Origin of the sequence: Marinobacterium arenosum (assembly GCF_019795155.1) — a bacterium.
GTDB lineage: Bacteria > Pseudomonadota > Gammaproteobacteria > Pseudomonadales > Balneatricaceae > Marinobacterium_C > Marinobacterium_C arenosum.
This window is the reverse complement of record NZ_JAILYN010000018.1, coordinates 1-57,671: the sequence shown is the minus strand read 5'-3', so window position 1 is coordinate 57,671 and position 57,671 is coordinate 1. Positions and strand designations below refer to the sequence as shown.

The following is a 57,671-nucleotide window of genomic DNA, read 5'->3' as shown; positions in this document are numbered from 1 at the left end:
GCCAACCCTACGAAGCCAAGTTTTGTAGATACCATCTCTCGATTCCAGCCACAACAACGGGTTGTCCCCGCAACCTCTTTCTGACGCTTCGTCAAAACCATTGCGGCCCGGCCGAAATCCTCTGCAGCCGATAGATAGACTTAATGGGAATTGAGAAAAATTTTTTTATCACGCCCGAATAGCAATGCCCGTCATCTTTCCGTAACATTCGCGACCGACCGATTACCCGGACTGAGAATTCGCTGACATAAGCGCTCAGACCGGAGCTATGGACAGCGATGGGAGGTCAGGCACCAACGGCGACCCCCGCCTAGCCTGGCAAGGCCAACGGATCCGGCAATATCGTCACAGCGACCAGCGACACGCAACCCGCGCAACGCCACTTATTGCCGGCCAGGCCAACATTTACCGGCCCCTGAAAGGACAGCAGGCTAGTTGGTATTCCCACCCGCCTATCCATATCGGCAACAGGCCTTAATAGCCACCAAACGCATATAGCAATCATTATCATTTGCGTATAGCATTACCGAACGACCGATCTCCCTGCACGAGATTCACTGACAGATACGCTCATAACAGAAACATACGATAGGAATCGATCATGAAAATTCGCGAATGGTCACTGTCACGACAGCTACGCGTTGGCGCCCTGCTGCTGATCGCGTTGGTGATGGCGCTGTTCATAACCATCGTCGGCCAGCAAGCCCGCCAGCTGATGCTGAACCATGTCGAAGAAAGCCAGGCGCAGGAGGTGGATGCCCTGGCCCAGCAGCTGGATACCGCCTACAGCTCCATCATCGACAATACCCAGCTGCTGGGTTCGGTATTCCGGGAACTCTACCCCGCCCCGCTGGAGTTCTCGGCAACCGAAACCGTGCAGGTCGGTCGCTATGACGCGCCACTGGTCCGTCATGACGGTGAGCAGGTCAATCTGAATTTCAGCGAGGTGGACCGCTTCGCCCGGATGACCGGCGGCAATGCCACGCTGTTCATCCGCTACGGCGACGACTTCCTGCGCATCACCACCTCCTTGAAAAACGAACGCGGCGAACGCGCCATCGGCACCCTGCTCGGCAAGCAGCATCCCGGCTATCAAAGGCTGATCAACGGCGAACGCTACCGCGGCGAAGCCGAGCTGTTCGGCACCCGCTATATGACCCAGTACAGCCCGGTAAAGGATCGCAACGGCCGGGTGGTGGCGATCTACTACGTCGGCCTGCCGATCTCCAAGGTGATGAAATCGCTGCGCGAAAACCTGCTGAGTATCCGGATGGGCAGCAGTGGCTATGTTGCGCTGGTCGATACCGGTGAAGGCCCGCAACATGGCAACCTGATCGCCCACCCGCACTCCCAGGATAAAGTGATCGACCAGGTGTACGGAAACCTGCCGGTCATTCGCCAGCTGCTTGAGCAATCCCAGGGCAGTGCCGATTTCATCGATCCGCTGAGCCGCCGCGACGCCCGCCTTACCTTCCAGCGCACCGGCCAGGGTAACTGGGCACTGTTCGCCATCAGTTTCGCCGACGAATTCACCGCCGCGGTAGATCAACTGCAATGGCTGCTGGTTGGCCTGTCCATCGCCGCAACATTGCTGCTGGTGACGCTGATCGGCTTGTTCCTGAGCCGCTCGCTGCGGCCAATTCGGCGGATCTGCCGAACCCTGGCACAGATCGGAGCCGGCGACCTGAGCCTACGCTTTGCAGACCGTTGCAACGAGCAGAGCCGTAACGAACTGGACCAACTGCAATTCAGTCTGAACCGGATGCTGGAGGCGTTCAGCGGCGTGATCAGCCAGGTACGCCGTTCCGGCGACGAGATCTCGGTCGCCAGCGGCCAGATCGCCCAATCCAGTACCGGCATGATGGATACCGCCCGGCTGAGCAGCGACGAGACCGTACAGGTATCGGCCTCGATCAACCAGGTTGCCGAGTCGGTGCACTATGTCGCCGAGCAGGCCCAGGCGGTGGCGGAAGAGGCGGCGGTCACCGCCCAGCTTTCCGGTCAGGGCAAGATCACCGCGCAGCAGGTGGTCGCCACCATCGGCCAGCTGCAGCAGGAGTTCAGCCGGGCCAGCCAATCGATTGAGCAGCTGCAGTCCGACAGCGGCGAGATCGGCAAGGTGGTGGAGGTGATCAACGCCATCGCCGAGCAGACCAACCTGCTGGCACTCAACGCGGCCATCGAAGCCGCCCGCGCCGGCGAACACGGCCGTGGTTTCGCGGTGGTAGCCGACGAGGTGCGCACCCTGGCACTGCGCACCCAGCAGTCCACCAGCGAGATTCAGCAGGTGGTGGCCAAACTGCAGAACAATGCACTGGCCGCGGTGGGCCAGATGGAACACGGTGTCGAGCAGGTACACAGCAGCGTCGAGCAGGCTGCCAGCGCCGATACCGTGCTGGAGCAGATCCTGGCGGCAGCCGATCAGGTGCGGGCGAGGATGGAGAGTATTGCCGGTGCCACCGAGGAGCAAAGTGCGGCGGTAACCCAGATCGGCCACAGCAGCCAGACACTGGCCCAGAGCGCTCAACACACCGCCGGTGAAGCGGAAAGCAACGCCGCCGCCAGCCGTCTGATGTCAGAGCAGGCCATCTCGCTGCACCAGCAGGTGGCCCGCTTCAGGGTTGCCTAAGCTCGGCAGGTAGCCACTAACTGCGTGGCGCGCCGGTGAAATGCTCAGCCGGCGGCCGCGCCTCCAGCACCATCAAAACCTTGCCGCTGCTGTCCTTCAGCTGCAGCCGGTCGCCCTCGATCCGATACCCGACAGTGGCCTCCAGCGCGCGCAGGAAGGCCGGCTCCAGGCTACCGGCGTCGGATGACATGCAGACCATCCGGGTGGTCGCCAGGGTACGGAATTTCAGCCGCCCGGCGTCCAGCTGATAATGGCCGGCCATCTGGTTACAGCCGGAGAAACCATAGACCCGGTTATCCTGCGGCGATAGCAGCAGGTGCGCCGGACGCTTACCGGCCGGCTGACGCACCGGCTGGCCGCCGATCTCCAACGGCTGCCAGTAGGTATCCACCAGCATCCACGCCAGGCTGGCCCGGCAGTCGGCGCCGGCCAGCAGCCGATCGAACCGCTCGACCACCAGATACTCCTGTACCGGCTTACCGGGTGTTACCGACCGGCTCTCAAAGCGTCCATGCAGCGCAACCAGCGCCGGCTGACCTGCCGCCAGGTGCTGGCTATAAGCTTCCGCCAACCGCTGCTGTTGCCCCTGCGGCAACACCGGGAACGGCCGGCCACTGTTACATTCGGTGAAAACCAGGGCATCGCCATTCTGGCGGTAGAGTCCCTGTAGCGGCATCGGCCCGACGATGACATCCAGATCCGGCTGGCGAGTCAGCACCTGCGGGAAGGCTTGCGGCTCGGCATCCGGATCGACCAGTTGCAGCTGACCGGCATTGATCGCCTGGAAGAACCAGCGCTGATCGGCACGGGCGAGCAACTGCAACTGGCTCTGGTCGCTGCCGGCCCAGGCCCAGCGACCGGTGTGGTAATCGCTCTCGCCCCCCTTATGCTGGCGCAGACGGAAGTAACCTTCCGGATAAAGGGTCAGGTCCAACCGCGTCTGCTCACAGCCGGGACAGGACAGATAACCCGAGAATGTGGTCGGCTCGGCCAGTTTGGGCCGCTCCTGTGAATACTGCGATTGCGTCTGCTGCTGACCGCAACCGGCCAGCAGCAGCATGGCCACCATAGCGAACAGCAGCGATGGCAAGCTTCGTGAAAAGACAGTGTCAGCGATCATCTCCGTCCCCTCCTGATCCCCAGTCTGCTGATTAAGTCTAATGCAAGAATGGAAGCTTATCGGGCAATTTTCCGGCAAAGATGCTAGGGTGCGCGCTACGCGGCGATTGGCTATCCGGTCGCGCGGCCCCCTGTCGAATACCCTCGAGCCTGACTATGCAATGTCGAACCGGCTGCGGCGCCTGCTGCATCGCGCCCAGTATCAGCAGCCTGAACAAACCGGCCGGTGAGCGCTGCCGCCACCTGAGCCCGGACAACCTGTGCGCGCTGTTCGGCCAGCCGGAACGGCCGCAAGCCTGCGCCGACTTTCAGGCGGAGATCGCCATCTGCGGCGACAGCCGCGACCAGGCACTGCAGATCCTGGCGCTGCTGGAGCAGGATACGCTGCCAGCATAGTCCTTTCAGACAAGCCTCACCGACTGGGCCAAAAGCGGGCCGCTAAAGGCCAGGCCACCTTCTGCATTGTTAATCCTTGCTAACAGATATCTCCCGCTCTGTTTTAGCGTCCATGAACTAACCCGCTGATTCCGTGAACTTTCCGGCTTGCTGGCACGCTCCTTGAATTGACAGGACAAAGCGCCAGCACATTGAGCTGCCGCCCTCCAGACCAGCCCGATCAATTACGACTGTCTGGCAACGCTTGGAGAGACTCACATGGACATACGTAAAACCGAAATGGAGCGAACCTCGATCGCCCTATTTTCCGCAACAACCCTGTTATCGTTTTGCTTGGCATCTTGGCCCACAAATCTCACCGCAGGCGACGCCGCTACAGGCCTGCGTGGCGTGCCACTTCGCTGGTGCGCGGTGCAAGGCAGCCCGGCCGTTACCGATCCCGGCGGCGTTGGAGAATCAAGCACCAATGACGTGCTATGGCGACGCCACGAACGTCCCAGTGACAATTTCTGGATACCGGGCGCCAACATAACATTTCGCAGTGGTTTCGCAGTCAAAGACCTGACGACCGATCAGATCGAGATCATCGGTGGCATCAATTTCCCCATTATCGACGATGTGAACATATCCGCTGGCTCACAGGAGGGGGACATCGAACTGAACACCACCGAACAGGAGGAAACCCTGGCCAAGTGCCGCGAAGCCTGGGATGCGATGGAGGTCGATATCAATGCGCAACGACAACTGGAAGGTAAAGATCCGGTTAACTTCTCCGGCCCCTTGGCCATCAATATCCGTCGTTTTGTCGACAGCGCCGGCAACGAGGGCTTCCTTGGCGGCAAAGGCGGCTTCTACTACTCGGCAAGCGCAGCTGCGGAGGACATCTGTAAAGATCCGTCCCTGATCATCAGCGTGGATGACGATGCCGGCTATGTATTTGTCAAAGACAATGCGCTACTGACGGCGGACGAGCGGGCATCCGGAATACTGATGGCTCACGAACTCGGTCATGCCCTGTTCCTCGAGCATGGCAACGGCCTGGACGATGACGAAGATGAGCTATTTGATGGCTACGGTGCGTCAGGGGGCTGTGATACGGACGAAGACGTTGACGCCGAGCCATTTTCACTGATGGCAACCAACACTAATAAGGGCACCAATGTGATCACCGACCTGCAACGGGACAGAGCCCGGATCGTGGCGGAAAAAATGCCGGGTAGCCATACCGACCCGCCGAATATTCTGATCCCGGGTCAAGCCTTCAGTGACCACCGTGTAGACCCCTTGCATGATGTCACCAACCGAGAAGTTGATATTAACTCGGTCGGCATGCTGGTGAACGATACGCTGCAATCGACCGCGCTGAACCATGTCCTCTTTGGCACCATTCCGATAGAAGTGGAAAATCAGTACCTGGTTTTTCTAGATCTGGACAATAACCCGGCGACCGGCGGTATGCCCTCCTCGCTGGGATTTAATACCAGCTTTCAGGGGGCCGAGCTGGTCACCCGAGTGGTGGTAACCTTCATTCCCCCACCCGCCATAACGGACGAATCTCTGAGCGAATCAACAGCTGACAGCCAGCTGGTGAATGGTTTTCGAATCGTGACGCCAACGGTCTGGAGATTCCAGTCAGGCAGCTTCGCGGAGATAAGCGATAGCGGCATCAGTGCCCAGGTCGGGACGATCCGGGACGCCGAAACCGGTGAAGACCGATATGATGTGGTGTCGATTCTGATGCCCAATTCGGTGAGAGGAGCAATAACGTCCGAAGCACGAATGCAGGCGATCGCCGAACAGTTGGGCGTAACCTCAGACATGGAGCTGGATCGTCTGCCAAACACTTCGCTGTTTGGCGCTGTCCCTCTGTTCCTGATCCATCCTGATTTTCCAGTGTGCGGTGTCGACTCGGCTGAAGTACCACAAGGCGGCGCCGCATCGGTAGAAGCCAGCGGCCTGATACCCGGCGAGACCGCCAAGGTCTTTATCGGCGACGACTTCGTGGCAATGGGGCAGATAGATGATCAGGGCAACGCCAACGTCGGCTTCTTCATACCTTACACAGCGCCGACCGGCCCAAGGCTGGTCACCGTGGGCGTGATGGGAACCGCGCTGACCGCCGACTGCTCCGTCGAGGTCACCGAAGGGGCACCTTTGGATATCGATGTGAAACCTGGCAGCGATCCGAATTGTATAAATAAAGACAATAAAGGCAGGGTCGCGATTGCCGTGCTGGGCCGGCCAGGGGTCGATCTTACGGAGATCGAGGCTGCGACCATCAGGCTGACAGATTCATCTTCTTCGGAGGTGGAACCGGTACGGATTTCCACCAACAAGGATGTCAGCGATCCACAAGATGGTATCAAGGATCTGGTCGCCCACTTCAAAACATCGGAATTACGGGACGTGGGAATGCTGTTCACCGGTAACGAACTGTTCATTACCGGCAGTTTCCAGGATGGAACTGTTTTTCTTAGCGACTCTGATGAAATTCAGATACCGGGGGATTCAAACTCATCATGCCAGTAGAACCTATAAAAATCTGAATAGGTTGTTCTCCGGTAACACCAGGCTTGGCGCATTAACCGCCAAGCAAATTATACGGACACCTACTGCCAAGGCACGCGCCCAGCGCCAAAATAAAAGAACCCAGCTGCCAAGCTGGGTTCTTATCACTGCGGACGAATCCCGTGCGGGAGCGTCCTTAAAACAACATTTGGCTTACAGCGGGGTACCCGTACCGTCTGCGTGCCACTTGAAGATACCGAACTCGAAGCCGATCAGGTCGCCCTTCTGGTCCCAGGTCAGCGGGCCCATCGCAGTATCGATGGTGTTGCCACGCAGTTCGTCGGCTACCTTGGCCGGGTCGTCCGCGCCAACCTTACCGATCACATCAACCATCGCCTGTACCGCTGCAACGCTGGTCCAGACGAACGGACCTGTCGGATCCTGTCCTTTGGACTTCATCAGCTCGACCACGTCTTTGTTCTTCGGCAGCAGGTCATAGCGCGCCGGCAGGGTCACCAGCAGGCCTTCAGCGGCTTCACCGGCGATGTTGGCAACCTCTTTGTTACCCACCGCTTCCGGACCCATGAACTGCGGATTGAAGCCAACCGCGTGGCTCTGACGCATGATCAGGCCCAGTTCCGGGTGGTAACCGCCGAAGTAAACGAAGTCGACGCCTTCTTTTTTCATTTTGGTGATCAGCGACGAGAAGTCCTTGTCGCCGGCAGTGACACCCTCGGTCATCACCACCTCGATACCGGAATCCATCAGCGTCTTACGGACAGACATCGCGATGCCTTCGCCATACTGCTGCTTGTCGTGGATCACAGCGACACGCTGCGGCTTGATGTTGGCCGCGACATAGCGCGCTGCGGTCGGGCCCTGGTCGGAGTCCAGGCCGATGGTGCGGAACACCATCTGGTAGCCACGTTCGGTGATGCTCGGGTTGGTGGAGCAGGTTACCGCCAGCACACCTTCCTCTTCATAGACATCGGTCGCCGGCTGGGTGGAGCTGGAGCACAGGTGGCCGACAACATACTGCACGCCGTCGGAAACGATCTTGTTGGCTACCGCCACCGCCTGTTTCGGATCGCAGGCGTCGTCGTATTCGACCGCTTCCAGCATCATGCCGTTAATACCGCCGGCCTTGTTGATCAGTTCGATTGCCGCGTGGGTACCGTTGAACTGCATGTCGCCGTACTGGGCCACGGGGCCAGTTTTCGGACCGGCGATACCGATCTTCAGCGTGTCAGCCGCGTGAGCGGACATTGCCACGGCAACGGAGAGAGCAAGGGTGGAGATTGATTTTTTCAGTAGTGACATCAGAGACTCCCTGATTATTTTTGTTATTCGCTCTAACAGAGTTGGTGGCGTTTGGGATCCGACCAATCGCCACCCCTCAAAGGTTCTCAGTAAACCTAGAGCAAACCTATCACGAGTTGCCCGGGCACGGTAGCGCCTGACAGGCAATTGATCGAATTTGTCCTGGCATGGATCAACAAATAACAGCAACCCGGCAAAGTGCCTGAAATATTTAAAAAAACCCGCTCCGGCAAAGCCGGGCGGGCTGAAGTGAGAGTAGCTGCCGCGGTCGACATGGGACGGTCCGCGGCAGTGGTTTAGAGCCTGTTTTTAGCGATTGAAACCTTACACGCTCGGCAGCAGCTGCTCCGGCATATAGCGGTTCAGCGTAGCACCCTGGATCAGCGCCTTGGCATTTTCGATATCCGGTGCGAAGTAGCGGTCCTTGTCGTAGAACGGCACCCGCTCACGCAGCTCGGTCTTGGCGGCTTCGACCAGCTCGCTGGCCTTCAACGGCGCGCGGAAATCCAGCCCCTGGCAGGCAGCCAGGTATTCCACGGCCAGGATGCCGGCGGTATTGTCAGCCATTTCGATCAGCCGGCGGCCGGCAAAGGTCGCCATCGACACATGGTCCTCCTGGTTGGCGGAGGTCGGCATGCTGTCCACCGAGGCCGGGTGAGCCAGGGTTTTATTCTCCGACGCCAACGCCGCAGAGGTCACCTGGGCGATCATGAAGCCGGAGTTGACACCACCATTGTTGACCAGGAACGGTGGCAGCTTGCTGAGGTTGGAGTCGATCAACAGCGCCATGCGACGCTCGGACAGCGCACCGATCTCGGCGATCGCCAGTGCCAGGTTGTCGGCCGCCATCGCCACCGGCTCGGCGTGGAAGTTACCGCCGGAGATGAAATCGTCCTCGTCGGCAAACACCAGCGGGTTATCGGACACCGCATTGGCCTCCACCAGCAGCACTTCGGCCGCCTGGCGGATCTGCCACAGGCAGGCACCCATCACCTGCGGCTGGCAGCGCAGCGAGTACGGGTCCTGCACCTTTTCGCACTGGGCGTGGGAGTTGCCGATCTCGGACTGCTCGCCCAGCAGGTGGCGGTAGGCGTTCGCCGCATCGATCTGGCCCTGCTGGCCGCGTGCGGCATGCAGGCGGGCGTCGAACGGCCGACGGCTGCCCAGCGCCGCTTCCACCGAGGTAGCGCCGGCCACGGTTGCGGCGGCATACAGGTCTTCGGCGGCGAACAGCCCCTGCAGAGCGAAGGCGGTCGATGCCTGGGTACCGTTCAGCAGCGCCAGCCCCTCTTTCGGCGCCAGGGTGATCGGCTCCAGACCGGCGATCTTCAGGCCTTCGGCACCGGACAGGCGGTCGCCCTTGTACAGCACCTCGCCCTCACCCAGCAGCACGGTGCTCATATGCGCCAGCGGCGCCAGGTCGCCGGACGCGCCGACCGAACCTTTCTGCGGCACGCAGGGGTAAACCTCGGCGTTGAGCAGCGTGATCAGTGCTTCGATCACCTCCAGCCGGATACCGGAGAAGCCGCGCGCCAGTGAGTTGATCTTCAACACCATCATCAGCCGCACGGTCGACTCATCCATCAGCTGACCGATACCGGCGGCATGGGACAGCACGATACTGCGCTGCAGCAGCTCCAGGTCTTCCGGCGCGATACGGGTGTTGGCCAGCAGGCCGAAGCCGGTGTTGATGCCGTAGACGACCCGCTGCTGCTCGATCACACGCGCGACCGCCGCGCTGCTGGCATGGATCGCCTGGTGGCTGGCCGGATCCAGCGCCAGCTCGACCGACTCATTGTTGAGCAGACGCAGTTCCGCCAGTGTCATCGAGCCCGGACGAATGGTGATTTTTTTCATCAATAGATTTCCTGAACTTATCGCAACTTAATCGGAAACAGTCGGCGGCGAGAGCCGGTCTGATACCGGGTCCCGCCGCATATCAGCCGGGCTCAGCCCTTCAGCATCGGCAGGTCCAGCCCCTGCTCCTTGGCACAGTTGATGGCGATATCGTAACCGGCATCGGCGTGACGCATAACGCCGGTGCCCGGATCGTTACGCAGCACCCGGCCCAGGCGCTGGGCGGCGGCATCGCTACCGTCGGCGACGATCACCACGCCGGCATGCTGACTGAAGCCCATGCCCACACCGCCACCGTGGTGCAGCGATACCCAGGTCGCGCCACCGGCAGTGTTCAGCAATGCGTTCAGCAGCGGCCAATCGGATACCGCGTCGGAGCCATCCTGCATCGCCTCGGTTTCGCGGTTCGGGCTGGCCACGGAGCCAGAGTCCAGGTGGTCGCGACCGATCACCACCGGCGCCTTCAGTTCACCATTTTTGACCATCTCGTTGAACGCCAGTGCCAGGCGGGCACGATCTTTCAGGCCGACCCAGCAGATACGGGCCGGCAGCCCCTGGAAGGCGATCCGCTCGCGGGCCATATCCAGCCAGTTGTGCAGGTGCGGATCGTCCGGGATCAGCTCCTTCACCTTCTGGTCGGTCTTGTAGATATCCTCCGGGTCGCCGGACAGCGCCACCCAGCGGAACGGGCCAACACCCTCGCAGAACAGCGGACGGATGTAGGCCGGCACGAAGCCCGGGAAATCGAAGGCGTTCTCGACGCCCTTCTCGAACGCCATCTGGCGGATGTTGTTGCCGTAGTCGGTGGTGGCGGCGCCACGGGCCTGCAACTCCAGCATCGCGCGCACCTGCAGCGCCATCGATTCCTTGGCGGCATCGACCACCGCCGCTTCGTCCTTCTGGCGCATCTCGGCGGCATATTCCATGGTCCAGCCCTTCGGCAGGTAGCCGTTCAGCGGATCGTGGGCGCTGGTCTGGTCGGTGCAGACATCCGGGGTGATACCGCGCTCGACCAGTTCCGGGAAGATGTCGGCACAGTTGCCCAGCAGGCCGACGGAGACCGCTTCGCCGTTGGCCTTGGCAGTTTCGATAATCTCCAGCGCCTCGTCCAGGCTGTAGGCTTTCTTGTCGACGTAGCGGGTGCGCAGACGGAAATCGATGCGGGTCTCGTCGCACTCGACCGCCAGGCAGGAGAAGCCCGCCATGGTCGCCGCCAGCGGCTGCGCACCGCCCATGCCGCCGAGACCGCCGGTCAGGATCCAGCGCCCGTTGGCGCCGCCGTTGAAGTGCTGCTTGGCCATCGCGGCGAAGGTTTCGTAAGTACCCTGCACGATACCCTGGGAACCGATGTAGACCCAGGAGCCGGCGGTCATCTGGCCGTACATCATCAGGCCTTTCTTATCCAGCTCGTTGAAGTGCTCCCAGTTGGCCCAGTGCGGTACCAGGTTGGAGTTGGCGATCAGCACCCGCGGCGCGTCGGCGTGGGTCTTGAACACGCCGACCGGCTTGCCGGACTGGATCAGCAGGGATTCGTCGTCCTCGAGACGCTGCAGCACTTCGATGATCTTGTCGTAGCACGCCCAGTTGCGGGCGGCGCGGCCGATGCCGCCGTAGACCACCAGCTCCTCCGGGCGTTCGGCGACATCCGGGTGCAGGTTGTTCATCAGCATCCGCATTGCAGCTTCGGTCAGCCAGCTCTTGCAGGTTTTCTCAGCACCGGTCGGGGCTTTGATGACACGGCTGGTATCGAGACGGGAATCAGTCATTATTTTTGGCCTCAGTTAACAATACAGTGGAACAGACGCGCAGCGACGCGGGCGGTCCAGTTATCGATATCGAAGTTCGGGTTGTACTCCGCGATATCGGCGAGTTTCAGTTTGCCGGTGCGGCGGATCACGGTAATCAGCGGCTCCAGCACTTCCAGCCCCACGCCTCTGGGCGCAGGTGCGCTGACCCCCGGCGCAACGCCGGCCGGCAGCACATCCAGATCGATGGTCAGGTACAGCAGGTCGCAGCCGTCCATGAACTGCTCCAGTTGCTGCAGGGTCTGCTCCAGCTGGAGCAGGCTCATATCGATATCCTTGCGGTAGCTGACCCCCAGCTCGTCGGCGCGCCGGAACAGCGCGGCGGTATTGGAGATCTCGCTGACGCCCAGGCAGCAGTAGTTGAACGGGTAACCGCGCTGCTCACATTGACGGGCAATCTGGTAGAACGGCGTACCGGAACTGCAGCCATTGCTGTCCAGCCGCAGGTCGAAGTGGGCATCGAAATTGATGATGCCGACCCGCGGCAGCTCGCCTTCGGCTGCCAGATGTTGCGCCAGCCCCAGCCAGCTGCCGTAGGCGACCTCGTGGCCACCGCCCAGCACCAGCGGAAAATGGCCGGCCGACAGGCAGCTTTCGACACGGTCGGCCAGCGCCTGATGTGCCTGTTCGAGCTGCTCGGCTTCGCAGACCACGTTGCCGGCGTCGTAGGCGGCGCGCTGCGGCGGCCAGGGCAGATTGGCCAGCGCACGGCGCAACTGGTCCGGCGCCTGGCGGGCACCGACCCGGCCCTTGTTGCGGCGCACCCCTTCGTCGGAGCAGAAACCGATCAGCGCGACGCCGGCCGGTTGCTCGGCCACTGTCGCCAGCGGCTCGATCCGCTGGTGCAGCCGGCCGGCCAGTTCGGCGACCTCTTCGCTGTCGACCCGGCCGCTCCAGATCTCATGGAACTTGCTGTCAGGCATGGCTCGGCTCCCCATCGACGATCCGCTGGCGGATCGGGTTGACGCCGAACTGGTAGGCCAGCTCGGCCGGATGTTCGATATCCCACAGCAGCATGTCGGCGCGCATGCCGACCTTAAGCTGGCCGATCTCGCCGGCCTGGCCCAGCGCCTGGGCGCCGAAGCGGGTCGCACCGGCCAGCGCCTCCTCCGGGGTCAGCCGGAACAGCGTGCAGGCCATGTTCATCGCCAGCCGCAACGAGGCCAGCGGCGACGAGCCCGGATTCAGATCGGTGGCCACCGCCATCGGCACCCGGTGCTTACGCAGCAGTTCGATCGGCGGCAGTTTGGTATCGCGCAGGAAGTAGAACGCGCCCGGCAGCAGCGTGGCGACGGTACCGGCCGCGGCCAGCGCCTCGACGCCGGCCTCGTCCAGCCACTCAAGGTGGTCGACCGACCAGGCGCCGTAGCGGGCCGCCAGCGCCGCGCCCTGCTGGTTGGACAGCTGCTCGACATGGGCGCGGATACCCAGCCCGTGCTGCTGCGCCGCCTGGAACACCCGCTCGCACTGGGCCGGGCTGAAGGCGATGGTTTCGCAGAACACATCGACCGCATCGGCCAGCCCTTCGGCGACCGCGGCCGGGATCAACTCGTTGCAGACCAGATCGATATAACCGTCGGCGTCGTCCTGGAACTCCGGCGGCAGCGCATGGGCGCCCAGCAGCGAGGTGGACACCCGTACCGGATGACGCTCGCCCAGCTGGCGGGCGGCGCGCAGCATATTCAGTTCGCTTTCGACGTTCAGGCCGTAGCCGGACTTGATCTCCACCGAGGTCACGCCTTCGGCCAGCAGCGCCTTCAGGCGCGGCTCGGACAGCTCCACCAGCTGTTTGACGCTGGCCTCGCGGGTCGCCCGTACGGTCGACAGAATGCCGCCGCCCTGACGGGCGATCTCTTCGTAGCTGGCACCGAGCAGACGCTGCTCGAACTCCTTGGCCCGGCTACCGGCGTACACCAAGTGGCTGTGCGCATCGACCAGCCCCGGCGTCAGCCAGCCGCCACGGGCATCGGTCACCTTGCCCGGCAAGCGTGCGGCATCCAGCGTCTCCATCGGTGCAATCACCTGGATGCGGCTGTCACTGACCCCCACCGCCTGGTTGAACAACGCGCCATAGGGACGCTCGACCGCCGGGTCGAAGGTCGCCAGGTTGGCGTTGATCCAGATTCGCTCACAAAACTCGAACACGATGTTAACTCTCGTTCGTTGAAACTTTGTATATACATATGTATATCACAACATTTAAAAAAGGCAAAACCCCGCGCTGAAATATTTTCCGCCGCCAACCTCTCTGCCACAGGGCGCAACCATGGCGAAAACGCCCACCCTTATGCATAAAGACCCTAACCATCTGTTATTTCGATAGTTTCTATCTTGAAACCAGGTAATTGACGAGCACTCGGCGGTTCACTCTCGATCACCGCCCGACATCAGGCGACAGATTCCCCAGCCCTCGGCGGCAGGGCTGTCAACGCGCGGCCATCCCCTCACGGCTGCCAAAGAACACCAGTCTTTGTATATACATTAATGCAAACCATAAAAAAGCCCGGCCCAACCTCATGCTGGACCGGGCTCCGGGCAGACCGGACGAAGGTTAACCCGCCACCAGGCCTTCGGCATAAAACGCCACCGGCGCCGCCAGCAAGATGGTCAGCGCCACCCGCTGGTACCAGATGATCAGCATCTGGCGGATGGTCAGCGGGATGTCGGTCGACAGGATGCAGGGGATCGATGCCGAGAAGAACAGGATCGACGAGATCGCCACCACCCCGGTGACGAACTTGGCGGCCAGCGCCCCCTTGGCCATCAGCAGCGCCGGCAGGAACATCTCGGCCAGGCCGGTGGCCGACGCCTTGGCCACCTCAAGCGGTTCCGGCAATTGGGCCAGCAAGGTGAACTGATAGAACAGGTAACCGAGCCAATCGAACAGCGGCGTGTACTTGGCGACCAGCAGGCCGATCAGCCCCACCGACATGATCGACGGCAGGATGCTCATCGCCATCAGCAGGCCTTCCTGCAGGTTACGGCGGATATTGAGCCACAGCGGTGCGGCCTGCTCGGCGGCCGCCAGCCCTTCGGCCAGCGCCTGCTTGATGCGCGGCTGACTCAGTTGCTCGCTCTCCGGATTGGCCGCCTGGTCATCCATCCGGTTCAGAGGATAGATCCGTACGGTGATCGCGGTAACCGCAAAGGTGATCAGCAGCGTCGACCAGAAGAACAGGTTCCAGATCTCCATCACCCCCAGGGTTTTGGCGACGATGATCATGAAGGTAGCCGACACCGTGGAGAAGCCGGTGGCGATGATCGCCGCCTCCTTGGCGGAGTACTGGCCGGACTTGTAGACCCGGTTGGTGATCAGCAGGCCGATCGAGTAGCTGCCGACAAATGAAGCCACCGCATCGATCGCCGACTTGCCCGGCGTCTTGAACAGCGGTCGCATGATCGGCTGGAACAGCACCCCGATCAGCTCCAGCAGGCCGTAGCTGATCAGGAACGCCAGGAAGATCGCACCGATCGGCACGATCAGGCCAACGGGAATCACCAACTTGCTGAACAGGAACGGCAGCATGTCCTTTTCGAACAGCAGCGCCGGGCCCAGTTCGAAAAACGCCATCAGCGAGGCCACCACCCCCAGCAGTTTCAGCAACGAAAACACCGTATGCGCGGTATTGTCGCGCCAGGTGCCGCGGACGAACGGATAGAGGCCGCCGGCGATGATCACCAACAGGGCGTAAAGTGCGGCGCCCTGTGCCTGGTTGCCACGCAGCCAGGAAACCAGGTGATCCAGCGGAATGGTGGCCTTGCCAGCCAGTTCGACGGGAACGAAAAAGAAGAAGATACCGACCAGGCTGAACAACGTCAGTTTGGCCAGCGCCAGCGGTTTGAAACCGATCAGATCGACTGTCTCATCTCGATTCATTGGAGTGCCTTTTTATTTTATTCGAGAGCCAGAGGCCCCAAGGGTTGAATCCAACGTCCTTCCGCATGAGCGCGCCATACCGCAGTCCGGCCACCGCCTCCTTCGCCGCCGGTCTGCCGCCTCACCACTCATGTATATCTATGTATATACATTTATGGGAGTGATGTAAACGCATGAAAAGCCCGAAAACAGGCGGGAGCCAGCTCTTCCATCCAGTTGACGATGCGGGAATATTGAGATAAAGAATTGAAGTATATACAATTATGCGTTTTGCATCAGGGCAGGTGACGGGTGAGCAACAGGCCACGCTATCAGCAGATCAAGAGCTTTATCCTGGACGGTATCAAACAGCAGACATACCAGCCCGGCAGCAAGATCCCGACCGAAACCGAGCTGGCGCGCCAGTTCGAAGTCAGCCGCATGACCGTCAACAAGGCGATCCGTGACCTGGTGCAGGAAAACCTGCTGGTGCGCTATCCGGGGCTGGGCACCTTCGTGTCGGATGCCAAGGCCGAATCCCCGCTGGCCGACATCAAGAATATCGCCGAAGAGGTGCGACTGCGTGGCCACGAGTACAGCTGCCGGGTGATCGAGTTGAAAGACTCGGTAGCCAACGAAACGGTGGCGCTGCAGATGGGGATGCCGATCGGCACCCCGGTCTACCACTCGGTGATCGTGCATATGGAAAACGGTCTGCCGATCCAGCTGGAGAACCGCTACGTCGCCGCCGCGCTGGTGCCGGGCTACCTGGAACAGGACTTCAGCAAGGCCACCCCCAACGAATACCTGTCCAAGATCTGCCCGATCTCCAGCATCGAGCATATCGTCGAAGCGGTACTGCCCAGCGAGCAGGTCCAGCTGCTGCTGGATATCGACGCCAACACCCCCTGCATCCAGGTCAACCGGCGCACCTGGTCCGACAGCCGGCTGATCAGCTTCGCCTGCCTGACCCATCCGGGCACCCGCTACAAGCTGCGCTCGATCACCTCGATCAGCGGCTGAGCCGCCCCCCTCGGTCGCGATAGAGCGTTAGTGCGATGGCGCCCCGGGTGGCGCCCTACCGATCCCAAAGACCACGGCAGGTGTTCAGCCAGCTGCGCATTACCGAAATACTTGCTGGCTGGCCGAACTCCGCTATCAAGATACCGAAAAATATCAGTGCGCGGTCCAGCCGCCATCGATCGGCAGCGCGGTACCGGTCATGGCCTTGGCGGCATCGCTGCATAGATAGAGCGCCAGCGCACCGATCGCCGCCGGCTGCACCATCTCCGGATAGGGCGCCTTGGCTTTGACCAACCCCAACCGTGCATCCTCCACGGCTTGTCCGTGCTGTTCGGCAAAGCGGGCGATCTGATCGTTCAGTAGCGGGGTGTCGGTCCAGCCCGGGCAGATACAGTTGGCGGTGATACCCTGCTCCGCGGTCTCCATTGCCACCACCTTGGTAAAACCGACCAGGCCGTGCTTGGCAGCACAGTAGGCCGACTTCTCCGCCGACGCCACCAGGCCATGCACTGAAGCGATATTGATGATCCGCCCCCAACCGTTCCGCGCCATCAGCGGTAGAGCCCGGCGGGTGGCGTGGAAGGCGGCACTGAGATTGATAGCGATGATCGCATCCCACTTGTCGGCAGGAAACTCGCTGACCGGCGCGGTGTACTGGATACCGGCGTTGTTGACCAGCACATCAAGCCGACCGAACTGCTCGATGGTGGTATCGACCAACCGCTCCACTTCGCTCGGCTGCATCAGGTTGGCGCTGCAGTAACGCACCTCGGCGCCGGTTTCCGTGGCCAGCTCTTCGGCCAAATCGTTGCCTTCCGCTTCCGCCTCCAGGCCGTGCATCATGATGCGCGCGCCCTGTTCCGCCAAGGTGCGGGCGATCGCCAGCCCGATGCCGCTGGACGAGCCGGTTACCAACACCACTTTCTGATTCAGCATACTGTTCTCCTGTTATTTTGCTGCGCTGTCTAGCAGAGTCCAAAGCCAAACCAAAATCCGTGCCATATATATTTATTCCTTACTAAACAAATAGTTACAAAAACAAAAAAGACAGGCTCCGGCAAAACCAGACACTATCGACTGAATATCGAGACAGATCTGTCCAGTGAGTGTTAGCCAGCCCCGATGCAGCGCCCGGCCGCACCCATTGACGGCAGCTGATACAGATCAGCAAAACATCAGGCGAGCCGCCCGCCCGACAGCCGAACTTTCTATACTGCTATGAATAGATCTGCGGGGAGCGGCAGATGTTCTACACCGCCGAATTTCTGATTGCTGTGGGCGGCATCCTGTTGCTGGGACTGGCAACAGACTTTCTTGGCCGGCACACCTTCCTGCCACGGGTGACCCTGCTGCTGTTGTTCGGCATACTGATCGGTGACCAGGGACTGGCGCTGATTCCAGCGTTCTTTCTCGATCGCTTTGAACTGATCACCGACATGGCGCTGTTGATGATCGGTTTCCTGCTCGGTGGCCGGCTGACCCGGGATAGCCTGTCCCGCAACCGTGCTCAGCTACTGTTCATCTCTATAACAGCCGCTCTGCTCACCTCGCTGACCGTGCTGGCAGGATTGATTTTGCTGGGCCTTCCGTTTCCGGTGGCGCTGCTGCTGGGCTGCATCGCCGCCGCCACCGCCCCGGCCGCCACCGTCGATACGGTACTCAGCTCCGGTAGCCCGAAACCGTTCGCCAACCTGCTGTTGCTGATCGTGGCAATTGACGATATCTGGGCCCTGTTGCTGTTCAGCCTGTCGATGGCCTGGATCACGTCGATCAACGGTGGCGCGGACGCGGCATCGCCGCTGCTGCAGGCCGGTTATGAGATCGGCGGCGCGCTGGCACTGGGGCTGGCACTGGGCTTACCGGCCAGCTACCTGACCGGTCGGCTCCGACCGGGCCAGCCACTACTGACCGAGGCGCTGGGGCTGGTGTTGCTGTGCGGCGGCCTGGCCATCTGGCTGGAGGTGTCCTTCCTGATCGCCTCGATGGCGATGGGTATGCTGATCGCCAACCTGGCTTCGCACCATGACTACGCCTTTCATGAGATCGAGAATATCGAATGGCCGCTCATGGTGATCTTTTTCGTGCTGGCCGGCGCCTCGCTGGATATCGAGCTACTGCAACAACTCGGCGCAATCGGGCTAACGTATGTCCTCTGTCGCACGTTGGGAAAAATCGTCGGCGGCTGGCTCGGCGGATCGCTCAGCGGAGCTCCCGCAGCCACCCGGCGCTGGATCGGTATCGCCATGCTGCCGCAAGCGGGCGTACCGGTGGGGATGGCGCTGGTCGCCGCCAACCAGTTTCCCGAGTATCGTCAGCTCTGCCTGTCGATCGTGATCGGCACCACGGTACTGTTCGAGCTGCTCGGCCCGGTACTGACCCGCCTGGCGCTGCGCAAAGCGGCTAGCTGACCGCCATATCGATGATTCCAGCGCCGCCTGCGAGGGTGCTAAACTTGTGCGTTAACCGCAAATTTGAAGAGCGTTCGCGATGGAAGACGTTTACCTGGCCCTGCGTGAAAACAATGCCGATGTGCTGATGCCGCTGGAACTGCCGGACGAAGACCAGTTGGTGGAGATTGAGGAGCAGATCCTGATCCAGCTGCCGCACGAGTACCGCGAGTTCCTGCTAAAAGTCAGCGATGTGATCTACGGTTCGATCGAACCGGTCACCGTGGCCGACCCGCAATCCCACACCTACCTGCCGGAGGTGGCCGCCACCGCCTGGTCGCTTGGCGTACCGCGCGAACTGATCCCGGTCTGCGAGGCTAACGGTGCCTACTACTGTATCTCGCAGGAGGGCGAGATCCTGTTCTGGCAGGACGGCGAACTCGACGAGTCACAGTGCTGGAGTTCTATCTGGCACTGGGCCAAGGATGTCTGGCTGGAAAGCTGAGCCCGATCCGCCGCAGACGCCGCTGTGCGTCTGCGGTACGGCGGTATCGGCAAATTAGCCGCTAGTCAGCCACCATATCCACCTGCCGCTGGCAATAATCTTCCACCCCATCAAGCAAAGCCCCGCAAGCCAGCAGCCCGGCCAGTTCATACGCCGGCTGCGGTCGACCGGTCAGATAGCCCTGTACCGCATGACAGCCGGCCCGTTGCAGGAAATGCAGCTGTTCAACGGTCTCCACCCCCTCTGCCACCACCCGCAGCTTCAGATTATTGCCCAGCGCAACGATGGCGGTGACCAGGGTCTCGTCGTCCGGATCGTCGCCCAGGTCACGAACAAATTCGCGGTCGATCTTCAGGATATTGAACGGATAATGCTTCAGATAGCCCAGCGATGAGTAGCCGGTACCGAAATCGTCGATGGCGATGGCGATATCCAGCGCCCGCAGCTCCTCCAGCATCTCCCGGGCCCGTACCGGGTCGCTGATCAGCACCCCTTCGGTCACCTCGATAATGAAGCGCTGCGGCGGCAGTTGATAGTGCGCCAGGTTGTGTTTCAGTTGCTCCAGAAAGGCTCCGCTGACCAGCTGGCGCGGCGACACGTTGATCGACACCTGGAACTCGCGATAACCCTGCGCTTCCCAGCTGGTCACCTGGCGGAACACCTCAGCCACCAGCCAGCGGTCGATCTCGTTGATGATCCCGGTCTGCTCCGCCACCGGGATGAAGTCGGTCGGCGATACCGGCCCCGCGTCGGTGAACCAGCGCAGCAACACCTCCACCGACAACAGCTTGCGCTGGCGGACATCGACGATCGGCTGGTAGTGCAGACTCAGCTCATTATTCGCCAGCGCCCGGCGCAACTTCTGCTCCAGGTCGAATCGCTCATCCATATGGCCCTTCATCTCGTCACGGAACAACCGCCAGGTATTCTTGCCGGCGTTCTTGGCGGCATACATCGCGGTGTCGGCGCTCTTGAGCAACAGCTCCTTGCTGTCGCCGTGCTGACTGTACAGGGCCACACCGATACAGGCCGAAACGGTGACTTCGTAGTCACCCAGCAGGAACGGCTTACGCATCTGCTCCAACAATTGTTCGGCCAACATGCCGGCGTTGGCCGCCTGCTGGGTATCGTTGATGATCAGCAGGAACTCGTCGCCGCCCAGCCGGGCCACGGTATCGCTTTCACGCACCCGCTGGCGGATCCGTTCGGCGGCCTGCACCACCAGCTGATCACCGGCATCGTGGCCCAGGGTATCGTTGACGTTCTTGAAATCGTCCAGGTCGATGAACATCACCGCAAAGCTCTGCCGGTAGCGCTTGGCGTGCTTGATGGCAGCCTCCAGCTGCTCCATCGCCAGGGTGCGATTAGGCAGGCCGGTCAGGTCGTCGTGGAACGCCAGGTAATGGATATGCTGCTCCTGCTCGATCCGCCAGGTGATATCCTCCTTCACCGCAATGTAGTGGCTGACCCGGCCCTGGTCGTCCATCACCGGGCCGATCACCGCATCCTCCCAGTAGAGCGAGCCGTCCTTATGGCGGTTGCGGAAGCGGCCGCGCCAGATCTCGCCACTCAGCAACGTCTGCCACAGCTTACGGTATTCCTCGTCCGGAGTATGACCGCTGCGCAGGATCGACGGTTTGCGCCCCTTCACCTCCGCCGCACTGTAGCCGGAAGTTTCACTGAATTTCTCGTTGGTGTACTGAATACGGCCGTCCGGACCGGTGATCATCACCACCATCGGGCTCTGGTGGGTGGCAAAGGCGAATTTACGCAATTCGGCCTCACGTTCGACCAGGGTATCGGCCATCTCGTTGAAAGCGCCGGCGATCTGACCCAATTCATCAGCCGAACCGACCGGAATCCGCCGGCCGGTCTCACCGCCGGCAAAGCGTCTCATACCGTCGATCAGCGGCTGCAACCGGTGATCCAGTTGCCAGGCCAACCAGAAGGCGGCGACCGTGGTCAGTCCGATAATTACCAGCAACGCACTGGCCAGCCAGACGCTCAGGTTACCGACCGACTGCTCGATCTGTTTCTGGCTTTGGTACAGGTTACCCTGGGTGGCAGAGCGCAGCACCGACAGCTCGGCCAGCAGCTGCTCGCCGGCCCGGTTGGCGGCACTGTGAAACTGCTCGCTGTTGGTCCCGATGGTGATATAACCAAAGCCGCGCTGGCTGTTGTACTGCCCGGTGTAATAGGGGATCACCGCGACGGTATTGAGCTTCCACAGGCCCGCCCAGAAGATCCGGAACGAGCCGGAACCGCCCTGCTCGGTGATCTGCTGCCAGCCGCTGCACTGGGGGGCGAAGTTCAGGTGGCGGCAATCGGCGGCCAGGGTGCCGGCGCGCAGCTGTGCCAGGGCCGGCTTGACGGCCAGCGACTGGTCGCGAAAGGCGGGTTGCTCCGCCAGGAACTGGTCGATCGGCTGGCCGCTGGCCTGCCAGGCCTGGTAAGTTTGCTGATCCAACCAGGGCGCCACCGGGGCCCCGCTGGCCGGATCGTAGCCGACGATATGGTAATGGCGCGGATGGTGGATGGTGCGCCCCTTGTGGTCGAGCAGAAACGCGTAGTTGCCGCTGGCCGGGTCGGGGACACTGCCGTAGCGCTGCTCGGTCGGCACCAGATAGTCGGTAAACTCGGCCAGGTGGCGCTGATCCAGCGCCAGCGACACGTAGCCCAGCTTGACACCGTTGCGGACCACCGGCGTTACCCAGCGGATCAGACCGCGGTAGCGCCGTCCGACCGGGTTCTCCAGCCCGGCGTAGGCCGCCTGTTCAGGCTGGAACACCTGCCCGGCCTGCGCCAGCCGCTCCGGCAGATACGGGCCGATGAACGTACTGCCGACATAGCCGCCGATCTGGTCCGACACGTAGATATCGCCGGCCTCAAGCGACGCCAGCTGCTCGAAATAGCGCTCCGCACGCACGAAGGTGTTGGCCGGCTGGCTGATATCGCGCGTCTGGTCGCTCATCAGCTCTGACTCGACCACTTTCAACTGCTCGCGTCCCTGCGGGTCGAAGAAGGTCATCTCCAGGTAGAGCGGTGCCGGGCGGCGCCTGCGCGCCACCTCCGGCGGCCGGACATTCAGGTCGGACAGCGACGCAACCCCTGGCGGGGCAGCCACTGCAGGCGGCTCCGCGGCGGGCGGCTCAACGGGCAGCCACTGCCGGCCATCCTCGCTAAGGCGGAACTCGGGAGGCTCAGTCAGCAGTTCTCGACGCTCGGCCAGGAAACGGCGGTAACTGTCTAAATCGGGGTCAAGCGCGGCGGCCGCCTGGATATCGCGGTCGCGCCGATAGAGAATCCCGGCAATCTGGCGGGCGGTGTCGGTGGTCAACCGTTCGATATTTTCACGGGACCTGTGATCCAGCGCCCGCTCGGTATCCCTGACCAGCCGCTCGCCGGTGGTCTGGGTAATGCCCCTGAAGCTATCCACCAGTTGGGCATGCAAACGGCTGACATATTCACCCAGCTCCGCAGCCTGATTAAGTGTCAGATAGGAGATCGCCGCCAGCGGGATCAACTCCAGCAGCAAAAAGATAACGATCAGGCGTTTTCTGATACTCACGACCAGACTCCAATACGTGAGCAGCGCATCCCGGCAGGCTACACCTTCCTGCAGAACCCGGCCCCTCGCCCGGCTCAGCTGCGCCCTTGCAGTTCTTGATGGCTCTCAAGCAACGCTATCAAATCCGATCGCAAACGAGAAACGAAAAGTGTCACTTTATTGACCCAGGCCCAACCCGCCGGACAGGGTAAAATTTCACCCCCTGTCGCCCTGCAGAAAGGTCCGCCAGGCGACCAGCAACTCGGCGAAATCCTGCAAGCCGCAGCCAGCCTGCAACTCATCGTCGTAGCAGGACAGCTCCTCCTCATCCTCCTCGGGCGGCAATTCAACCTCGTAGCCCAGCGCATTGGAGCGCACCACGACCTCATCCCGGCTCAACTGCAGGCTGAACTCCCGGCCCGCCAGCTCATACTCCCAACCCTGACCGGCCAGCAGGCGCGCAACCTGCTGCTGAACGCCGGCCAAGCGGGCCTGATCCTCTCCCAGCTCATCCACCAGCCAGTGACCGAACGCTTCATGCCCCATACTGAATCGGGCATAGGGCCGATCGATAATATCGCGGCCAAATTCGTACTCCATGCCAAGCCCCCCCGCAAAAAAGCCGGCTATTCTAGCCACCGGCGCCGGTTGCTCCAAATCTGTTACAGGTTTGCATCCGCCTTTCGCAAGATCATTACAACATACAGTCAAGATAGTACCGAACGCGCGTGCACCAGCGGCTAGGCTGTGCAATACGTGCCTGTTTATAGCCGCTGAAACCCGCCAACAAGCGAAGGTCTTCCGGCCCGAGGAGTGACACCATGTTCCTGATTGCCCGCTCAGCCGCATGGATCGCGCTAACCGGTTTACTGTCCCTGCTGCTATCTGCCCCCGCATTTGCCGGCCCGCCGGTGATGCCGCCGCCATTCGCGCCAGACCAGGTAGTGGTGGTCTTTCAGCCCGGCACCGCCGCCGCTGACAAACGTGCCGCCCATAGCCAGGCCGGCAGCCGCGTCATCCGGACGATTCCGACACTGAATGCCGCACTGGTCTCGGTGCCCGCCAACAGCGTGCAGGCCACCATAGACCGCTACGGGAAAAATCCGAATGTCCGTTATGCGGAACCGAATTTCTATCGCACCTTCGTAATCCCTGACGAGGGCCAGGAACCGCCACCGCCAGACGGCGTGGGCGATTACTTCAAGGAGCAGTGGGGACTACACAACAGCGGCCAGGGTTTCGGCGCAATGCTTGACCCGATCACGCTGCAACTGATTGCGCCGCTCTATAACGGCCTGGCGGACGCCGACATCGACGCTCCCGAAGGCTGGGACGGCTTTCTGGCAAGCTGTCCGGATGCCGCCAGCTGCCCACCCAGCCGTATTGCGATCCTCGACTCCGGCGTCGAATGCGCCCACGTCGACCTGAACTGCGATTACGACGTCAACCTGGTCGCCGGTATAGGCGCCCCGAACGGCGACCTGATCGGCCACGGCACCCATGTTGCCGGGATCGCGGCGGCGCGTTTCAACAATGATATCGGGGTCAGCGGCGTGGCGATCAATTCACCGGTGGGCTCCTTCAAGGTCTGTTACGGCTATCCGATCTCGTTCCCCACCGTCGGCGTCTGTGAAAGCGTGGCCATCGCCGAAGCTGTCAACCTGGCGACCCAACTGGGTTACGATGTGATCAACATGAGCTTCGGCGGCCCAACCATCTCGCAGGCGGAACAGGATGCGATCAGCCAGGCATCGTCGCAAGGCGTGGTGATGATCGGCGCGGGCGGCAACGACTATCGCAATGGCTGCGACTACCCGGGCATGCTGTCTGAGGTGATCGCGGTCGGTGCCAGCGATCACTTCGACAATCTCAGCAGCTTCTCCAACTTCGGCAACTGTATATCGCTGCTGGCACCCGGCAGCGAGAGTTTTGCCACCTACCCGTCCGCCGGTTGCGGCATTGCGCCGGATGATCCGCTGGGTTGCTACACCTGGCAGTCCGGCACCTCGATGGCGGTCCCCCTGGTCAGCGGCGCCGCTGCACTGCTGAAGACCCTGCTGGGCGGCAGTGCCGATAATCAGCAGATTCGCACCCTGCTGGAAAACAACGCCGACAGCGTCGGTACTCTGGGCCAGAATATGCTGGCCTGGAGCCAGTTTGGCCGCCTCAACCTGGCCAACGCTGTCAATGGCGCCGGCGGCCAGCCACCACCTTCAAACGATGCTCTGTACGTTTGGGATATCCAGTTCTCACTCAAGGGCAAGACCCTGAACACCTCGGTCTATATCAAGTGGGATTCGGATGGAGATGGTATCGCCGAAGCCAGCGATGCGCCCGCCAGCGGGGCCACACTATCCGTTTCCATGTGCTCGATTTTTGGTTGCAACTTCGAAGGCAGCCAGGGCACCACCGACGGCAATGGTAAGGCCGTTTACAAACTACGTAATCCGCAACCGACAAGCTATACATTCACCGTTCAGGATATCCAGCTGGCACCTTACAGCTACTCACCAGCCATGGACCAGAACAACCCAGCCAGTTACCAGCCCTAGTCCCATTATTACCCGGATGAAGGCCCTGGCCGGCCTCCATCCGGGCCTTATCGGCAACATTTCGCGGCGTCGACGACCAATTTGAGCAGTCGAGCATCGAATTCTGCGGCCGATTAGCGTATGCTAGCGTCACGTTTATCCCTCCTACCCGATCCGTTGGCCGCATGGACCAGCCGATCCACCAGAGTAAAGCAATATCCTGATGACTTTTTCCGCTCTCGGCCTGGCCGAGCCACTGCTTCGTGCAATCGATGAAAAGGGTTATAACACCCCCTCCCCGGTCCAGGCCCAGGCTATTCCCGCCGTACTGGATGGCCGCGATGTGATGGCCGCCGCCCAGACCGGCACCGGCAAGACCGCCGCCTTCACCCTGCCGATGCTACAGCGCCTGTCCGCCGGCAAGCGGGCGAAGCGCAACGCGGTACGCGCGCTGGTATTGACGCCGACCCGCGAACTGGCCGGCCAGGTGGGCGACAATGCGCACCACTACGGCAAACACCTGAAACTGAGTTCCGGGGTAATCTTCGGCGGCGTTTCGGCCAAGCCTCAACTTGAACTGCTGGCCCGCGGCGTCGACTTGCTGGTCGCCACGCCCGGCCGGCTGCTGGATCTGCAAAGACAGGGCGCGGTCCAGTTCGACCAGCTGGAGATGCTGGTATTGGACGAAGCGGACCGGATGCTGGATATGGGCTTTATCCACGATATCCGTCGAATCCTGGCGCTGTTGCCGCCGCAACGACAGAACCTGATGTTCTCGGCCACCTTCTCCGGCGAAATCCGCAAACTGACCGAAGGCCTGCTGAACGATCCGGTGAAAGTCGAGGTCAATCCGCCGAACGCCACCGCGCAGACCGTACAACAGCGGGTCTACCCGGTCGACAAAGGGCGTAAGGCTGCCCTGCTGAGCCACCTGATCGAGCGCCACGACTGGCAGCAGACGCTGGTATTCACCCGCACCAAGCGAGGCGCCAACCAACTGGCCAAGAAACTGGTGGATACCAATATCAGTGCCGAAGCGATTCATGGCAACAAGAGCCAGAACGCCCGCCAACGCGCGCTGAGCAGCTTCAAGAACGGCAAGGTGCGGGTATTGGTGGCCACCGATATCGCCGCACGCGGCCTGGATATCGCGCAGTTGCCGCAGGTGGTCAATTACGAGCTGCCGAACGTGCCGGCCGACTATGTTCACCGTATCGGCCGTACCGGCCGGGCCGGCACCCAGGGACACGCCTACTCGCTGGTTTGTGCCGACGAGCAGAAGCTGCTGCTGGACATCGAGAGACTGGTGCGGCTGAAACTGCCGGCCGACCCGGTCAGCGGTTTCGAACCCAGCCAGACGGCACCGACCGAGGCGGAGCCGGCCGCGAAACCGGCCAATCGACGTCGCCGCTCATCGGGCAAGCCCGCGAATGCAGGCAAAGCCACCAACCGCCCCGCCGGTCAGCAGGGCAAGCGAAATTCGCAAGGTGCCTCTCAGCAGGCTGCAAGCGCGGAAAACACCACGGCCAGCAAGCGGCGCCGCCCACGTCGTCGCCGACCGGCCAAGGCCGCAGCGGCCGCCAATCCATCCTAATGCACTAGAAAAGAACACTGCAGTAGGGCTATCCAGCGCTCTGCAGTGCTCCTGCGATAAAGCGACAGGCTACGCTTGTCGTTTGTCGCTCAGGCATAAAAAGGGTCTTCGCGCTTTAGCGGGAAACATCTACATCAGATGATCAAGCGCCGTGTGGGCACAAAAACGTGCCACCCTACAAGGCATGTCGCTTGTCGCTCAGACACAAAAGGTTCATCGCAGATTAGCAAGCAAAATCTGCGTCAGCGGAACTGGCACCGCGTGGGCACAAAAAACGTGCCCACCCTACAAGCAAGGCCGGATTCTGCCCGCTGTGCCGCTCATAGCTTGTATCTTGCAGCTCCCCGAACAGGCAATAAAAAAGCCCGCTAAAAAGCGGGCTAAAAACAAGCAAAGGATGCCAGAAACTTGCGATATCAGCGACCGTAAACCGCTTCCAGACTCGGCATAGGTTCGATCTTGATCAAACCCTTCAGCCAGGTTACTGCAGCCTTGGCCAGACGGGCCATCTCTTCACTGCGCAGCTCCTGCGCCTGGTCGATGTAGTACTCCATATCGACGCGGCCACTGACGGTGGTACGAATCTCGATCAGGTAATCTTCACGGTTCATTTACGGCCTCAAAAAATTCAGCATAAAATTTGAACAACAACAAAATGCGTTTGCGTCCGGCAGACCAGCGACCAGGGCCCGAATTCCCCAACCATTGATGTGGTCTGCTTTTCAGCAGTGCCTCGAATCAATCGATGGGGTTATACTAAGGTCGAAACGGTTGCGCCACAAACGATACTTTTTCACCTGATTGGTGAAAATATCTAATCATTGTAGGAGTATTGTCATAAGACAGCTGCCCCCTCTGAACGCCCTGCGCTGCTTCGAAGCCGCCGCACGCAAAGGTAGCTTCAACCAAGCCGCCGAAGAGCTCTATGTCACGCCATCCGCGGTCAGCCACCAGATCAAAACGTTGGAAGAATTCCTCGGTTTGAAGCTGTTCCGCCGGGAAAGGCGCAAGGCGATGCTGACCGCTGCGGGTGAGAAATATCTCAGTTCTATTCAACACGCGCTCGACGAGATCGACAGCGCCACCCGCCGGCTGATCACCGCGCCCAATATCAGCGTGGTCAACCTGGCGGTAGCGGCGGCGTTCCTGACCCGCTGGCTGGTACCGCGACTGGGTCAGTTCCAGGCTCAGCACCCGGACGTGGAACTACGCCTGAGCGCCTCGGTCGGCCAGATCGACTTCCAGCAGAGCGATACCGATATGGCGATCTATCTTGGCCATGGCGAATGGGACGACGTGGAAACCCACTTTCTGCGCAGTACCACCATCGTACCGGTTTGCAGCCCGCGCCTGCTGGAGGGGGACAAGCCGCTGGAAACCCTGCAGGACTTGAAGCGCCACACGCTGATCCATGTCGCCAGCCGCGCCAGCGAATGGCCTCAGATCATGGCGCAGACCGGTATCACAGATATCGGCAGCGCCAAGAGCCTGACCTTCTCCAACACCTCACTGGCCCTGGGCGCCGCCATGGAGGGGCTTGGCATTGCGCTGTCCGATATCGGCCTGGTGGAACGGGAGCTGCAATACGGACAGCTGGTCATCCCGTTTGACCTGCAGCTGAATACCCGCAAGGCGTTTTACCTGGTATACCAGAAGAACCGGCCGCTGACTTACAGCATGGAGGCATTTCGTGACTGGATACTGGCGGAGATGGAAACGCAACAGGCGCAGCTGGCCGAGCAGCTGGAGGAGAAACGGGCGGAGGGCAACTGAGCCCGGCGGGAAAACCCGTTTTCGTCGGGCTTTCCATCCGGCCGGTTCAGCACCGCACGTTTCGTTCTGCTTTTATTCCTTTTGCCGAGCTTTGCGCTCCGGGTGAGTGGCGATAAAGTGCGCCAGCACCTGCCGCAACACCTGCTCATGCTGATGATTGCCGCAACGCTTGGCCTTGGCGATGTCGTCCAGAATGATCTTGCGGATCTTCTGTTCGCCGTCATGGTGCAGCAGATAGTTGCCCAGCGCCATGGCCACCATCGGATCCAGGTGCTCATGTTCGGCAATGGCCGCCACCTCTTCATCCGAGAGGCCGCACAGATCCAGACATTCCTGGTACGTCAACATGGCTACACCCCCTCATATCCATCGCTGAAGATAAACAAACCTGTTTCTGGATTAAGTGTAGCTGCGGTGCAGCAAGACGCGGCGCAGCAAGTGCTGTTTCGGCCCGGAAATAGATCCAGATCAATCCTCTTGCTCGGCAGTCCCGGCAACCAGGGTCGCCACCTGATGCGGCCCCTGTTGTCTACTGGCGATCAGGCATTGTTCCATGCGGCGGATAAGTTCAGCATGGTTCTGTTTGTTGTCGCACTGCGCCACGCAGAAGGAAGCACTGATATGCACGTCCTCGCTGAAATGGTGCAACTGCAGCAGGGTGTTCAGCTTCTTGGCCAGGCCAAGCGCGTCTTCCAGCGGCGTATCAGGACAGAGAACGAGGAACAGGTCTCCCTCCCAACGACCGAGCTGGTGCCACTCCCCCAGGCTTTCCTCCACCAGCCGGCAGGTCTCCACGATCACCAGGTCGCCGACCTGGTGATCGTGCGACAGGTTCACCTCGCTGAGGCCATCGAGGTCGAACAGAATCAGCGACAACGGCTTGCCATGTTTGCGGTGGCGGGCAAAATCGTCCTGTAGCTCCCGGTCGATCTTGACCCGATTATAAGTACCGGTCAAAAAGTCGCGCTTGCTGACCTGCTCCAGCCGCTGATTGCGGTCGGTCAGCCGGTCATTCATCTTCGCCAGCTGGGCGTTGAATTTCTGGCTGCTGTGGTTGCGGTATATCAGGAACGCCAGCGCCACCAGCAAGCCAGCCAGCAGGATCAGCAACAGCGTATAGTCGCGCGCTTGCTCCACCTTGACGTTGTACCAGCGCTCAAGGATTCGGTCGCGCAGAGCCGGCGACAACTCGTTGACCGCCTTCTGGAAGATACCATGCAGCAACGGCTGATCATTGCGTACCGCTACCGAAAGTTCATAGTTGAACTCGGTATTGCCGGCAATCTTAAGCTGGCTCAAGCCCTGCTGCTGAATCTGGTAGAGCGCGGTCGGCAAACCGGCAATCGCTGCCTGCACATCCCCCCGTGCCACTTCGCGCAACGCCTCCAGCAACGACTGGGTAAAATGCAACTGTACTCCCGGGTACGTCTGCTGCATGAACTCCACCAGCACATAGCCCTCCGGTACGCTGATGGTCTTGCCCTCCAGTTTTTTCAGGCCATCCAGATAGGGGGAATCCTTAGTGGCGATCAGCACCACCGGCAGTACCAGGTAGGGATCGGTGAAATCGAAATGCTTGCGGCGCTCGGCGCTCTCGTTGGCCAGGCTCAGTAGATCGCATTCGCGGTTGCGGGCCCGTTCCATCGACTCCGCCCAGCTGCCCGTAGCCACCAGATGCAAAGGCACACCGAGCATACGGGAAAACTCCGCCATGAAATCGGCACTGATACCAATATGGCGTCCACGCCGATCGATCTTCTCGAATGGCATCCAGTCCGGGTCGATACAGTAAGTGATCGGGCCACGCGAGCGAAGGTACTGCCGCTCCGCGTCGGTTAAGGAAAACTCAGCCACAACCGGGACGCAAACACCCAGCCAGAGCAAAATAACTGCAACCCAACGTTGGACTGCCGCGTGATACATTGCGAAATATCCCTTGGAGGTTCACTCTCAGCCTAGCAAAGGATCATCCGAACGCTGCTCCCGGTACCGGAAACCTTCAGCCCACCGGCCGGTTCAGCAACCAGGCCCTGAACACCAGGTACAGCACCAGGCCGTTCAGCAGATGCCAACCGAAGTGACTGCCCAACGGCCAATAGGCACAAAGCGCCATATCCAGCGTGCGCAGCGTCAGCGACAACAGGAACCAGCCGCAGGCCTGCAGCAACAGCGTCGACTCCCGCTGTCCGAGCCGGAGGTGGTAGATCGCCAATCCCAGCAGTACCAGCAGCGCCGGCACATACCCCAGCGAGCCGTTCAGGCCGGTCAATTGCGCCGCTGCCAGCGACACACCCAAATATCCCAGCAACAGCAAGGCACTGACCGCCCTTTGCAAACCTATCAGCTCGCGGCAGTAGAGCCAGAGATAGACCAGTTGGAACAACAGAATCGGCAATTCGTCGGCCAGCTTGGCCCAGCCGCTCGCCAGGATATGGAACAGGGTACTGCCGATGCCGATCAGCAGCATCAGCCCGATCAGCATGATCGCTGCCGCGTCCAGTTGCCGGTGCCACCGCGCCAGGCGGACTGACAGCCCGGCGGCCAGCAGGAACGCCAGATTGGTAACCGCATTGAGCGGCTCCGCCCAGAGCCCGTCTGCCATCCGCTCGCAGTACAGATCGATCATGCCGCCCCTCCACGAAAGCCCGTCCAGCAAGCATAGTCGTCCCCGGCCGGCTCGACCTTATAGAGACGGAAACAGATGCGGGCAACCCAAACATGATACAGATCAAACAAACAATATGTTTGATTAAGTATCACTTTTTACCCTGTATCTATTATGGATAATTGGAACGGCTCTTGACCCAAGCTAATAAATACAATCACTTCAGGAGAAGAGACGATGAGCGATCTGTATCAGTACAATGATACCCAGATGAACCTCACCCGCGTGCGTAACGGTGCCCTGATTTTCAGCGGTGTTACCGACGACGGCACCCTGCTGCAGCTGGAAGTTCAGGACCGCAAGCGCGTCGAAATGCTGGACGTCGAAACCAAGGATGCCTGGCAGTTCGTTGACCTGATCCCGGACGCCGATGCCATCCAGGTCAGCGAGACCGCCTGGCGCCAGCTGAAGTAATCCCTGGCCCGTCCGGCGTCTCTCCCCGCCGGGCGGGCACCCCTTCCCCTTTCCTCCCCGCGCCAATCCCGATAAAGTGTCGAGAATCATTATCATGAACGTCGGCTACACCGAAGAGGGAACCGGATGCAACGCGCCCTTGTCCTGATCATCGTTCTACTGGTCGCCGCTGCGGCCTTCATGTTTTATCAACGCTCCGAACAAACCGGCTCGGTTGAGGACACCCGGACAGCACCGCCATCCGCCGAGACCGCCCGCCAGGCGCGCGAGCATATCGACCGCCTCACCAGCCCGGCCGAGCAGGCGATCGATATCGAACAGGCGGAGCACTTCGTGACCGCCCAGCAACTACTGGCGCTGCCCGCTCACCAAGTCGAAGCGTCGGCCGAACTGCTTGAACTGAACGAAGCCGGAAACCAAACCGAGCCCCTGGCCGGTGACGCCGCATCCGGCGACACTACCAGCTACGGCGTCAGCCTGGCGCCGCTGCCGGGAAAAACCGCCCAGCCGCCGTCGCGCGATACTCTGGACCAGATACAGGGCCAGATTCAGAACGGCACCCTGCCGCAACGCGCCCACCAGGTTAAATTGAAAGAGCTTCTGGACAACCCGGACGCGGCCGAGAAACAGATCTTCTACCTGCATGCGGTGCGTGAAGGCGACAGCCAAGGGTTGTGGGGGATCATTCAGCACGCCCTGATGCGCACCTTTTCCGCCGGCCTGAAGCTGCCCGGTCAGCAGCAGGCGGTCAGCACCGACATACCGGCCGATGCGGACGAGCGGCTGGCCGACCTGCGCAGCTCTTTCCTCGGCAACATCCTGCAGAACAAAGTCGACGAAACCTATATCTACAACTACGCCCAAGGCATCCTGGGCCAGAATCCGGACCTGATTCGACCCGGCCAACAGCTGATCATCGTAACCTTCTCCGAACAGGAACTGATCGATATCTACCGCCACTTCATGGACGGTACCGCTGCCGCAGGGACAGACTGATGATCGACCTTTACACCTGGGGAACACCCAACGGCTACAAAGTCTCGATCATGCTGGAAGCCTGTCAGCTACCTTACCAGGTCCATCCGATCAATATTCTGGAAGAGGAACAGTTCGCGCCGGAGTTCCTGACGATCAGCCCGAACAACAAGATCCCGGCAATCGTCGACCCGGACGGCCCGGCTGGCGAACCGGTGGCGCTGTTCGAGTCCGGCGCGATCCTGCTTTACCTGGCGGAAAAAACCGGCCTATTCCTGCCTGAAGAGCCGCGCGAACGGCTCGACTGCATTCAGTGGCTGATGTGGCAGATGGGCGGTTTCGGCCCGTTTCTCGGCCAGGCGCACCACTTCAACCGTTTCGCCCCGGAGCCGGTGCCCTACGCCATCGAACGTTACAACAAGGAAGCCAGGCGGTTGTGGCAGGTACTGGACAGACAACTGGCTGGTAAAAGATTCGTAGTCGGCGACGACCTGACCATCGCGGACTTCGCCATCTACCCCTGGGCGATGCGCTACCCGTGGCAGAGCATCGATCCGGCCGACTTCCCGGCCGTGGCCGACTGGATGGAACTGATGGGCGGGCTGGAGTTCGTTAAATACGGCATGCAGGTCCCCTGAGCGACTCATTCAAACGGGATATTGCGCTTGCGGAGCTGGCGCACCAGCCAGGCCTCCAGCTCCGGCAGCGCCGCCTCATCCACCACCAGCAACGCCAGGCCAGCCCCTTCCGCCAGGGTTTGCAGCCGCATCCGGCGGGCCAATTCGGCGCTGCCGGCCGACCCGCTCCAATCATCGATATAGAGCTGGGATTGCGGCAGGAACAGGTCACAGTCGGGCGAGTCCGGCAGTGGTAGCGGCCGCTTAAAGGCGTGCTGAATCCCTGCCAGATAAAACCAGTTATCGAGCCGCCGCACCACCCCGCTGCTGCAACAATGACCATCCAGGGCGATATACGGCCCATCATCCGACGGCTGCAACCGCGCCAGTAACCGGGCAACAGCGGGCTGCTCCAGCAGGTTGTCAGGCCAGAGCGCGTAGCGCTTGCCGCTGCGCGGATCCTCCCGGGCGACGCCGCCCGCCCGGCGGCCCGCATCGGTCAACTGCCAACCGCCCGGCTCGGCATGCAACCAGCCCAACTCCTGCATTAAGCGGTTCAGCTGCTGAGCCGACAGCCCCGCCCGGCGTCCCAGCGCGGTTGAACTGGCCAGCGCCAGATCGCCGCTACTCAACGCGCGGTGGTTCAATACCGATTCGGGCCAGACGATATAGCGGCCAAACTTTTCGCTGTCCCGATAGGCACCGCCCTCGAACTCGCCTTTCGCCGTCAGCTGCCAGTTTTCACCCTCACGGCGGATCCAGCCGAGCACTACCAGCTCGGCAAACAACTGCTTGGCAGTTTTATGCAGCCGCTTGGCCAGGGCCGAAGTTGATAAGCGTTCGCTGTCCGACACGATAAAGCTCCTGTTTAGTTAACAGTTTACAGCTGCAAGTTAACCGTAATTTCGTACTGGCTGCAGCTACATAGCCTACCCACTGTGAACTTAAAACTGTTAACTAATCAACCGTTAACTGACGGCTGAAAATTAAGACAAATTCTTAGCTGCAGACGCCGCCCGCTATGCTAATTTGAAAACAGCCTCAGCCAGCCTTCCGGAGAGAACGTTATGGATGACGCCTGTATCCTTTGTACCGATCTTCTGCTGCAGCTTCGCCCCCATCCGGCGCTTGCACCGTTAAGCCGGATCGGCGACCACCAGATCTTTCAGTGCGACTGCTGCCAAACCCAGCTGCATCGCCACCAGGACCACTGGGTGATCCACCGTACCTGCCCGTTATCGACCGCCGGCCACTCAGCTACTGCAGACCGGCGAGGCGGTGTCGAAATCGATGAGGAGCAGTCCGCCTTCAACCATTTCAACCGCCGTCCCCAGCAACGCTCACTGCTGGGTTGAACAACGCAGGCGGCGCTATTTAGCCGCCAATAGCGACGTTGTTGCACCGGCCGGCGTAACAGTGACTAAGCTAAAACGTAGCGGTAAAGATCAAACAAACCGACCGGAGATGACTTTCAGGGGGACAGAGCCATCCGGCAGGAGTCATGCATGGGGCGCGCTAAGTTTTACGCTCTTCCGATCCGTTCGCTGCACCGAAGCACACCGGAAGCGATCAGCATCACCTTCGACCTGCCACAACAGTTGCAGCCGGCGTTCCGATTCAAAGCCGGCCAACACCTGTGCGTCGAAGCGGTGGTGGATGGAGATGTGCTACAGCGCTACTACTCGCTGACCAATTCGCCGGCGTTAGCGGAGCCGTTCGCCATCACCGTCAAGCAGATGCCAAACGGCCGGGTTTCGCGCCACCTGAACCAGGCGCTGAAGGTCGGTGACACGTTGCGGGTCGCCCCGCCCAGCGGCAACTTCACCCCGTTGATCCAGCCGGACAACCGCTGCAGCTACTACCTGTTCGCCGCCGGCAGCGGCATCACCCCACTGTTGTCGATCCTGAAAACGGTACTCAGCGTAGAACCGGAAAGCCGGGTCTACCTGCTTTACGGCAACCGCGATGAAAATCACATCATCCTGCATCAGGAATTGAACGACTGGCAACGCCGCCACCCGGACCGCCTGCTGCTGCTGCACTGCCTCAGCCAGCCCCGATTCCGCCGTAGCTGGCCGGCACACCGCCGCAAGACTCGCAAGGTTCGCGGTCGTGTCGGTCGAATCGACGACGGCACGCTGAACTGGTTCCTGGACCGCTACCCGCCCACCACGCCGCATTGCTGCTACCTGATCTGCGGCCCAACCGGAATGATGGATAGCTGCTACGCTCATTTGCGCCGCCACGGTATCGCCGAGCGTGATATCCAGCGGGAATACTTCAGCCTGGAACATGCCATCGAACCTGCACCGGACAGCTCGCTCGGCCAGAGCGCGATCGTCGACCTGGAACTGGATGGCCGTGATTACAAGGTACGGCTGGACGCGGGGGAAACCATCCTGCAAGCGCTGCAGCGGCTCAATGTGGATGCGCCGTTCAGCTGCCAAGCCGGCATCTGCGGTACCTGCCGGGCAGAATTGCTGGCCGGCCAGGTACAGATGGTCCAACATCCGGCACTGAACGACCAACAGGTCGAGGATGGCGAGATCCTGATGTGCCAGAGCCGACCGCTAAGCGACCAGATCCGGATCAGGGTGCGCAAACACTAAGATTCAAGTACGGAAGGGCGCGGCATGCTTGCCGCGTAACCGGCCCAGCCCGGCCGCCGGCCAGTCCGCTTCGACCATCGCCAGCATCGCGGTATCCATCGGCTCTGGTTGGCGGCTATCGCCCTGGCAGAGCAATCCGATCAACTTACCGACGAAGGGGTTGTGGGTCACGTACAGGGTAGTCGTATCGCTGTCCCGCTCCAGCAGTTCCAGCGCCAGCCGCGGGTCAGCCTCCGGGACCAACCGGTCGTCAGCCAGCAGCCGCTCGACGCCAAGCAACTCGGCACCGATCTGGGCGGTCTGCCGCGCCCGCAGGTAGGGACTGTGAACGATCTGCTCAATCTGCAGCAACCGGTCGCGACTGGCGATGAACTGCGCCCGCACCTGATTGCGCCCGGCCTCAGTCAGCTCACGCAGTTCGTCGTTGCGGCTACCGAACGGCTCGGCCAGGCCATGACGCATCAGGTAGATCATCATCGGTTTACACCTGCTCTCGCGGCAGCACGAATTCAACGTCGGTGCTCTGCTCGTTCAGCATCAACGTCTTGACCACTTCGGCCACCGGCGCCTTGTTGAACACCACCTCGTAGAGCCCCCAGACCAGCGGCATGTAGATGTTCAACTCCTCGGCCTTGGCCTTGACCCGCTTCAGGGTGTTAACCCCTTCGGCCACCTCGCCCAACGCGGCGACCGCCTCCTCCAACGACTTGCCCTGACCGAGCGCGTAGCCGACCCGGTAGTTGCGGCTCAACGGAGACATGCAGGTAACGATCAGGTCGCCGACCCCGGCCAGGCCGATAAAGGTCATCGGGTTGGCGCCCATGCAGACCGCAAAGCGGCTCATCTCGGCCAGCGAGCGGGTCATCAGCATCGCCTTGGTGTTCTCGCCCATGCCCAGCGCCGAGCTGAGACCGGCGGCAATGGCATAGATATTTTTCAGGGTACCGCCCAGCTCGACCCCGTAGTGGTCATCACTGGCGTAGATACGGAAATAGGCGCAATGCAGCACCGCCTGCACCGTGGCACGTAATTCGGCATCGGCGCTGGCCACCACGGTGGCGGTCAGTTGGCGCTTGGCGATCTCCTTGGCCAGGTTCGGCCCGCTCAACACCCCGATCCGGGCGTCCTCGCCCAACTCGTCGTGCAGGATCTCGCTCATCAGGCTGAAGGTTTCCGCCTCGATCCCCTTGGTAGTACTGATCACCATCTGCCCCGGCTGCAGCCAGCGCCGCGCTTGGCGGGTCACTTCGCGAAAGGCGTGTGACGGGATCGACACGAAGACGATCTCGGCATCGGCCAATGCCTGCTGCAGGTCGCAAACCGGCTCCAGCGTATCGGCCAGGGTGTAGCCCGGCAGGTAACGACTGTTGACCCGGCTGGTACGGATCTCGTCGGCCCGCGCCTGGTCACGCATCCACAGGCGCACCTGGTGACCGTTCTCCGCCGCCACATTGGCGATAATGGTACCGAAACTACCGCCCCCCAGGACCGCGATCCGTTTGCTGTCAGCCATGTAATGATGTTTCCTTAATCCACAATATCCGGCGCATGCTAGCCGCTCGTCAGTTATAACTCAAGCTGGCCTAGTGCTCACGGTCGTCCACCGAATCCAGTAGCTTGTCGATGCCTTTGAAAATGAAGATCACCAGCAGGTAGCTGAATGCAGACAAGCCGAGGAACAGCAGCAGCTGACCAAGATCCTCGGTCCGGCTGTAACCGGCAACGGCGACGGCGGCGAAGAAGGCGCTGACGACAGCCGCCAGAATGCGGGAGATCTTCTTGGTGTTGTGTCTATCCATAACGGTGGCAAGGTACCTCAGGAGGAGCAACTCAGGTTCAGATTGCAGCCCTCGTGCGGGGGCCGTTCAATGTAATGGCGATCGCCATCGGCCGGTTCGGCAAAGGGCGTTCGCAACGCCCGCAGCAGATCGTCGACCGGCTCGAAACAGCCCCGCTCGGCAGCCTCGATCGCCTGCTGGGCCAGGTAGCTACGAAGTATAAGGCGTGGATTGGCGGCGTCCATCCGCGCCAATGACGGTGTTGACTGATGTGCCCGGTAACGTCGGAACCAGTCGGCAAGCTCGCTCTCCCGGTCGGCGATCGCCGCCTGCAAGGGGCCTGGAGAGTCCACTTCCCGCGCGTCGACCAACGCCCGCAGGCTGAGGTTGTAATCGGCAGCGGCGCTTTCCAGCAGTTGCAGCAAATCACGAATCAAACCGACCGTTTGACGGGCCTGCGGGCCCTCACCGGCATAGGGCAGGCCGAAGCGCTCCGCCATCAAGGCCGCATAGTGGCGCTGGTAGGTCGGCTCATATTGCGCCAGCGCCGCTTCCAGCGCCTCGCGACCGGTCAGCGCGGTAAACGCCTGTGCCAGGGCGACACAGTTCCACAGCACGATGCGCGGCTGGTTGGCAAAGGCGTATCGACCGGCGGTATCGCTGCTGTTGGGAGTAAAGCCCGGATCGTAGCGGTCCAGAAAACCAAACGGTCCGTAATCCAGGGTCAGGCCGAGTAGCGACATGTTGTCGGTATTCAGTACTCCATGGCAAAAGCCAACCGCCTGCCATTGCGCCGCCAGCCGGGCGGTTCGGAGCAGGATCTGCTCGAACAGCGCCGCATAGCGGTCTTTCGCGCCGGCCACTTCCGGATAGAAGCGACTGATCAGCCAGTCGGCCAGCGGCGGCAGCTGCTCGCGCTGTTTGCTGTAGTAGAGATACTCGAAGTGGCCGAAGCGCAGGTGGCTGGGACTGAGCCGCACCATCAGTGCGGCGGACTCGATACCGTCGCGCATCACCGGCGTATCGCTGCCGAGCACGCAAAGGGCGCGGGTGGTGGGAACATTGAGCGCCGCCATCGCCTCGCTGGCGAGAAACTCCCGGATACAGGAGCGCAGCACTGCGCGACCATCGCCGTGGCGGGAGTACGGGGTCTTGCCGGAGCCCTTCAGCTGAACCTCCCAGCACTCACCGACCCGATTGCGATATTCGCCCAGCAGCAGTGCCCGGCCATCGCCCAGTTGTGGCGTATAGCCGCCGAACTGATGGCCGGCATAGACCGAGGCCAGTGGCTGCCAGCCGGCAGGCAGGTCGCCGCCGGCAAAGGTCGCCGTCAACTCGTCGGGAGAGAGCCGGTTAGGCTCCAGATCGAGCAGTCGTGCCGCCTCGCTGCTCAGCGACACCAGGTGGGGGTTGCTGAGCGGCTGCGGTTCAACCCGGCTGTACAGCGCCTCCGGCAAACCGCCGAGCGGTTTGCCGAGTCGGAGATGCGCCAGGCTGCTCATCGTCGGCTGCGGCCCTGGCGGCCTACTTCAGGTCTTCGAGCAGTTCCGGATCGGGGTGGACACACTCCAGCTTGACGCCGGTTTCAGCCTCCACTTCCGGAATCATGAACGAGTCCTGCTCGCAGGCAAAGCAGATCGAGGTGCCGGTAGCGCCCGCCCGACCGGTACGGCCGATGCGGTGCACGTAGTCGTCCGGATCTTCCGGCAGCTGGTAGTTGATCACGTGGGTGACGCCGTCGATATGGATACCGCGACCGGCCACATCGGTGGCCACCAGCACCTGGATATCCCCTTCGCGGAACGCCTCCAGCGTCTTCAACCGCTTGTTCTGCGGGATCTCGCCGGACATCAGCGCCGCCTTCAGGCCATCCTTCTCCAGCCGGGCGGCCAGGTCACGGGTCTCGTGACGGCGGTTGCAGAACACGATCACCTTGTCGATCTTGTTGACGCGGATGTAGTTGCGCAGCAGCTTGTACTTTTCGCTGCCGGAGACCAGAAACACCTTCTGGCTGATGTTCTCGGTGGTCTTCTTCTCCGGCTCGATCTCGATCACCACCGGCTCCAGCGTCCACTGGCTGGCCAGATTCATGATGTCCTCGGAGAAGGTCGCGCTGTACAGCAGAGTCTGGCGATCGGCACCCTTGCGCGGGGTATGGCGGATGATGGTACGCACATCCGGAATGAAGCCCATGCTCAGCATGCGGTCGGCTTCATCCAGCACCAACACCTCGACGTTATAGAGGTCGACCTCATTGCTGTTGACGAAGTCGATCAGCCGGCCCGGCGTAGCGACCAGGATATCAACTTCGCGCTCACGCAACTGGCGGCGCTGCTTGTCGTAATCCATACCGCCGACCAGCGATACCACATGCAGGTCGGCATACTTGGCCAGCGCTTCGGCATCGGCACCGATCTGCAGTGCCAGCTCGCGGGTCGGTGCGACGATCAACGCACGCGGTTCACCTTTGCGACGCTTATCTTCCAGCGGGTAGTCGATCAGGTCGGTGATGATCCCCAGCAGGAAAGCCACGGTCTTGCCGGTGCCGGTCTGCGCCTTGCCGATGATATCCTTGCCGGCCAGGGCCGCCGGAATGGTTTCCGCCTGAATCGGCGTGCAGTACTGGAACTCCAGATCGGCAATGGCGTGCAGTACCGCGTCCGGCAGGTTGAAGTCGTGGAAGCGTTGCTTACCCTCGACCGGTTCCACCTGGAACTGATCCGGAGTCCAGTCCTTGCTGGTCTTGCCACGACGACGGCTGCTGCCGGAACGGCGGCGGCGACGCGGATTGCGCTTTTCCCCCCCTTCACCGGAGGCGGTTTCTGTGTTTGCGTTCGGTACGTTCTTTTCGTTGTTGGCAGCAGCCTGCTTCGGCTGCTGATCCTGATGTTCTGTGCTCAACGTTCTTGTCTCGTTGGTTTATGCAAAATTACGTCGATAGGGCGGCAACGCATCAAGCAGTTGCCGGCCGTAGCGGCGGCTGATCAAGCGGCGATCCAGCAAAACGATCCGGCCGCGATCCTGCTCCGTACGCAACAGTCGCCCTGTCGCCTGCGTCAGGCGCATCGATGCCATTGGAACCGCCCATTCGGCGAAGGCGTTACCGCCCCGCGCTTCGATCCATTCGGCCATCGTCGCGTCGACCGGATCATCCGGTACGCTGAACGGCAGTTTGGTAATGATCACTTCAGTGAGGTAGTCACCGGGCAGATCCACCCCTTCGGCGAAAGAGGCCAAGCCAAATATGATACTGCTTTTGCCTTCATCAATCTTCTCCCGATGACGACTCAGTATCTCCTGTTTGCCCAGCTGGCCCTGCGCCAGGACGTTATTGTTAATAGATTCCGGCATCCGTTCAAGCACCGTCAGCATCTGCCGCCAGGAGCTGAACAGCACCAGGGTGGCACGGTTCTGCGGCAAAGTCTGCAGCAGGTAATCGGCCACCGCCTCGGTATGCGCGTCCGGGTCGCCGGGGTCGGCGTTCATCGCCGGAATATGCAGTTCGGCAGCGTTGTGGTGATCGAACGGGCTGGCCAGCTGACGACAGGAGGTCTGCGGCGGCAGACCGAGGTCGGCCAGCGCCCTGTCGAAGCGCCCTAATGCGGTCAACGTCGCCGAGGTGACCACCGCGCCGTGGCAGTGCTGCCAAAGGTGTTCGGCCAGGGTTTCCGCCGCCGACACCGGACTGCTGCGACACTCGTAATCCAGACCATCACCGCTCTCCAGACGGCTGATCCAGCGGGCGGTCGGTGAGCCGCCCTCCGGGTCGGGCGTACCATAGGCTTTGGCCAGCCAATACATCCCCTGCATCCGCGCCCAAAGCACACCGATCTGCGGAAACCAGCGCTCAGCGACATCCCGAGGGATGTCGGCCAGTTCGCCGTCCATCGCCTCCTTCAACAGATCGACGATCTGCTCGAACTTCAACACCGCCTTCTCACCGGCGACGGCAAAACCCTTGGCCACCAGCACCAGTTCATCCGGCAGCTGCCCCTTGGCAAAACGCATCCGTGCCTCGCCGTGGGCCGGCCGGTCCTGAAACAGCTGCTCCATAAACAGCAGCCACTGCTCCAACTGCTGCTCCATATCCTGGAACGGCTGCATCAGCTTCTCGGCATAGTCCGCCAACACCAGTTGATGCGCGCAGTCCTGCACCAGCTGATGCAGCTTTTTGCGGCTGCTGGTCAGCCAGCGCTGGGCACCTTTCACCCTCAGGCTGTACGCAAAATGGCCGGTGGTCTTGTTCGACAGGTGGTGCCCCTCGTCGAAGATATAGATGGTTTCGGCCGGCTCCGGCAGGATCGCCCCACCACCGAGCGACAGGTCGGCCAACACCAGATCATGGTTGGCAACCACCAGGTCGACCTGATCCAGCTGCTGACGGGCCTTGAAGAACGGGCAGATGCTGAAGTTGCTGCAGCGCCGGTTGGTGCACTGCAGATGATCGCTGGTCAGCGGCTGCCAGCTCTCCTCGTCAACCGCCTCCGGCAGGCTATCCCGATCGCCATCCCATTTTCCGGACGCAAAGCGGGTCAGCAGATCCTTGTACCAGAGCACGGTTTCATCATCGATACGGCGGGCCAACTCATCCTCGTAAAGCGCCATCTGGCCCAACTGGCCCTGCTCCTCCAGGTGGCTCTCCGCCTTACTGACACAGAAGTAGCGGCCGCGCCCCTTGGCCAGCATATAGCGGGTATTGATACCGGCACTGGCGATCAGCTGCGGCAGATCCTTCGACACCAGCTGTTCCTGCAGCGCCACGGTGGCGGTCGACACCACCACCTTCTTACCCTGCTTCTGGGCAATCGGCACCGCCGCCAGCAGGTAGGCGATGGTCTTACCGGTACCGGTACCCGCTTCCACCAGACAGAGGTTTTCACCCTCGCCCTGCTGCCGCCCGGCGCTTGCCAGCGTATTGGCGACCACCGCAATCATCTGCTTCTGGCCACCTCGCGGCTTGAGCTCACGGTTCTCGAGGAAGGTGCTGTAGGCCGTCTGTATCGTTTTCTTGAGTTCGTTGGAGAGCACGGTAAAAGCGCCAAGGTACTGTTAACCCGCGGCATTCTAGCAAACCACTGGATATATAGACATAGAATCCGGTGCCACCACCCCACGACAGCGACATAGCGGTTGCTTTACAGAACCGAGTTACTGTATATAATCACAGTAACTGTACAAACAAACAGACTGCGAGACAGGCTCCATGAAATTGACTCAACGCCAGACGGAAGTGCTCGAGTGCATTAAGCGCCATATCATCGGTACCGGCTTTCCGCCGACCCGCGCCGATATCGCCCGTGAGCTGGGCTTCCGCTCGGCCAACGCGGCGGAGGAGCACCTCAAGGCCCTGGCTCGCAAAGGCGCCATCGAGATCATCCCCGGCACCTCTCGCGGCATCCGGGTACCGGACCTCGAGCCACCGGAGGAGGGATTGCCGATCGTCGGCCAGGTGGCCGCCGGTTCACCGATCCTGGCCCAGGAGCATATCGAGGATCACTGCACCATCTCGTCGGAGTTCTTCCACCCGCGTGCCGATTACCTGCTGCGGGTAAAGGGCACCAGCATGAAAAACGTCGGCATCATGGATGGCGACCTGCTGGCGGTACACCAGTGCAGCCAGGCCCGGGATGGCCAGATCGTGGTCGCCCGACTGGACGACGAGGTGACGGTCAAGCGCTTCAAACAGGATGGCCATCAGGTTCAACTGATTGCCGAAAACGAGGAGTTCGAGCCGATCATCGTCGACCTGCGCGAGCAGGAGCTGTCGATCGAGGGGCTTGGCGTGGGTGTTATTCGAAGGAGTAGCGAACCATGATCGGCAACAATTCGCACAAACTGACTACCGGCGCTGCTGCGCTATCGGCAAACCGCCAATCGACGCTGGGCACGGCCTCCGGACTGGCCGGCAAAGTCACCGAAATCGTTTTGCACGACCACGACATCAGCCAGATGCCGATCCTGCTGCCGCTGCTGGCCCAGTTGAGCCGCGACCAGCGCTGGTTCGTCTGGGTGGCACCACCGAAGCTGTTACCGAAAGCCCTGCTGGCCGAAGCCGGCATCGACCTCAGCAAGGTACTGCTGCTGCACCCCAGCAAACAGCGTTCCGAATACCAACTGGCCTGCCAGGCCCTGGCAGCCGGCACCTGCCATGCGGTCGTCACCTGGCCGGGCTACCTGTGCGATGAGCAACTGAAGGGACTGGAGGCTGCGGCCAGCCAGGGCGCCAGTCATGGCATCGTGATCCGCCGCCGCCAGGACGCCTGATACCAAGGAACAGAATCCACTATCCCTAAATGATCGCGCCACCGGCAGGCCGCAGTATGACCTGCCGATACCGGGTAGATTGCCCAAAAAGCATCAGTGGATGGTGGGTTGAGGCAACTCGGCCTCGGTCTCCGCAATAAACCCTGCCTCCGCCATCAGCTGAACACCAGCGGTCAGCATGACACGGGCGATATTGAGATACTCACCCTGCATCGACTCGCGTAACGCCTGGGACGCGCCGACCCTCAACAACAGCTCGCCACTGTCATCGTCGGCCCGACGCAACGCCAGATCACCGTTCTCCAGCTGAACAATCTCAAGCACGGTCTCATCATCGAGCATATCTGTCACGATATCTCACCATTCCTGCATGCCGGCCCGCAGCCGGTCGACCAGCTCGCGCAGCTCGTTCAGCCAGGACTGATACTCCTGCACGATAGCCTGTTCGTCGTTATAGGACGGATTGACCTGAACCACGTGGATCTCCGATGCACTGGTGGCGGCAGGCTCGGCCGAAACCGCGCGGTCACTTGCCCGCCAGCACGCCTCATAGGCCTGCAACATCAGGTGCAGCCAGCTGGCCTGATTTTCCTCCAACACCCTCAGTTCGCGCAGCTCAGGACACTCCTGACCACTGGCCTCGACATCCGCCTCCAGCGCCCGGTAGCCGCTGATATGGTCGGTGGCGAAGCCGTAGCGTTCGGCGATCTCACGCAGAAAGGCGGCATAGCCGGACGCCAGATGGAACAACACGGACTCGTTGTAGGACTCCATCAGCGCGTGCTTGCTCCAACCGGTTGAATCACAGGCCTCCCGCAACGCATCAAGATGGATGCGGGCAAAGTTCAATTTCTGATTGGTTCGCGCCAGGTAAATGCTGCTCATCGTTTGCTCCCGTCTACCTATATCCTTGCACCTCGACCGCCCGGATGCCAGCCGGATCAGCTACTGCTCTTGGCGGTCTTCTTCTTGGCCTGCTCTTCGACCCAGGCGCCATCCCGGTAGAATGCCCGCCAGCCGGTTGCCTTACCATTGACCTCGGTCATCACGTACTGCTCCTTGGTCTTGCGGCTGTAGCGAATTACCGACGGATTACCCTCGGAATCTTCGACCGGCGCACTGAACAGGAAGTCATATTTGCTGTCGATCTCGTCCTTGTGCGGCAGGATCTCGGCGATCTTGGGAGCACGCGTCTCCCGATTCTTCGGGAACTGACTGGCCGCCAAGAACAGACCGGTGGCGCCGTCACGCAGCACATAGGTATCTTCCACCTTCTCGCACTGCAGCTCCGGCATCGGCACCGGATCCATCTTGGGCGGCGCCGGCTCGCCGCTCTTCAGCAGCTTACGGGTGTTCTTGCACTCGGTATTGGTACAACCGAAGAACTTGCCGAAACGGCCGGTCTTCAACTGCATCTCGGCGCCGCACTTGTCGCACTCGATCGACGGCCCCTCGTAACCCTTGATGCGGTACTCGCCCTGCTCCACCTCGTAGCCCGGACAGTCCGGGTTGTTGCCACAGACGTGCAGCTTGCGATTGGCGTCGATCAGGTAGGAATCCATCGCCGCATCGCAACGCTTGCAGCGATGCTTGTTGCGCAGGATACGGGACTCCTCTTCGTCATCGCCATCGGCGCTGACCACCTCGTCGCCGGGGATCAGGTTGATGGTCGCCTTGCACCGCTCTTTCGGCGGCAGTTGGTAGCCGGAGCAACCAAGGAACACCCCGGTACTGCCGGTACGGATCATCATCTTGCGGCCACACTCCGGACAATCGATATCGGTCTCGGTCGGGGTGTTGGGTCGCATGCCGTTCTCGCTGCCCTGGGCGGTTTCCAGGGTCTTGACGAAATGCTCGTAGAAGCGACTCAACACCCGCTTCCACTCGGCCTCACCGGCCGCGATATCATCCAACGTCTCCTCCATCCGGGCGGTAAAGCTGTAATCCATCAGATCGTTGAAGTTCTCGATCAGCCGCTCGGTGACGATATCACCCATCTTCTTGGCGTAGAAGCGACGGTTCTGTACCTCGACATAGCCGCGATCCTGAATGGTCGAGATGATGGAAGCGTAGGTCGACGGCCGACCGATGCCGCGCTTTTCCAACTCCTTGACCAGGCTGGCTTCGGTATAACGCGGTGCCGGCTTGGTAAAGTGCTGTTTCGGATCGAGCTGTTGCAGATTCAGGATTTCGCCGGTCTGAACGTCCGGCAGGATATTGTCCTCATCGCCCTTGCCCTTCGGCGGCAGCACCCGGGTATAACCGTCGAAACGCAGGATACGGCCCTTGGTGCTGAGCTCGAACTCACCGGCCTTGACCAGGATCCGACTGGAAGTGTACTGCGCCGGCGTCATCTGACAGGCGATGAACTGGCGACGGATCAGGTCGTACAGTCGTTCGGCATCGCGATCCATGCCGGACAGCGACGTAGCCGGCACCGTAACATCGGACGGACGGATCGCCTCGTGCGCCTCCTGGGCCCCCTCTTTGCTGCTGTAGGAGTTCGGCGCCTCCGGCAGATAGCTGTCGCCGTAATGCTGCTGCACATAGTCACGGCAGGCGGCTACCGCCTCGCTGCTGAGGTTGGTGGAGTCGGTACGCATGTAGGTGATGTAACCCGCCTCATAAAGCCGCTGGGCCAGCATCATGGTTTTCTTGACGCCGAAACCGAGCCGGGTGCTGGCGGCCTGCTGCAGCGTGGAGGTGATAAAGGGCGCCGACGGCTTGCTGCTGGTCGGCCGGTCCTCCCGCTTGAGCACCTCGAATCGCTCGCCCTGCAGACTGTCCAGGTAGCCCTGGGTTTCCGCCTGCGAAGTCGGCCGAAACGCCTTGCCAGCCAGCTTGGCCACCTGCAGACGCAGCGCATCCTCGGCCGCGGTCTGGGTATCGGCGTGCACCTCCCAGTACTCTTCCGGCACGAAGGCACGAATCTCCTGCTCGCGCTCCACCACCAGGCGGACCGCCACGGACTGCACCCGACCGGCCGACAGGCCGCGGGCAATCTTCTCCCACAGCAGCGGCGACAGCATATAGCCAACCACGCGATCCAGGAAGCGGCGTGCCTGTTGGGCGTTAACCCGCGCCATGTCGAGCTGGCCCGGTTCTTCAAAGGCCTCCTGGATCGCCTTCTTGGTAATCTCGTTGAACACCACCCGGCGATAGCGGTCATCGTCACCGCCAATCGACTCACGCAGATGCCAGGCGATCGCCTCCCCTTCGCGGTCCAAATCGGTTGCGAGATAGATGGTATCGGCGTTCTTGGCCAATCGCTTCAGCTCATCAACCACCTTTTCCTTGCCGGGCAACACCTCGTAGTGCGCCTCCCAGTCCTGCTCCGGATTCACCCCCATCCTGGCGATCAGCTGCGCCTTCGCCTTACGCTTGCGATGGACCTCCTTCTCTTCCGGAGACATCTTGCGGGTCAACGCCGCCTGGCGTGCACGCTCTTTCGGATCGGTTTTGCTCGCAGCACCACTGGTCGGCAGATCGCGAATATGACCGACACTGGACTTTACGACAAACTGGTTGCCAAGGTACTTATTGATGGTCTTGGCTTTGGCTGGTGACTCGACGATAACGAGCGACTTTCCCATAGGTCACAGATCCTTCGGGGGTTGATAGCTAGGCGAAATCAGCGTGCATATATAAGTGCTGACATTGCAACGGTCAAGCGACCGGTCCGAATTAACCGGCAAAAAATGCAACGCCGGACGGCTCCCGAGGCTTTACCCCCCCGGGAATTCGGTAGAAAATGAGCCACCTTCCGTGGCTGTATTCATACAACTAATTAAACAACTTCTGGTGGAGATCACCTGCTTATGCTGCAGGACAATATGCTGTATGTCATCCTGCTGGCGGTTGTCGGCCTGATCGCCCTGACAGCGAATTACGTCCTCGCCACCCGCGAGCAGCAGGATAAGGCCAAGTCCGAACGGCTGAACTACCTGTCCGGCCAGGCGGAACATATCGTACAGGCTCTGACGGTGCTACGCGAAGCCGGCTGCAAGCCGGAGATCATTGCCAAGATCGACGAACATGCGATGTCGTTGATCGAGGAGATCAGCATCCTGGCGCCGGACTCCGAGCTTTACGCCGATATCACCCAGTTAAAGAACACCGCCGACAGTGCTACTGCGGCAATCAACGCTTTCGCCAGCGATCGAGCGCTGAAACGGGCGCAAATCTATATCAACTTCGCCGAAAAGCTGGTTCTACAGATGGCCCGCGGCGGCAAGCTGACGGTAACCCTGGCCCGCAACTATCAACAGGAATTGTACAACCTGAAAGTCTCGGTGGTGGTCGAGGCCCATATCTATCAGGGCAAACGCTATCAGGAACAGGGCGAGATGATGACCGGCCTGTCGCATTTCAAGCATGCCAAGGCACTACTGGTCGGCGCCACCCTGCCAGCTTATAAAAAGAAGGAGCGGCTGGCAGAGCTGCAGCAACTGATTGAAAACGTCGAGCCTAAGCGTACCCGCTACGAGGGCTCGCTGGCCGACAGCCTGGACAAGTACCTGTAACCCTGAAGGAACCGACGCCAGACACAGAACAGCCCGACCATTGGCCGGGCTGTTCAACTCAAGAGCCTATATCAAACACTCAACCAACAATCAGACCGGCTCGAAGCGAGCCACCTCGGTGCCATCCGGCAACACCACCTGCTCGGTAAACATCTCCAGCGGCCGCAGCCATACCGATTGGTCGCCATAACACTGGCGGTAGACCACGAACCACTGCTCGGTTTCCGAATGACGGGCGACATGCAGCACCTCATACTCGGCGCCCTTGTAGTGGCGATAACGCCCGGCAGCGGGCAGTTGCTTAGCCATCGATACTCCTCTGCTCAAAAAGGCAAATCAGGTTACAAAGTGCCCGGCAGATCAGAACCGGGCCGCCAGAATTCTATCCAGCGCGCTCTTGATCCGCTCCAGATCGGACAACGGCCCCTCTTCGCGCCAATAGGCGGTAACATGGATCGGGGTCGACTCCAGCGCCAATACGTCATCCGGCATTTCGCCGATCACCTGGTTCACAAGCGCCAACTGGTCACTCGTGAGTGCAGACGCCCCCCAGCCCCAGCTCCAACCGGACGGCAGCCCCTCATTGGCAACCGAGTCGACCCGGAACACCTGCCAACCCGCCAGCTGTTCTCTCTCCCGGCTATCAATATTGGTGCGCAGCAGCCGGTAGGCCGGCACACTGTAAGTTTCCGCCTCCATCTCGCCAAGGGCCCGCGGCGCGGTAACCTTCGCCAACTGTACATGGTAGCCGAGCGCCTTGGCCTGGCTGCGCAGCTGCGCCTGAAAGCGTTCACGCCGAGTCGGTAAAACCCACATCATCGAACCGATCAACGACAACATGATCAGTATGATAATCGCCCATTTCATCTGCTGAATCTCCCTGGCCGACCAAGTCGCGCCGAACCCTCGTAGCGGCGCATCACCCGGCCATAGCGGCCATACATTTGACAACCGTCAGCCTAGCAGCTGACGGACCTATGCTAATCTCAAATCACGGTTGAAAGAAGGAGCGTCCGATCATGAGTGTCTACAAGGTTATTCTGCTGGCTGTCGACCTGTCTTCCGAGTCCAAACAACTGGCCGACAAGACCAGGGACTTGGCAGCCGCCAACAACGCCGAGCTGCATCTGATCCACGTGATCGAACCGCTCAGCTTCGCCTATGGCGGCGATGTTCCGATGGACCTGACCACCATCCAGGAACAACTCGACGAACACGCCCACAGCAAGCTGCAGCGTTTCGCCGAACAGCTCGACTATCCGGTCAAGGCCCAGCATGTGGTGACCGGCCATACCGAGACCGAAATCCACCGCATGGCCAAGGCCGTCGACGCCGGGCTGATCATCGTCGGCAGCCATGGCCGACACGGCCTGGCACTGCTGCTGGGATCGACCGCCAACGGGGTGTTGCACGGCGCCACCTGCGATGTACTGGCAGTACGGGTCCGCGAAAGCGAAGCCGACGAGGCGGACGCAACGGAAGACGCGGACGCCGGGCCGAGCTGATCAGCCCTCCTGCATCGCTTCCAGCTCCAGCCAGCGCTCCATCAGCTGCTCCAGCGCCTGTTCCTGCTGCTGGAGTTCGGCCAGCACATCGGCCACCTGCTGGTGATCCTGCTGGTAGAAATCCGCCGCGGCTGTGGTCTCGTGCAGCTGCGCCACCGCCTGCTCCGTCTGTTCGATCAGGCCGGGCAGCTCATCCAGCTCGCGCTGCAACTTGTAGCTCAGCTTCTTCGATCTGTTAGCCGGTTTGGCCGCTGTCTTCGGCTCGCCCTTGGCCTTCTCCGCCTTTGCGCTCTCCGCCGCTTCCTTGGCCAATGGAGCCGGCCGCTGGCGCAACCAGTCGTTGTAGCCGCCGACATACTCGTTCACCTGACCATCGCCCTCGAACGCCAGGGTGCTGGTCACCACATTGTCAAGGAAGGTTCGGTCATGGCTGACCAGCAGGATGGTGCCGTCGAAGCTGAGCAGGATCTCCTCCAACAGCTCCAGTGTTTCTATATCCAGGTCGTTGGTCGGCTCGTCGAGTACCAGTACGTTGGCCGGCAGGCTGAACAAGCGGGCCAGCATGACCCTGTTGCACTCACCACCTGACAGCGCCTTGACCGGGGTACGCGCCCGTTCCGGGGTAAATAGAAAATCACTCAGGTAGCTGATCAGGTGACGGGAGCGGCCGTTGATAGTGATCGACTCGCGCCCTTCGGCGATGTTGTCCAGCACGCTCTTTTCCGGATCCAGCTGACCTCGCAACTGATCGAAGTAAGCAACTTCCAGCTTGGTACCCAGTCGCACATTACCGCTGTCCGGCTCCAGCTTGCCCAGCACCAGGTTCAGCAGGGTACTCTTGCCGACCCCGTTAGGGCCGATAAGGCCGATCCGGTCGCCGCGCTGGATTAGCAGATCCAGCTCGCGGATCAAGGTCTTGCCCTGAAAGGCTTTAGAGACGCCGCTCAGTTCCGCCACCAGTTTACCGGAGCGTTGCGCCTCCTCCATATTGAAGCTGGCCTTGCCCTGCCGGGTGCGCCGCTCGGAACGCTCGTTGCGCATTGCCTTCAGCGCCCGTACCCGCCCCTCGTTACGGGTACGACGCGCCTTGATGCCTTGCCGAATCCAGGTCTCCTCCTCGGCCAACCGCTTATCGAACAGGGCGTTCTGGGTTGCCTCCTCCTCCAGCAGTTTCTCCTTCTGCTGCTGGTACTGGCTGTAGTTGCCCGGGAACGAGGTCAGCCGACCACGATCCAACTCGACGATCCGGGTCGCCAGCTTGTCGACCAGCGCCCGGTCATGGGAGATAAACAGCAGGCCGCCACGAAAAACCTGCAACTGCTGCTCCAGCCACTCGATGGTTTCGATATCCAGATGGTTGGTCGGCTCGTCCAACAGCAGCAGGTCCGGCTCCTGCACCAGCGCCGCCCCCAGTGCGGCACGGCGGCGCCAGCCGCCGGACAGCGCCGACATCGGGCTGTCGCCCGGCAACCCCAACCTATCAAGCACCCGCTCGACCCGCTGCTCCAGGTGCCAGCCGTCCAAGGCCTCGATCTGATGCTGCAGCTCTTCCAGCCGTGCCATGTCGCCGACCGCCAGCTGCTCGTCGTAGGCATCGCGCAGCTTTTGGATATCACTCAGCCCGGCGGTGACCACCTGGCGTACCGCACGCTCGTCCGCCGCCGGCATCGCCTGCGGCAGGTCGGCGACCCGGCAAGCCGGGTCCTGCCATAACTGGCCGCTGTCCGGGATGACCTGGCGACCGATCACCTTCAGCATGGTCGACTTGCCGGCGCCATTAAGGCCCACCAGCGCGACCCGCTCACCGGGCTCGATCTGAAACTCGACCTCCTCCAGCAACGGCTTGTCGCCAAAGGCTACGGATACTTTTTCCAAACGAATCAAAGGCATGAAAGATTCTCATATGCAAGCTAGCGCGGAGTCGTTATTCTACTCCATTCACCCATTACACCGCATCGCCGTGTTTCATCGGCGGCAACGGACCAGCGACACCGGGAACATCTTTGTGATGCGATTTCTGTGCTTCTTACTGGGATTCATATTCGCCAGCCCCAGTTTTTCCGCTTACCTGAACGAGAACACCTGGCAATCGGAACGCGAACTGTTTCGACAGGCCCTCGACGCCCCCTACAAGACCCGCGCCGAGGCGATCAGCCAGACCCTGCCCAAACTGAAACAGTACCCGCTGCGCCCCTATCTCGAGTTCGAATTGCAGCGACTGCAGCTCAACCGTTGGTCCGGCAAGTCGGTCGCCGCCTTCCAGAAACGCTATGCCGCCACGCCGCTGGACCGACGCCTGCAGGCCGAGTGGCTGGACTACCTCTACCGCAATAAGCGCTGGCAGCAGTACCGTGACGAATTCAGCCGCCTGCCGCTCGCCAACAGCCATTACCAGTGCCTGCTGCAACAAGCCAACCTGCAGCTCAAGCACAACAAGGAGGCCTTTGCCGCCGCCCGCGAGCTGTGGCTGGTCGGCAAATCGCAACCGAAGTCCTGCGATTCGCTGTTCAAAGCCTGGCGCAAAGCCGGCAAGCTGAGCTCCGACCTGGCCTACCAACGCTTCTGGCTGGCGATCGATAATCGCCAATACGCCCTGGCGCGCTACCTGGGCCGCTACATCAGCGACAAGCAGCAAAAACAGCAGTTCGACCGGTTCTGGGAGATCCGTAACCATCCCAAGCGGCTGTTCCGCGGCGTCAAGGCGTCCGACGATCCGCGCACCCTGACACAGGGCTTAAAACGTGCCATCCGAAAAGAGCCGGAACGTACCGTCGAATACTGGTTGAAGGTTCGCAAAAGTCACCGCATGAGCACCGCCCAGCGCGATGAGATCGACCGCGCCCTGGCCTTGCATCTGGCCACCGGCGACCATCAGCGTCGTGAAGCGCTGATCGCCCAGCTGGACCCGGACTACCGACTGGCGGAAGTCACCGCCTGGCGCGCCCGGCTGGCCCTGCAGTCCCAGGACTGGGGGTTGGTGGCCGAGCTGATCGAGCGGCTGCCGGACAGCGACCGGCAGCAGGATATCTGGCGCTACTGGCTGGCGGTGGCACTGAAACGCAGCCATGCCGCCCCTGAAACCCATGACCGGGCCAACAGGTTGTTGCTGGAACTGGCAGGCGAACGCCGCTATTACGGCTACCTGGCCGCCACCCTGACCCACCAGCCCTTTTTGCTGAATGACGATCCGGCCAAGCTGGATGACGCCAGCCGCCAGGCGCTGGAAAAACTCCCGGCCATCCAGCGGGTGTTCGAGCTGACCCAGCTCGAGCGCAATGCCGAAGCCGGTAGCGAATGGCGTGCCACGCTGCGCACCCTGGATGACCAGCAGCAGAAGCACGCCGCCCTGCTGGCCAGCCGCTGGGGCTGGCACTTCACCGCCATCAGCAGCGCCATTCAGGCCGGCGCCTGGGACCTGATCGAAGCCAGATTCCCTCAGCCCCATGCCGATCAGTTCGCCCGGCTGTCCGGGCTGCGCAAGATCGATCGCAACTGGTCGATCGCCATCGCCCGCCAGGAGAGCGCCTTTAAACCGAACGCCCGCTCCCATGCCGGCGCTCGCGGGCTGATGCAGCTGATGCCGAAAACCGCCCAGATGACCGCCCGCAAGAACAAAGTCCCCTACCGCAGCCGAAATCAGCTGTACCGGCCGGAACTGAATATCAGCCTGGGTACTGCCTATCTGGCCGAAATGCTTGACCGGTTCGACGGCAACATCGTCCACGCCACGGCGGCTTATAATGCCGGCCCGCACCGGGTCGACCGCTGGCTGAAAGAGCGCGGCAAACTGCCGCTGGATGTCTGGATCGAGTCGATCCCGTTCCGCGAAACCCGCAATTACGTAAAGAACGTACTGACCTACAGGACGATCTACCAGCAGCTCAGCGGTGCCAACACCCAGATGCTGAACGAGCGGGAGCTGGCCCTGCTCAGTGTCCCACAACTGGACAAGGCGCAGGCATTACTGCTGGCAGAACAGCTGACCAAGCGAAACCATCCGACAGAGACGGACGAAGATGACGTGCAGCTGGATTGATATAGGGGTCAACCTGACCGATAAGCGCTTCGCCGACCAGCAGGCGGAACTGGTCGAAACGGCTCGCGCAGCCGGTGTCGGCCCACTGATCGTGACCGGTACCGACGCGCGCAGCAGTGAGATGGCCCTGGCGCTGTGCCGGCAAATAGACGGGCTTTACTGCACCGCCGGGGTACACCCGCACGATGCCAAGCAGGTTACCAACGAGACACTGACAGCACTGCGCCAGCTATGCCAGGCCGACGAAGTGATTGCCGTCGGCGAAACCGGGCTCGATTTCAACCGCAACTTTTCGCCGCCCGAGCAACAGGTGCGGGTATTCGAAGCCCAGCTGGAACTGGCCGCCGAATGCGGCCTGCCGCTATTCCTGCATGAACGGGACGCCCACCAGCGCCAGCTGGAGATGCTGACCAGCCACCGCGACCAGCTTCATGGCGGCGTGGCGCATTGCTTCACCGGCAGCAAGCGGGAGCTGTTCAATTACCTGGATCTGGACCTCTATATCGGCATCACCGGCTGGGTCTGCGACGAACGGCGTGGCGACGAATTGCGCCGGCTGATACCGCACATCCCTCTGGACCGACTGCTATTGGAGACCGACGCCCCCTACCTACTGCCACGCGACCTGCGGCCGAAACCGAAAGGTGGCCGCAACGAACCCCGCTTCCTGCCCCATATCGCCGCCGCCGTTGCTGCACTGCAAAACAACCCACTGGAAGAACTGCAGCAGGCCTGCTTCGAAAACACCCAACGACTGTTCCGCCTGCCGCTCTAATCAAGCCCGGAACAGGCCGCCCTGCCGTTAGCCGGGCAGGCCGTCGACGAACTCGCGCAGCTGGCCGGCATCAAACGGCCAGCCCAGCTCGGCACCGCTGGACTCATGCAGCAGCACCGGAATCCGCACGCCGTAGCGTTTGACCAGCAGCTCATCATCCGCTATATCTTGAGCTTCGACGATAACGTCATCAGCGTGTAACGTTTCAATCAGCACCGCTTCGGCCAGCTCACACAGGTGGCAGCCAAGGGTGGTCATTAGTACCAGCTTTTTCATTATTGCACCTGCACAATCGCGGTGTTCTGATAGAGTATACTTTGAGGGCGGTGCTTATCACCGCTCCAATCCAGGCGCGACAGTATGAACGCCTGACCGGCGTGCATCAATTGCTGTGGGCACCAACGCCGACGCCAGATGCCTCACGGTAATTGATATAACATACCGGTGACATACAACCAGGCGGGTTAGATGGGACACAAGACCTGACGCAACGAAAACCTGGACATCCAAGGGCAGCTTGTCGGCCAACCTGGTCAGGCCGAGGATGAGAGTTAAAACGTACTGAAACATAGGGGCGCTAAGATGGAGAAGCGTCACAACCTTGATCGACCTTGAACAACCGGTATGCGATTTCGCAATACCTGCCAGCCTGCGCGGGCCCGGCCGAAACCCGGCTGTTCGTGGATGACAGTAATCACGTGATATTCCCCTGCCAGGGATCCCACCGCAGCGGGGCATCACGATAGTAAAGGCGGACCGATGGATACCAAGCCGAACCTGCTCTCAGACCCTCAGGAATTTATTGATTACCTGAACGACGAAACCCAGAAAGTGATTGAAATGTTTTCCAGCAACAGCAGTAGCGATATCTTCGCCAACTTCGCACAGTCCTGGACAGAACTGGCCACACGCTCCTGGGAAGACCCGACGGTCTGGATCCGGGCGATCTCCGACTACCAGCAGAGCCAGCTGAATCTCTGGCGCAACCTGATGACCGGCAATACCGAAACCTACGTGGCCAACCCGGCCCCGGGCGATCGCCGGTTCCAGGCTGAGGAGTGGTCGCAGAACCCGGTTTTCAGCTACATCAAGCAGTCTTACCTGCTAACCTCCCAGCTGCTGTCGGAGATGGCCGCCAACGCCAAGCTGAACGACAGTGAGCAGAAGAAGCTTGAGTTCTACACCCAGCAGTATATCGACGCCATGTCACCGACCAACTTCGCGGCGACCAACCCGGAAGTCCTGCAGCAGGCGCTGGAAACCAAGGGCCAGAGCCTGATCGACGGCCTCAAGAACCTGCTTGGTGACCTCGAGAAGGGCCGCATCTCGATGACCGACGAGAGCGCCTTCGAGCTGGGCGTCAACCTGGCCACCACCGAAGGTGCGGTGGTGTTCGAAAACGAGATGCTGCAGCTGATCCAGTACAAGCCGAGCCAGCCGCAGGTGTTCGAAAAACCAACCCTGATCGTGCCGCCCTGCATCAACAAGTTCTACATCCTGGACCTGCAGGAGCACAACTCGTTCGTCAAATACTGCGTCGACCAGGGCCAGAACACCTTCCTGATCTCCTGGCTCAACCCCAGCCAGGAACAGAGCCATATCAGCTGGGACGACTACATCGAGAAAGGGATCCTGCCGGCCGTTGAGGCGGTCAAGGCGATCTCCGGCTCCAGCAAACTGAACAGCGTCGCCTGGTGCGTCGGCGGCACCCTGATGGCCTCCGCGCTGGCGGTGATGGCCAACCGCAAGGACGCATCGGTGGCGTCGGCCACCTTCCTGACCACACTGACCGATTTCTCCGACCCGGGCGACATCGGCGTGTTCGTCGACGAGCAGCAGGTCAAGCAACTGAGCGATCGGGTCGAGGACGACGGCTGCCTGAACGGCCGCAGCCTGGCCACCGCCTTCAACATGCTGCGCTCCAACGACCTGATCTGGTCGTACGTGGTGAACAATTACCTGAAGGGCCAGACGCCGCCGCCGTTCGACATTCTGTACTGGAACAGCGACCCGACCAACCTGCCGGCCACCATGTACAATTTCTACATGGACAAGATGTACCTGCAGAACAAACTGGCGGAGCCGAATGGTATCACCCTGTGCGGCGAACCGATCGACCTGGGCAAGATCAAGATTCCGGTCTACTTCCTGTCCACCATCGAAGACCATATCGCGCCGTGGAAAGGCACCTTCAAGGGCACCGAGCTGATGAAGGGCAACATCGAGTTCGTACTGGGCGCATCCGGCCATGTCGCCGGAGTGATCAACCCGGCTTCCAAGAACCGCCGCCACTACTGGACCGGCGGCGAACTGGGCGACGGCCCCGATCACTGGTTGGAAGGCGCGCAGCGCCAGGAAGGTTCCTGGTGGAACCACTGGTCCGAGTGGCTCAAGCGTCGTGCCGGCAAGAAGGTGGACGCCCCGTCCGACTACGGTAACGACAGCTACCAGGCGGTCGAGCCGGCGCCGGGCCGCTACGTCAAGGCCCGCATCGACTAACGCCTGACCCGGCTCCAAACGTAAAAAACCACGCCGGAGCGTAATGCCGATCAGTTAAGCTCTTTAACTTGCTGATCAGGCAAGAGAAAATCCGGAATCCATGTTAAGGGTTCCGGATTTTTTTATGCATTTCAGTCAGGCAGTGGATGCCATCTCTCGCG

49 protein-coding genes are annotated in these 57,671 nt (G+C 61.0%); 21 read left to right on the top strand and 28 right to left on the bottom strand.

Annotated features, from left to right (window positions below):
* The first annotated feature begins 601 nt into the window (after window positions 1–601).
* Entirely contained in the window at window positions 602–2,629 is a 2,028-nt protein-coding gene (locus K6T12_RS10220) for a methyl-accepting chemotaxis protein (RefSeq protein WP_222222091.1), read from the top strand.
* Between the two features lie 16 nt (window positions 2,630–2,645).
* On the opposite strand, the gene K6T12_RS10215 is transcribed toward K6T12_RS10220, so the two are convergent.
* A complete protein-coding gene (locus K6T12_RS10215; RefSeq protein WP_222222090.1) occupies window positions 2,646–3,749 on the bottom strand; it encodes an META domain-containing protein in 1,104 nt (367 codons plus the stop codon).
* A 155-nt stretch (window positions 3,750–3,904) separates the two neighbouring features.
* Between K6T12_RS10215 and K6T12_RS10210 the strand changes: the two genes are divergently transcribed.
* Window positions 3,905–4,144 (top strand): YkgJ family cysteine cluster protein, encoded by a 240-nt coding sequence (locus tag K6T12_RS10210; RefSeq protein ID WP_222222088.1) that lies wholly within the window; start codon window positions 3,905–3,907, stop codon window positions 4,142–4,144.
* A gap of 258 nt (window positions 4,145–4,402) precedes the next feature.
* Window positions 4,403–6,673 carry a hypothetical protein gene (locus tag K6T12_RS10205; RefSeq protein ID WP_222222086.1) on the top strand — a complete coding sequence of 757 codons (2,271 nt, stop codon included), beginning with the start codon at window positions 4,403–4,405 and terminating at the stop codon, window positions 6,671–6,673.
* Between the two features lie 192 nt (window positions 6,674–6,865).
* Here K6T12_RS10205 and K6T12_RS10200 read toward each other — a convergent pair whose 3' ends face one another.
* The 6 genes from K6T12_RS10200 to K6T12_RS10175 form a co-directional block, all read right to left on the bottom strand.
* Complete coding sequence (locus K6T12_RS10200) at window positions 6,866–7,972, bottom strand: branched-chain amino acid ABC transporter substrate-binding protein (protein WP_222222084.1); 1,107 nt, start codon at window positions 7,970–7,972, stop codon at window positions 6,866–6,868.
* 324 nt (window positions 7,973–8,296) lie between these two features.
* Window positions 8,297–9,829, bottom strand: a complete 1,533-nt coding sequence (gene hutH / locus K6T12_RS10195) for a histidine ammonia-lyase (RefSeq protein WP_222222082.1) — start codon at window positions 9,827–9,829, stop codon at window positions 8,297–8,299.
* A gap of 92 nt (window positions 9,830–9,921) precedes the next feature.
* Window positions 9,922–11,595, bottom strand: a complete 1,674-nt coding sequence (hutU, locus tag K6T12_RS10190) for a urocanate hydratase (protein ID WP_222222080.1) — start codon at window positions 11,593–11,595, stop codon at window positions 9,922–9,924.
* Window positions 11,596–11,606: 11 nt separating this feature from the next.
* Window positions 11,607–12,557 (bottom strand): formimidoylglutamase, encoded by a 951-nt coding sequence (gene hutG, locus K6T12_RS10185; RefSeq protein WP_222222078.1) that lies wholly within the window; start codon window positions 12,555–12,557, stop codon window positions 11,607–11,609.
* Window positions 12,550–13,779, bottom strand: coding sequence for an imidazolonepropionase (gene hutI / locus K6T12_RS10180; RefSeq protein WP_315853590.1), 1,230 nt, complete (start codon window positions 13,777–13,779; stop codon window positions 12,550–12,552). The genes hutG and hutI overlap by 8 nt, the downstream gene beginning before the upstream one ends.
* Window positions 13,780–14,185: 406 nt before the next feature.
* Window positions 14,186–15,511 (bottom strand): YjiH family protein, encoded by a 1,326-nt coding sequence (locus K6T12_RS10175; RefSeq protein WP_222222076.1) that lies wholly within the window; start codon window positions 15,509–15,511, stop codon window positions 14,186–14,188.
* 291 nt (window positions 15,512–15,802) lie between these two features.
* On the opposite strand from K6T12_RS10175, the gene hutC reads away from it, so the two are divergent.
* Window positions 15,803–16,513, top strand: a complete 711-nt coding sequence (gene hutC, locus K6T12_RS10170; RefSeq protein ID WP_222222074.1) for a histidine utilization repressor — start codon at window positions 15,803–15,805, stop codon at window positions 16,511–16,513.
* Between the two features lie 153 nt (window positions 16,514–16,666).
* On the opposite strand, the gene K6T12_RS10165 is transcribed toward hutC, so the two are convergent.
* Window positions 16,667–17,449, bottom strand: a complete 783-nt coding sequence (locus K6T12_RS10165) for a 3-hydroxybutyrate dehydrogenase (protein WP_222222072.1) — start codon at window positions 17,447–17,449, stop codon at window positions 16,667–16,669.
* A gap of 308 nt (window positions 17,450–17,757) precedes the next feature.
* Here K6T12_RS10165 and K6T12_RS10160 point away from each other — a divergent pair, with 308 nt between their 5' ends.
* Window positions 17,758–18,921, top strand: coding sequence for a cation:proton antiporter (locus K6T12_RS10160; RefSeq protein WP_222222070.1), 1,164 nt, complete (start codon window positions 17,758–17,760; stop codon window positions 18,919–18,921).
* Between the two features lie 79 nt (window positions 18,922–19,000).
* Window positions 19,001–19,405 carry an SMI1/KNR4 family protein gene (locus tag K6T12_RS10155; protein ID WP_222222068.1) on the top strand — a complete coding sequence of 135 codons (405 nt, stop codon included), beginning with the start codon at window positions 19,001–19,003 and terminating at the stop codon, window positions 19,403–19,405.
* 61 nt (window positions 19,406–19,466) lie between these two features.
* Here K6T12_RS10155 and K6T12_RS10150 read toward each other — a convergent pair whose 3' ends face one another.
* Together K6T12_RS10150 and K6T12_RS10145 are read right to left on the bottom strand one after the other, a co-directional pair.
* The gene (locus tag K6T12_RS10150; RefSeq protein WP_222222066.1) at window positions 19,467–22,973 is read right to left on the bottom strand and encodes a putative bifunctional diguanylate cyclase/phosphodiesterase; all 3,507 of its coding nucleotides are present in this window, start codon (window positions 22,971–22,973) and stop codon (window positions 19,467–19,469) included.
* 195 nt (window positions 22,974–23,168) lie between these two features.
* Window positions 23,169–23,552, bottom strand: coding sequence for a YacL family protein (locus K6T12_RS10145; protein WP_222222064.1), 384 nt, complete (start codon window positions 23,550–23,552; stop codon window positions 23,169–23,171).
* Window positions 23,553–23,773: 221 nt separating this feature from the next.
* On the opposite strand from K6T12_RS10145, the gene K6T12_RS10140 reads away from it, so the two are divergent.
* Window positions 23,774–25,504, top strand: coding sequence for a S8 family peptidase (locus K6T12_RS10140; protein WP_222222062.1), 1,731 nt, complete (start codon window positions 23,774–23,776; stop codon window positions 25,502–25,504).
* A 202-nt stretch (window positions 25,505–25,706) separates the two neighbouring features.
* Window positions 25,707–27,077: a DEAD/DEAH box helicase gene (locus K6T12_RS10135; protein ID WP_222222060.1), complete on the top strand. Its 1,371-nt coding sequence runs from the start codon at window positions 25,707–25,709 to the stop codon at window positions 27,075–27,077.
* Between the two features lie 416 nt (window positions 27,078–27,493).
* Here the strand turns inward: K6T12_RS10135 and K6T12_RS10130 are convergent, their stop codons facing one another.
* Window positions 27,494–27,688, bottom strand: coding sequence for an RSP_7527 family protein (locus K6T12_RS10130; RefSeq protein ID WP_222222058.1), 195 nt, complete (start codon window positions 27,686–27,688; stop codon window positions 27,494–27,496).
* Window positions 27,689–27,881: 193 nt separating this feature from the next.
* On the opposite strand from K6T12_RS10130, the gene gcvA reads away from it, so the two are divergent.
* Window positions 27,882–28,850 (top strand): transcriptional regulator GcvA, encoded by a 969-nt coding sequence (gene gcvA, locus K6T12_RS10125; RefSeq protein ID WP_315853589.1) that lies wholly within the window; start codon window positions 27,882–27,884, stop codon window positions 28,848–28,850.
* A gap of 72 nt (window positions 28,851–28,922) precedes the next feature.
* Here gcvA and K6T12_RS10120 read toward each other — a convergent pair whose 3' ends face one another.
* From K6T12_RS10120 to K6T12_RS10110, 3 genes are all read right to left on the bottom strand, one after another.
* Window positions 28,923–29,198, bottom strand: a complete 276-nt coding sequence (locus K6T12_RS10120) for a hypothetical protein (protein WP_222222056.1) — start codon at window positions 29,196–29,198, stop codon at window positions 28,923–28,925.
* Window positions 29,199–29,318: 120 nt separating this feature from the next.
* The gene (locus K6T12_RS10115) at window positions 29,319–30,704 is read right to left on the bottom strand and encodes a diguanylate cyclase (RefSeq protein WP_222222054.1); all 1,386 of its coding nucleotides are present in this window, start codon (window positions 30,702–30,704) and stop codon (window positions 29,319–29,321) included.
* Window positions 30,705–30,849: 145 nt separating this feature from the next.
* The gene (locus tag K6T12_RS10110) at window positions 30,850–31,476 is read right to left on the bottom strand and encodes a ceramidase domain-containing protein (protein ID WP_222222052.1); all 627 of its coding nucleotides are present in this window, start codon (window positions 31,474–31,476) and stop codon (window positions 30,850–30,852) included.
* A gap of 216 nt (window positions 31,477–31,692) precedes the next feature.
* On the opposite strand from K6T12_RS10110, the gene K6T12_RS10105 reads away from it, so the two are divergent.
* The 3 genes from K6T12_RS10105 (at window position 31,693) to K6T12_RS10095 (ending at window position 33,542) form a co-directional block, all read left to right on the top strand.
* Entirely contained in the window at window positions 31,693–31,929 is a 237-nt protein-coding gene (locus K6T12_RS10105) for a hypothetical protein (RefSeq protein ID WP_222222050.1), read from the top strand.
* 126 nt (window positions 31,930–32,055) lie between these two features.
* Entirely contained in the window at window positions 32,056–32,925 is an 870-nt protein-coding gene (locus tag K6T12_RS10100; RefSeq protein WP_222222048.1) for a hypothetical protein, read from the top strand.
* Window positions 32,925–33,542: a glutathione S-transferase C-terminal domain-containing protein gene (locus K6T12_RS10095; protein WP_222222046.1), complete on the top strand. Its 618-nt coding sequence runs from the start codon at window positions 32,925–32,927 to the stop codon at window positions 33,540–33,542. The genes K6T12_RS10100 and K6T12_RS10095 overlap by 1 nt, the downstream gene beginning before the upstream one ends.
* 5 nt (window positions 33,543–33,547) lie before the next feature.
* Here the strand turns inward: K6T12_RS10095 and K6T12_RS10090 are convergent, their stop codons facing one another.
* Complete coding sequence (locus tag K6T12_RS10090) at window positions 33,548–34,375, bottom strand: hypothetical protein (protein ID WP_222222045.1); 828 nt, start codon at window positions 34,373–34,375, stop codon at window positions 33,548–33,550.
* 213 nt (window positions 34,376–34,588) lie between these two features.
* On the opposite strand from K6T12_RS10090, the gene K6T12_RS10085 reads away from it, so the two are divergent.
* Entirely contained in the window at window positions 34,589–34,876 is a 288-nt protein-coding gene (locus K6T12_RS10085; protein WP_222222043.1) for a hypothetical protein, read from the top strand.
* 150 nt (window positions 34,877–35,026) lie between these two features.
* Complete coding sequence (locus K6T12_RS10080; RefSeq protein ID WP_222222041.1) at window positions 35,027–36,130, top strand: 2Fe-2S iron-sulfur cluster-binding protein; 1,104 nt, start codon at window positions 35,027–35,029, stop codon at window positions 36,128–36,130.
* 3 nt (window positions 36,131–36,133) lie between these two features.
* On the opposite strand, the gene K6T12_RS10075 is transcribed toward K6T12_RS10080, so the two are convergent.
* The 6 genes from K6T12_RS10075 to dinG form a co-directional block, all read right to left on the bottom strand.
* Window positions 36,134–36,607 (bottom strand): SixA phosphatase family protein, encoded by a 474-nt coding sequence (locus tag K6T12_RS10075; protein WP_222222039.1) that lies wholly within the window; start codon window positions 36,605–36,607, stop codon window positions 36,134–36,136.
* A 4-nt stretch (window positions 36,608–36,611) separates the two neighbouring features.
* Complete coding sequence (locus tag K6T12_RS10070) at window positions 36,612–37,643, bottom strand: NAD(P)H-dependent glycerol-3-phosphate dehydrogenase (protein ID WP_222222037.1); 1,032 nt, start codon at window positions 37,641–37,643, stop codon at window positions 36,612–36,614.
* 70 nt (window positions 37,644–37,713) lie between these two features.
* Window positions 37,714–37,929 (bottom strand): hypothetical protein, encoded by a 216-nt coding sequence (locus tag K6T12_RS10065; protein ID WP_222222035.1) that lies wholly within the window; start codon window positions 37,927–37,929, stop codon window positions 37,714–37,716.
* Between the two features lie 17 nt (window positions 37,930–37,946).
* The gene (locus K6T12_RS10060; RefSeq protein WP_222222033.1) at window positions 37,947–39,410 is read right to left on the bottom strand and encodes a protein adenylyltransferase SelO; all 1,464 of its coding nucleotides are present in this window, start codon (window positions 39,408–39,410) and stop codon (window positions 37,947–37,949) included.
* 22 nt (window positions 39,411–39,432) lie between these two features.
* Window positions 39,433–40,809: an ATP-dependent RNA helicase RhlB gene (gene rhlB, locus K6T12_RS10055; RefSeq protein ID WP_222222031.1), complete on the bottom strand. Its 1,377-nt coding sequence runs from the start codon at window positions 40,807–40,809 to the stop codon at window positions 39,433–39,435.
* 18 nt (window positions 40,810–40,827) lie between these two features.
* Complete coding sequence (dinG, locus tag K6T12_RS10050; protein WP_222222029.1) at window positions 40,828–42,936, bottom strand: ATP-dependent DNA helicase DinG; 2,109 nt, start codon at window positions 42,934–42,936, stop codon at window positions 40,828–40,830.
* Window positions 42,937–43,111: 175 nt separating this feature from the next.
* On the opposite strand from dinG, the gene lexA reads away from it, so the two are divergent.
* Together lexA and K6T12_RS10040 are read left to right on the top strand one after the other, a co-directional pair.
* Complete coding sequence (gene lexA / locus K6T12_RS10045) at window positions 43,112–43,723, top strand: transcriptional repressor LexA (RefSeq protein WP_222222027.1); 612 nt, start codon at window positions 43,112–43,114, stop codon at window positions 43,721–43,723.
* Window positions 43,720–44,172 carry a cell division inhibitor SulA gene (locus K6T12_RS10040; RefSeq protein ID WP_222222025.1) on the top strand — a complete coding sequence of 151 codons (453 nt, stop codon included), beginning with the start codon at window positions 43,720–43,722 and terminating at the stop codon, window positions 44,170–44,172. Before lexA ends, K6T12_RS10040 begins: the two co-directional genes overlap by 4 nt.
* Window positions 44,173–44,265: 93 nt before the next feature.
* Here the strand turns inward: K6T12_RS10040 and K6T12_RS10035 are convergent, their stop codons facing one another.
* Genes K6T12_RS10035 through topA form a run of 3 tightly spaced genes read right to left on the bottom strand, consistent with a single transcriptional unit; the run spans window position 44,266 to window position 47,765 of the window.
* The gene (locus K6T12_RS10035; protein ID WP_222222023.1) at window positions 44,266–44,523 is read right to left on the bottom strand and encodes a hypothetical protein; all 258 of its coding nucleotides are present in this window, start codon (window positions 44,521–44,523) and stop codon (window positions 44,266–44,268) included.
* Window positions 44,524–44,529: 6 nt separating this feature from the next.
* Entirely contained in the window at window positions 44,530–45,057 is a 528-nt protein-coding gene (locus tag K6T12_RS10030; RefSeq protein ID WP_222222022.1) for a DUF6586 family protein, read from the bottom strand.
* Window positions 45,058–45,113: 56 nt separating this feature from the next.
* Window positions 45,114–47,765 (bottom strand): type I DNA topoisomerase, encoded by a 2,652-nt coding sequence (topA, locus tag K6T12_RS10025; protein ID WP_222222020.1) that lies wholly within the window; start codon window positions 47,763–47,765, stop codon window positions 45,114–45,116.
* 225 nt (window positions 47,766–47,990) lie between these two features.
* Here topA and K6T12_RS10020 point away from each other — a divergent pair, with 225 nt between their 5' ends.
* Entirely contained in the window at window positions 47,991–48,695 is a 705-nt protein-coding gene (locus K6T12_RS10020) for a DNA topoisomerase I (RefSeq protein WP_222222018.1), read from the top strand.
* A gap of 90 nt (window positions 48,696–48,785) precedes the next feature.
* Here K6T12_RS10020 and K6T12_RS10015 read toward each other — a convergent pair whose 3' ends face one another.
* Both K6T12_RS10015 and K6T12_RS10010 read right to left on the bottom strand, forming a co-directional pair.
* The gene (locus K6T12_RS10015; RefSeq protein ID WP_222222016.1) at window positions 48,786–49,004 is read right to left on the bottom strand and encodes a DUF1653 domain-containing protein; all 219 of its coding nucleotides are present in this window, start codon (window positions 49,002–49,004) and stop codon (window positions 48,786–48,788) included.
* Between the two features lie 51 nt (window positions 49,005–49,055).
* Entirely contained in the window at window positions 49,056–49,562 is a 507-nt protein-coding gene (locus tag K6T12_RS10010; protein ID WP_222222014.1) for a hypothetical protein, read from the bottom strand.
* A gap of 152 nt (window positions 49,563–49,714) precedes the next feature.
* Here K6T12_RS10010 and K6T12_RS10005 point away from each other — a divergent pair, with 152 nt between their 5' ends.
* Window positions 49,715–50,200 (top strand): universal stress protein, encoded by a 486-nt coding sequence (locus K6T12_RS10005; protein ID WP_222222012.1) that lies wholly within the window; start codon window positions 49,715–49,717, stop codon window positions 50,198–50,200.
* On the opposite strand, the gene K6T12_RS10000 is transcribed toward K6T12_RS10005, so the two are convergent.
* On the bottom strand, window positions 50,201–52,090 hold the full coding sequence (locus K6T12_RS10000; RefSeq protein ID WP_222222010.1) for an ATP-binding cassette domain-containing protein: 1,890 nt from the start codon (window positions 52,088–52,090) through the stop codon (window positions 50,201–50,203).
* A 118-nt stretch (window positions 52,091–52,208) separates the two neighbouring features.
* Between K6T12_RS10000 and K6T12_RS09995 the strand changes: the two genes are divergently transcribed.
* Window positions 52,209–54,236, top strand: a complete 2,028-nt coding sequence (locus tag K6T12_RS09995) for a transglycosylase SLT domain-containing protein (protein ID WP_222222008.1) — start codon at window positions 52,209–52,211, stop codon at window positions 54,234–54,236.
* Window positions 54,217–55,011, top strand: coding sequence for a TatD family hydrolase (locus K6T12_RS09990; protein ID WP_222222006.1), 795 nt, complete (start codon window positions 54,217–54,219; stop codon window positions 55,009–55,011). The genes K6T12_RS09995 and K6T12_RS09990 overlap by 20 nt, the downstream gene beginning before the upstream one ends.
* A gap of 27 nt (window positions 55,012–55,038) precedes the next feature.
* Here K6T12_RS09990 and K6T12_RS09985 read toward each other — a convergent pair whose 3' ends face one another.
* Entirely contained in the window at window positions 55,039–55,287 is a 249-nt protein-coding gene (locus K6T12_RS09985; protein WP_222222004.1) for a glutaredoxin family protein, read from the bottom strand.
* Window positions 55,288–55,770: 483 nt separating this feature from the next.
* Between K6T12_RS09985 and K6T12_RS09980 the strand changes: the two genes are divergently transcribed.
* The gene (locus tag K6T12_RS09980; protein WP_222222002.1) at window positions 55,771–57,510 is read left to right on the top strand and encodes a PHA/PHB synthase family protein; all 1,740 of its coding nucleotides are present in this window, start codon (window positions 55,771–55,773) and stop codon (window positions 57,508–57,510) included.
* Window positions 57,511–57,671 lie beyond the last annotated feature (161 nt).

Bases quoted from the DNA above. Each gene is read 5' to 3' on its own strand.
- K6T12_RS10220 (WP_222222091.1), top strand. From the start codon at position 602: ATGAAAATTCGCGAATGGTCACTGTCACGACAGCTACGCGTTGGCGCC.
- K6T12_RS10215 (WP_222222090.1), bottom strand. From the start codon at position 3,749: ATGATCGCTGACACTGTCTTTTCACGAAGCTTGCCATCGCTGCTGTTC.
- K6T12_RS10210 (WP_222222088.1), top strand. From the start codon at position 3,905: ATGCAATGTCGAACCGGCTGCGGCGCCTGCTGCATCGCGCCCAGTATC.
- K6T12_RS10205 (WP_222222086.1), top strand. From the start codon at position 4,403: ATGGACATACGTAAAACCGAAATGGAGCGAACCTCGATCGCCCTATTT.
- K6T12_RS10200 (WP_222222084.1), bottom strand. From the start codon at position 7,972: ATGTCACTACTGAAAAAATCAATCTCCACCCTTGCTCTCTCCGTTGCC.
- hutH (WP_222222082.1), bottom strand. From the start codon at position 9,829: ATGAAAAAAATCACCATTCGTCCGGGCTCGATGACACTGGCGGAACTG.
- hutU (WP_222222080.1), bottom strand. From the start codon at position 11,595: ATGACTGATTCCCGTCTCGATACCAGCCGTGTCATCAAAGCCCCGACC.
- hutG (WP_222222078.1), bottom strand. From the start codon at position 12,557: ATGCCTGACAGCAAGTTCCATGAGATCTGGAGCGGCCGGGTCGACAGC.
- K6T12_RS10175 (WP_222222076.1), bottom strand. From the start codon at position 15,511: ATGAATCGAGATGAGACAGTCGATCTGATCGGTTTCAAACCGCTGGCG.
- K6T12_RS10165 (WP_222222072.1), bottom strand. From the start codon at position 17,449: ATGCTGAATCAGAAAGTGGTGTTGGTAACCGGCTCGTCCAGCGGCATC.
- K6T12_RS10160 (WP_222222070.1), top strand. From the start codon at position 17,758: ATGTTCTACACCGCCGAATTTCTGATTGCTGTGGGCGGCATCCTGTTG.
- K6T12_RS10155 (WP_222222068.1), top strand. From the start codon at position 19,001: ATGGAAGACGTTTACCTGGCCCTGCGTGAAAACAATGCCGATGTGCTG.
- K6T12_RS10145 (WP_222222064.1), bottom strand. From the start codon at position 23,552: ATGGAGTACGAATTTGGCCGCGATATTATCGATCGGCCCTATGCCCGA.
- K6T12_RS10140 (WP_222222062.1), top strand. From the start codon at position 23,774: ATGTTCCTGATTGCCCGCTCAGCCGCATGGATCGCGCTAACCGGTTTA.
- K6T12_RS10135 (WP_222222060.1), top strand. From the start codon at position 25,707: ATGACTTTTTCCGCTCTCGGCCTGGCCGAGCCACTGCTTCGTGCAATC.
- K6T12_RS10130 (WP_222222058.1), bottom strand. From the start codon at position 27,688: ATGAACCGTGAAGATTACCTGATCGAGATTCGTACCACCGTCAGTGGC.
- K6T12_RS10120 (WP_222222056.1), bottom strand. From the start codon at position 29,198: ATGTTGACGTACCAGGAATGTCTGGATCTGTGCGGCCTCTCGGATGAA.
- K6T12_RS10110 (WP_222222052.1), bottom strand. From the start codon at position 31,476: ATGATCGATCTGTACTGCGAGCGGATGGCAGACGGGCTCTGGGCGGAG.
- K6T12_RS10105 (WP_222222050.1), top strand. From the start codon at position 31,693: ATGAGCGATCTGTATCAGTACAATGATACCCAGATGAACCTCACCCGC.
- K6T12_RS10100 (WP_222222048.1), top strand. From the start codon at position 32,056: ATGCAACGCGCCCTTGTCCTGATCATCGTTCTACTGGTCGCCGCTGCG.
- K6T12_RS10095 (WP_222222046.1), top strand. From the start codon at position 32,925: ATGATCGACCTTTACACCTGGGGAACACCCAACGGCTACAAAGTCTCG.
- K6T12_RS10085 (WP_222222043.1), top strand. From the start codon at position 34,589: ATGGATGACGCCTGTATCCTTTGTACCGATCTTCTGCTGCAGCTTCGC.
- K6T12_RS10080 (WP_222222041.1), top strand. From the start codon at position 35,027: ATGGGGCGCGCTAAGTTTTACGCTCTTCCGATCCGTTCGCTGCACCGA.
- K6T12_RS10075 (WP_222222039.1), bottom strand. From the start codon at position 36,607: ATGATGATCTACCTGATGCGTCATGGCCTGGCCGAGCCGTTCGGTAGC.
- K6T12_RS10070 (WP_222222037.1), bottom strand. From the start codon at position 37,643: ATGGCTGACAGCAAACGGATCGCGGTCCTGGGGGGCGGTAGTTTCGGT.
- K6T12_RS10065 (WP_222222035.1), bottom strand. From the start codon at position 37,929: ATGGATAGACACAACACCAAGAAGATCTCCCGCATTCTGGCGGCTGTC.
- K6T12_RS10060 (WP_222222033.1), bottom strand. From the start codon at position 39,410: ATGAGCAGCCTGGCGCATCTCCGACTCGGCAAACCGCTCGGCGGTTTG.
- lexA (WP_222222027.1), top strand. From the start codon at position 43,112: ATGAAATTGACTCAACGCCAGACGGAAGTGCTCGAGTGCATTAAGCGC.
- K6T12_RS10040 (WP_222222025.1), top strand. From the start codon at position 43,720: ATGATCGGCAACAATTCGCACAAACTGACTACCGGCGCTGCTGCGCTA.
- K6T12_RS10030 (WP_222222022.1), bottom strand. From the start codon at position 45,057: ATGAGCAGCATTTACCTGGCGCGAACCAATCAGAAATTGAACTTTGCC.
- topA (WP_222222020.1), bottom strand. From the start codon at position 47,765: ATGGGAAAGTCGCTCGTTATCGTCGAGTCACCAGCCAAAGCCAAGACC.
- K6T12_RS10020 (WP_222222018.1), top strand. From the start codon at position 47,991: ATGCTGCAGGACAATATGCTGTATGTCATCCTGCTGGCGGTTGTCGGC.
- K6T12_RS10015 (WP_222222016.1), bottom strand. From the start codon at position 49,004: ATGGCTAAGCAACTGCCCGCTGCCGGGCGTTATCGCCACTACAAGGGC.
- K6T12_RS10010 (WP_222222014.1), bottom strand. From the start codon at position 49,562: ATGAAATGGGCGATTATCATACTGATCATGTTGTCGTTGATCGGTTCG.
- K6T12_RS10005 (WP_222222012.1), top strand. From the start codon at position 49,715: ATGAGTGTCTACAAGGTTATTCTGCTGGCTGTCGACCTGTCTTCCGAG.
- K6T12_RS10000 (WP_222222010.1), bottom strand. From the start codon at position 52,090: ATGCCTTTGATTCGTTTGGAAAAAGTATCCGTAGCCTTTGGCGACAAG.
- K6T12_RS09995 (WP_222222008.1), top strand. From the start codon at position 52,209: ATGCGATTTCTGTGCTTCTTACTGGGATTCATATTCGCCAGCCCCAGT.
- K6T12_RS09990 (WP_222222006.1), top strand. From the start codon at position 54,217: ATGACGTGCAGCTGGATTGATATAGGGGTCAACCTGACCGATAAGCGC.
- K6T12_RS09985 (WP_222222004.1), bottom strand. From the start codon at position 55,287: ATGAAAAAGCTGGTACTAATGACCACCCTTGGCTGCCACCTGTGTGAG.
- K6T12_RS09980 (WP_222222002.1), top strand. From the start codon at position 55,771: ATGGATACCAAGCCGAACCTGCTCTCAGACCCTCAGGAATTTATTGAT.